Source organism: Halovenus aranensis (assembly GCF_900100385.1).
Taxonomy (GTDB): Archaea; Halobacteriota; Halobacteria; order Halobacteriales; family Haloarculaceae; genus Halovenus; species Halovenus aranensis.
Genome location: NZ_FNFC01000010.1, coordinates 56,072 through 113,742, shown reverse-complemented (window position 1 = coordinate 113,742; position 57,671 = coordinate 56,072). Strand labels below are relative to the sequence as shown.

General features: G+C 64.0%; 51 protein-coding genes (2 of these 51 running past the window's edge). 33 read left to right on the top strand and 18 right to left on the bottom strand.

The features are described 5' to 3' along the window. Positions 1–2,192: the 5' portion of a DNA topoisomerase I gene (locus BLR34_RS11335; RefSeq protein WP_092703181.1), read on the bottom strand. It extends 289 nt beyond the left edge of the window; 2,192 of the gene's 2,481 nt are visible here — the first part of the coding sequence; the start codon lies at positions 2,190–2,192; the stop codon falls past the left edge of the window. A 212-nt stretch (positions 2,193–2,404) separates the two neighbouring features. On the opposite strand from BLR34_RS11335, the gene BLR34_RS11330 reads away from it, so the two are divergent. Further along, the gene (locus BLR34_RS11330) at positions 2,405–4,069 is read left to right on the top strand and encodes a sensor histidine kinase (RefSeq protein ID WP_092703083.1); all 1,665 of its coding nucleotides are present in this window, start codon (positions 2,405–2,407) and stop codon (positions 4,067–4,069) included. Here the strand turns inward: BLR34_RS11330 and BLR34_RS11325 are convergent, their stop codons facing one another. Continuing rightward, positions 4,070–4,690: a DUF309 domain-containing protein gene (locus BLR34_RS11325; RefSeq protein WP_092703081.1), complete on the bottom strand. Its 621-nt coding sequence runs from the start codon at positions 4,688–4,690 to the stop codon at positions 4,070–4,072. 147 nt (positions 4,691–4,837) lie between these two features. On the opposite strand from BLR34_RS11325, the gene BLR34_RS11320 reads away from it, so the two are divergent. Next, positions 4,838–6,214: an FG-GAP repeat protein gene (locus BLR34_RS11320; protein WP_092703080.1), complete on the top strand. Its 1,377-nt coding sequence runs from the start codon at positions 4,838–4,840 to the stop codon at positions 6,212–6,214. Between the two features lie 18 nt (positions 6,215–6,232). Here BLR34_RS11320 and BLR34_RS11315 read toward each other — a convergent pair whose 3' ends face one another. From BLR34_RS11315 to BLR34_RS11300, 4 genes are read right to left on the bottom strand one after another with little or no spacing between them, the layout of a single operon-like run. Next, positions 6,233–6,520 carry a transcriptional regulator gene (locus BLR34_RS11315; RefSeq protein ID WP_092703078.1) on the bottom strand — a complete coding sequence of 96 codons (288 nt, stop codon included), beginning with the start codon at positions 6,518–6,520 and terminating at the stop codon, positions 6,233–6,235. A gap of 2 nt (positions 6,521–6,522) precedes the next feature. Then, positions 6,523–7,143 (bottom strand): hypothetical protein, encoded by a 621-nt coding sequence (locus BLR34_RS11310; RefSeq protein WP_092703076.1) that lies wholly within the window; start codon positions 7,141–7,143, stop codon positions 6,523–6,525. Beyond that, positions 7,140–8,009 carry an ABC transporter ATP-binding protein gene (locus BLR34_RS11305; RefSeq protein ID WP_218120881.1) on the bottom strand — a complete coding sequence of 290 codons (870 nt, stop codon included), beginning with the start codon at positions 8,007–8,009 and terminating at the stop codon, positions 7,140–7,142. The genes BLR34_RS11310 and BLR34_RS11305 overlap by 4 nt, the downstream gene beginning before the upstream one ends. A gap of 2 nt (positions 8,010–8,011) precedes the next feature. Then, on the bottom strand, positions 8,012–8,914 hold the full coding sequence (locus BLR34_RS11300) for an ABC transporter permease (protein ID WP_092703072.1): 903 nt from the start codon (positions 8,912–8,914) through the stop codon (positions 8,012–8,014). A gap of 228 nt (positions 8,915–9,142) precedes the next feature. Between BLR34_RS11300 and BLR34_RS11295 the strand changes: the two genes are divergently transcribed. The 4 genes from BLR34_RS11295 to BLR34_RS11280 are packed head-to-tail and all read left to right on the top strand — an operon-like array spanning position 9,143 to position 15,431. Next, positions 9,143–11,863, top strand: coding sequence for a transglutaminase TgpA family protein (locus tag BLR34_RS11295; RefSeq protein WP_092703070.1), 2,721 nt, complete (start codon positions 9,143–9,145; stop codon positions 11,861–11,863). Then, positions 11,864–12,475 carry a DUF7269 family protein gene (locus tag BLR34_RS11290; RefSeq protein ID WP_143414155.1) on the top strand — a complete coding sequence of 204 codons (612 nt, stop codon included), beginning with the start codon at positions 11,864–11,866 and terminating at the stop codon, positions 12,473–12,475. Next, positions 12,472–13,836, top strand: coding sequence for a DUF58 domain-containing protein (locus BLR34_RS11285; RefSeq protein WP_092703066.1), 1,365 nt, complete (start codon positions 12,472–12,474; stop codon positions 13,834–13,836). Before BLR34_RS11290 ends, BLR34_RS11285 begins: the two co-directional genes overlap by 4 nt. After that, positions 13,833–15,431, top strand: a complete 1,599-nt coding sequence (locus BLR34_RS11280; RefSeq protein WP_092703064.1) for a DUF7519 family protein — start codon at positions 13,833–13,835, stop codon at positions 15,429–15,431. Before BLR34_RS11285 ends, BLR34_RS11280 begins: the two co-directional genes overlap by 4 nt. A 10-nt stretch (positions 15,432–15,441) precedes the next feature. Here the strand turns inward: BLR34_RS11280 and BLR34_RS11275 are convergent, their stop codons facing one another. Then, on the bottom strand, positions 15,442–16,401 hold the full coding sequence (locus BLR34_RS11275; protein WP_092703062.1) for an AAA family ATPase: 960 nt from the start codon (positions 16,399–16,401) through the stop codon (positions 15,442–15,444). 96 nt (positions 16,402–16,497) lie between these two features. Between BLR34_RS11275 and BLR34_RS11270 the strand changes: the two genes are divergently transcribed. The 6 genes from BLR34_RS11270 (at position 16,498) to BLR34_RS11245 (ending at position 22,306) form a co-directional block, all read left to right on the top strand. Continuing rightward, positions 16,498–17,271: an SDR family NAD(P)-dependent oxidoreductase gene (locus tag BLR34_RS11270; RefSeq protein ID WP_092703060.1), complete on the top strand. Its 774-nt coding sequence runs from the start codon at positions 16,498–16,500 to the stop codon at positions 17,269–17,271. Positions 17,272–17,535: 264 nt separating this feature from the next. Further along, entirely contained in the window at positions 17,536–18,834 is a 1,299-nt protein-coding gene (locus tag BLR34_RS11265; protein ID WP_245683211.1) for an ABC transporter substrate-binding protein, read from the top strand. 15 nt (positions 18,835–18,849) lie between these two features. Beyond that, on the top strand, positions 18,850–19,734 hold the full coding sequence (locus BLR34_RS11260; protein WP_092703058.1) for a branched-chain amino acid ABC transporter permease: 885 nt from the start codon (positions 18,850–18,852) through the stop codon (positions 19,732–19,734). Next, positions 19,731–20,780 (top strand): branched-chain amino acid ABC transporter permease, encoded by a 1,050-nt coding sequence (locus BLR34_RS11255; RefSeq protein WP_092703056.1) that lies wholly within the window; start codon positions 19,731–19,733, stop codon positions 20,778–20,780. Before BLR34_RS11260 ends, BLR34_RS11255 begins: the two co-directional genes overlap by 4 nt. Further along, positions 20,777–21,532, top strand: a complete 756-nt coding sequence (locus tag BLR34_RS11250; protein ID WP_092703054.1) for an ABC transporter ATP-binding protein — start codon at positions 20,777–20,779, stop codon at positions 21,530–21,532. Before BLR34_RS11255 ends, BLR34_RS11250 begins: the two co-directional genes overlap by 4 nt. Positions 21,533–21,601: 69 nt before the next feature. After that, positions 21,602–22,306: an ABC transporter ATP-binding protein gene (locus BLR34_RS11245; protein WP_092703176.1), complete on the top strand. Its 705-nt coding sequence runs from the start codon at positions 21,602–21,604 to the stop codon at positions 22,304–22,306. Between the two features lie 10 nt (positions 22,307–22,316). On the opposite strand, the gene BLR34_RS11240 is transcribed toward BLR34_RS11245, so the two are convergent. Next, the gene (locus BLR34_RS11240; RefSeq protein WP_092703052.1) at positions 22,317–23,153 is read right to left on the bottom strand and encodes a VOC family protein; all 837 of its coding nucleotides are present in this window, start codon (positions 23,151–23,153) and stop codon (positions 22,317–22,319) included. A 182-nt stretch (positions 23,154–23,335) separates the two neighbouring features. Here BLR34_RS11240 and BLR34_RS11235 point away from each other — a divergent pair, with 182 nt between their 5' ends. The 5 genes from BLR34_RS11235 (at position 23,336) to BLR34_RS11215 (ending at position 30,570) form a co-directional block, all read left to right on the top strand. Beyond that, positions 23,336–26,803 (top strand): MMPL family transporter, encoded by a 3,468-nt coding sequence (locus tag BLR34_RS11235; RefSeq protein ID WP_092703050.1) that lies wholly within the window; start codon positions 23,336–23,338, stop codon positions 26,801–26,803. Between the two features lie 51 nt (positions 26,804–26,854). Then, the gene (locus tag BLR34_RS11230) at positions 26,855–27,505 is read left to right on the top strand and encodes an HVO_2922 family protein (protein WP_092703048.1); all 651 of its coding nucleotides are present in this window, start codon (positions 26,855–26,857) and stop codon (positions 27,503–27,505) included. A gap of 166 nt (positions 27,506–27,671) precedes the next feature. Then, entirely contained in the window at positions 27,672–29,117 is a 1,446-nt protein-coding gene (locus BLR34_RS11225; protein WP_092703046.1) for an APC family permease, read from the top strand. Between the two features lie 4 nt (positions 29,118–29,121). Continuing rightward, positions 29,122–29,775, top strand: a complete 654-nt coding sequence (locus BLR34_RS11220; RefSeq protein ID WP_092703044.1) for a potassium channel family protein — start codon at positions 29,122–29,124, stop codon at positions 29,773–29,775. Positions 29,776–30,033: 258 nt separating this feature from the next. Beyond that, positions 30,034–30,570, top strand: coding sequence for a hypothetical protein (locus BLR34_RS11215; protein ID WP_092703042.1), 537 nt, complete (start codon positions 30,034–30,036; stop codon positions 30,568–30,570). Between the two features lie 30 nt (positions 30,571–30,600). Here the strand turns inward: BLR34_RS11215 and BLR34_RS11210 are convergent, their stop codons facing one another. Continuing rightward, positions 30,601–32,199 carry an AMP-binding protein gene (locus BLR34_RS11210; RefSeq protein WP_092703040.1) on the bottom strand — a complete coding sequence of 533 codons (1,599 nt, stop codon included), beginning with the start codon at positions 32,197–32,199 and terminating at the stop codon, positions 30,601–30,603. Positions 32,200–32,273: 74 nt separating this feature from the next. On the opposite strand from BLR34_RS11210, the gene BLR34_RS11205 reads away from it, so the two are divergent. The 6 genes from BLR34_RS11205 to BLR34_RS11180 all read left to right on the top strand — a co-directional run bounded on the left by BLR34_RS11205 (position 32,274) and on the right by BLR34_RS11180 (position 38,661). Beyond that, the gene (locus BLR34_RS11205; RefSeq protein ID WP_092703038.1) at positions 32,274–33,014 is read left to right on the top strand and encodes a helix-turn-helix domain-containing protein; all 741 of its coding nucleotides are present in this window, start codon (positions 32,274–32,276) and stop codon (positions 33,012–33,014) included. A 319-nt stretch (positions 33,015–33,333) separates the two neighbouring features. Beyond that, positions 33,334–34,791: an ABC transporter substrate-binding protein gene (locus BLR34_RS11200; protein WP_092703036.1), complete on the top strand. Its 1,458-nt coding sequence runs from the start codon at positions 33,334–33,336 to the stop codon at positions 34,789–34,791. A gap of 3 nt (positions 34,792–34,794) precedes the next feature. Next, positions 34,795–35,574, top strand: a complete 780-nt coding sequence (locus tag BLR34_RS11195) for an ABC transporter ATP-binding protein (protein ID WP_092703034.1) — start codon at positions 34,795–34,797, stop codon at positions 35,572–35,574. Continuing rightward, on the top strand, positions 35,571–36,269 hold the full coding sequence (locus tag BLR34_RS11190) for an ABC transporter ATP-binding protein (protein WP_092703032.1): 699 nt from the start codon (positions 35,571–35,573) through the stop codon (positions 36,267–36,269). Before BLR34_RS11195 ends, BLR34_RS11190 begins: the two co-directional genes overlap by 4 nt. Then, a complete protein-coding gene (locus BLR34_RS11185) occupies positions 36,266–37,327 on the top strand; it encodes a branched-chain amino acid ABC transporter permease (protein ID WP_092703030.1) in 1,062 nt (353 codons plus the stop codon). Before BLR34_RS11190 ends, BLR34_RS11185 begins: the two co-directional genes overlap by 4 nt. Next, positions 37,324–38,661, top strand: coding sequence for a branched-chain amino acid ABC transporter permease (locus tag BLR34_RS11180; RefSeq protein ID WP_092703028.1), 1,338 nt, complete (start codon positions 37,324–37,326; stop codon positions 38,659–38,661). The genes BLR34_RS11185 and BLR34_RS11180 overlap by 4 nt, the downstream gene beginning before the upstream one ends. A gap of 1 nt (position 38,662) precedes the next feature. On the opposite strand, the gene BLR34_RS11175 is transcribed toward BLR34_RS11180, so the two are convergent. Then, positions 38,663–39,619, bottom strand: coding sequence for an alpha/beta fold hydrolase (locus BLR34_RS11175; RefSeq protein WP_092703026.1), 957 nt, complete (start codon positions 39,617–39,619; stop codon positions 38,663–38,665). Between the two features lie 83 nt (positions 39,620–39,702). Between BLR34_RS11175 and BLR34_RS11170 the strand changes: the two genes are divergently transcribed. Beyond that, the gene (locus tag BLR34_RS11170; protein WP_092703024.1) at positions 39,703–40,272 is read left to right on the top strand and encodes an NUDIX hydrolase; all 570 of its coding nucleotides are present in this window, start codon (positions 39,703–39,705) and stop codon (positions 40,270–40,272) included. On the opposite strand, the gene BLR34_RS11165 is transcribed toward BLR34_RS11170, so the two are convergent. Together BLR34_RS11165 and BLR34_RS11160 are read right to left on the bottom strand one after the other, a co-directional pair. Beyond that, complete coding sequence (locus BLR34_RS11165; RefSeq protein ID WP_092703022.1) at positions 40,269–41,057, bottom strand: DUF7260 family protein; 789 nt, start codon at positions 41,055–41,057, stop codon at positions 40,269–40,271. The genes BLR34_RS11170 and BLR34_RS11165 overlap by 4 nt on opposite strands. Then, the gene (locus BLR34_RS11160) at positions 41,054–41,341 is read right to left on the bottom strand and encodes a DUF7552 domain-containing protein (protein ID WP_092703020.1); all 288 of its coding nucleotides are present in this window, start codon (positions 41,339–41,341) and stop codon (positions 41,054–41,056) included. Before BLR34_RS11160 ends, BLR34_RS11165 begins: the two co-directional genes overlap by 4 nt. Positions 41,342–41,460: 119 nt before the next feature. Here BLR34_RS11160 and BLR34_RS11155 point away from each other — a divergent pair, with 119 nt between their 5' ends. Further along, complete coding sequence (locus BLR34_RS11155) at positions 41,461–42,687, top strand: tripartite tricarboxylate transporter permease (protein ID WP_092703018.1); 1,227 nt, start codon at positions 41,461–41,463, stop codon at positions 42,685–42,687. A 99-nt stretch (positions 42,688–42,786) separates the two neighbouring features. Here the strand turns inward: BLR34_RS11155 and BLR34_RS11150 are convergent, their stop codons facing one another. From BLR34_RS11150 to BLR34_RS11135, 4 genes are read right to left on the bottom strand one after another with little or no spacing between them, the layout of a single operon-like run. Then, complete coding sequence (locus BLR34_RS11150) at positions 42,787–43,593, bottom strand: ABC transporter ATP-binding protein (RefSeq protein WP_092703016.1); 807 nt, start codon at positions 43,591–43,593, stop codon at positions 42,787–42,789. After that, positions 43,590–44,408, bottom strand: a complete 819-nt coding sequence (locus BLR34_RS11145; protein ID WP_092703014.1) for an ABC transporter ATP-binding protein — start codon at positions 44,406–44,408, stop codon at positions 43,590–43,592. Before BLR34_RS11145 ends, BLR34_RS11150 begins: the two co-directional genes overlap by 4 nt. Further along, entirely contained in the window at positions 44,401–45,741 is a 1,341-nt protein-coding gene (locus tag BLR34_RS11140) for a branched-chain amino acid ABC transporter permease (protein ID WP_092703012.1), read from the bottom strand. The genes BLR34_RS11145 and BLR34_RS11140 overlap by 8 nt, the downstream gene beginning before the upstream one ends. After that, entirely contained in the window at positions 45,738–46,895 is a 1,158-nt protein-coding gene (locus tag BLR34_RS11135) for a branched-chain amino acid ABC transporter permease (protein ID WP_092703010.1), read from the bottom strand. Before BLR34_RS11135 ends, BLR34_RS11140 begins: the two co-directional genes overlap by 4 nt. A 135-nt stretch (positions 46,896–47,030) precedes the next feature. Here BLR34_RS11135 and BLR34_RS11130 point away from each other — a divergent pair, with 135 nt between their 5' ends. Genes BLR34_RS11130 through BLR34_RS11125 form a run of 3 tightly spaced genes read left to right on the top strand, consistent with a single transcriptional unit; the run spans position 47,031 to position 50,013 of the window. Beyond that, entirely contained in the window at positions 47,031–49,289 is a 2,259-nt protein-coding gene (locus tag BLR34_RS11130) for a methyl-accepting chemotaxis protein (RefSeq protein ID WP_092703008.1), read from the top strand. Between the two features lie 39 nt (positions 49,290–49,328). Further along, positions 49,329–49,463 (top strand): hypothetical protein, encoded by a 135-nt coding sequence (locus tag BLR34_RS17510; protein ID WP_281240904.1) that lies wholly within the window; start codon positions 49,329–49,331, stop codon positions 49,461–49,463. Between the two features lie 43 nt (positions 49,464–49,506). Further along, positions 49,507–50,013, top strand: a complete 507-nt coding sequence (locus tag BLR34_RS11125) for a hypothetical protein (protein ID WP_092703006.1) — start codon at positions 49,507–49,509, stop codon at positions 50,011–50,013. 1 nt (position 50,014) lies between these two features. On the opposite strand, the gene BLR34_RS11120 is transcribed toward BLR34_RS11125, so the two are convergent. Continuing rightward, entirely contained in the window at positions 50,015–51,475 is a 1,461-nt protein-coding gene (locus BLR34_RS11120) for an RtcB family protein (RefSeq protein ID WP_092703004.1), read from the bottom strand. A 50-nt stretch (positions 51,476–51,525) separates the two neighbouring features. Further along, a complete protein-coding gene (locus BLR34_RS11115) occupies positions 51,526–51,843 on the bottom strand; it encodes a hypothetical protein (RefSeq protein ID WP_092703001.1) in 318 nt (105 codons plus the stop codon). 130 nt (positions 51,844–51,973) lie between these two features. Between BLR34_RS11115 and BLR34_RS11110 the strand changes: the two genes are divergently transcribed. The 5 genes from BLR34_RS11110 to BLR34_RS11090 all read left to right on the top strand — a co-directional run. After that, positions 51,974–52,567, top strand: coding sequence for a chemotaxis protein CheC (locus BLR34_RS11110; protein ID WP_092703174.1), 594 nt, complete (start codon positions 51,974–51,976; stop codon positions 52,565–52,567). A 133-nt stretch (positions 52,568–52,700) separates the two neighbouring features. Next, entirely contained in the window at positions 52,701–54,596 is a 1,896-nt protein-coding gene (locus tag BLR34_RS11105; RefSeq protein WP_092702999.1) for a 2-oxoacid:acceptor oxidoreductase subunit alpha, read from the top strand. A 27-nt stretch (positions 54,597–54,623) separates the two neighbouring features. Continuing rightward, positions 54,624–55,556, top strand: a complete 933-nt coding sequence (locus BLR34_RS11100) for a thiamine pyrophosphate-dependent enzyme (RefSeq protein WP_092702997.1) — start codon at positions 54,624–54,626, stop codon at positions 55,554–55,556. A 104-nt stretch (positions 55,557–55,660) separates the two neighbouring features. Continuing rightward, a complete protein-coding gene (gene lrpA1 / locus BLR34_RS11095; protein ID WP_092702995.1) occupies positions 55,661–56,089 on the top strand; it encodes an HTH-type transcriptional regulator LrpA1 in 429 nt (142 codons plus the stop codon). A 179-nt stretch (positions 56,090–56,268) separates the two neighbouring features. Further along, positions 56,269–57,671, top strand: partial view of a DHH family phosphoesterase gene (locus tag BLR34_RS11090; protein ID WP_092702993.1) — the 5' portion only. It continues 103 nt past the right edge of the window; 1,403 of the gene's 1,506 nt are visible here — the first part of the coding sequence; its start codon is at positions 56,269–56,271; its stop codon lies off the right edge, out of view.

The following is a 57,671-nucleotide window of genomic DNA, read 5'->3' as shown; positions in this document are numbered from 1 at the left end:
TCGGTGATTTCGATGTCGCCCCGGCGGGGCAGGGGCAGCGAGTACTCACAATCCGGATAGCGGGTACAGCCCGCGAGCCGCGAGCCAGAGCGGAGCTGTTTGATGGCGAGTTCGCCGTCGTGTTCCCCTCCACACTCGGGACAGGCTCCAAGGATGCGGTCCTCGCTCTCGTCGGCCTCGGCGGCGGCACACCGGGGACAGCCGTGGACGAACGTGTCCCGGCCCGCGAGCATCTTCACGTGGTTGGTGTCGTGGTCCTCACAGTGCTCCTCGAGCACGAGCGGCTCGCCGGTGCTTGGCAGCGGCAGCGTGAACCGACAGTCAGGGAAGCCGTCACAGCCGACGAAATACGACCCCTGACGGCTGCGCCGGACCAGCAGTTCGTCGCCACACTCCGGACACGGTCCCAGCCGACGGTCGGCCTTGAGCGACTCCTGGAGGTGGTCGCCGATTTCCTCCTGTGACTCGCGCAGTTCCGCGAACACCCGCCGGAGCATCTCTCTCGACTCCTCGGTCACTTCCTCGTAGGTCGCCTCGCCCTCGGCGATAGCGGTCATGTCGCGTTCGAGCTGGGCGGTCATCTCCTCGCTGACGACGAGGTCGGCAAACGCCTCGGCGGCGTCGACGACTGCCTCGGCCAGTTTCGTCGGCTGGGGCGGGTCGTCCTCGATGTACCCCCGGTCGTAGAGTTTCTCGATGATGTGGTGACGGGTCGCCTTCGTCCCGATACCCATCTTCTCCATCTGCTTGATGAGCCGAGACTGGCCGTACCGCCGGGGCGGTTGGGTCTCTTTCTCGGCGAGGTCGACATCCGCGATAGCGAGCGTTTCCCCCTCTTCGAGGTCCGGAACGACGTTTTCGCTGGCGCTACTGTACGGATAGACCGCGTGATACCCCTCCTCGACGAGACGTTTGCCGTTTGCCTTGAGCGTGTGCCCGTCGGCCTCGGCGACGACGCGGAGATGCTCCCAGGTCGCGGCCTCTGCCACCGTGGCGAAAAACCGCCGGACGATGAGTTCGTAGACGTTCCACTCGTCCTCCTCAAGGTCGCCCCACGCCGGCAACTCGCCGGTCGGATGAATCGGCGGGTGGTCTGTGGTCTCCTCGTCGCCTTCGGTCGGTTCGATGTCCTCCAGAGCGAGCAGCGACTCCGCGTCGTCGCCGAACTCGTCGGTCCCGACAAACGAATCGAGCAACGCTTCGGGGTCGAGGTCGTCCGGGTAGACCGTGTTGTCGGTCCGCGGGTAGGTGACATAGCCGGCCGTATAGAGGTCCTCCGCGATGGACATCGCCCGCTGTGCGGAGTATCCCAGCGAACCCGCAGCGCTGATGAAAGCCGTCGTATTGAACGGGTCGGGTGGCGAGTCCGTCCGTGTTCGACGGGAAACACTGGTGACGGTCGCGGTATCGGCGCTCTCGACTGTCTCGTTGACGGTCGTCGCGACTTCCTCGTCCCAGACCCGTTCGGCCTCGCTGCCGTCGTCGTCGTAGAAATACTGTGCCTCGAAGGTATCGCCGTCTTTGGTCAGGTCGGCGAACAGCTCCCAGTACGTTTCGGGGTCGAAGGCCTCGATTTCGCGCTCGCGGTCGACGATGAGCTTCAGCGTCGGCGACTGGACCCGGCCGACAGAGATGAAGTCGTTGCCGAGCTGGCGAGCGGAAAGCGAGAGAAACCGGGTGAGTGCGGCCCCCCAGATGAGGTCGATGACCTGCCGGGCCTCGCCGGCGGCCGCGAGGTCGAAATCCAGGTCGTCGGGGTTGTCGAACGCCTCGTGGACCTCGCGGTCGGTAATCGAGGAGAACCGGACGCGCTCGATTGGGCCGTCGAACACCTCGCGAACGAGTTCGTATGCCTCTTTCCCGATGAGTTCGCCCTCGCGGTCGTAGTCAGTCGCGATGACGACCTCGTCGGCCTCGGCGGCCAGCTCCGACAGCGTGCGGACGATGTTCTCCTGTGTCGGCTCGGTGACCACCTCGGCGTCGATGAGTTCGACCGGCTCGACGTCCCGCCAGTTCTCGTACTCTGGCGGGAAATCCAGCCCGACGACGTGACCAGAGAGGCCGACGACACGGGTGCCGCCCCAGCGATACACGTTCACGCCGTTTCGCCTCTCGGCGTCGGCAGTTCCGTCGCTCAGAATGTCCGCGATTCGGCGCGCAGCGTTGTCTTTCTCGGTGATAATAACTCTCACGGGGGCCACCTCGTTATCGGTGTTAGGCCGGGTTGCCTCCTAAAGACTTTCGAGAAACCACCTGACAGTATCACAGGCATATCACGGCGCGACGACCGCCGGCTGTCGACAACTCAGCTAGAATGTCGATGGAATGGTACGTGATAATACCTTTATGGGCTTCCTGACTAGATAGCCTGTACGGCGCCGCAAACAGACTGGTGGTACGATAGATGGAGCGAAACGAGCAGGCCGAATCAGAGCGTGTCGACTCACAGCTCGACAGCGAGCGCCTCGAACAGCTTCACCGAGCAACCACGGCCCTGTATGCGTCCGACAGCATCGAGGAAAGTGCCTGCCAAACGGTATCGACGGCGACCGAGATTCTGGGGTTCGACGGCTGTCTCATCGCCAAGGCAGACCGCGAGAGCGAGATGTTCGAGGTGGTCGCCGTCGAGCGGGCCGACGACCTCGAACCCGGTGACAGGCCACTCGGTATCGACGAGGGAATCGTGGGAGCGGCGTTCTCCGCAGACGAATCTCGCATCGACAACGACATTACAGAGATGAGAGAGGCGGCACAGAACGATGGGCAAGTCAAGAGCGTGCTCACAGTTCCAGTCGGCGGCTGGGGGGCGTTCCAGGCAATCGGCGAACAGACGGGGGCTTTCGACCAGGAAGACCGCAGGCTGGTCGAGTTACTCGTTGCGCCGCTGGCGACGACAATCGAGCGCATTCAACGAGAGACCACACTCGAACAGCGGACCGCAGCGCTCGAACGGCAAAACGAGCAGATAGAGGCCGTCCACGCCGTTTCGACGGCAATGAAACTCACCACCGAGAAAGACGATATCTACGACCTGTTCGTCGAAACCGTCGAGCAAGTCCTCGACATCGCTATCTGTACGCTCGACGAGCGGGTGGGTGATGTACTGAAGACGCGGGCAGTCGGCTCGACGATGAACCTCGAAGATTTCTATACGGAGACGCCACTGGACCAGTCGGGGAGTCTCGCAGTCGAGTCCTACGACCGGGGCGAGACCGTCGTCGTCGACGACCTGAACCAGACCAAGTACCGGGCGGCGAGTTCCGACTATCAGTCGGTTATCAGTGTGCCACTCGGGAAGTGGGGGATATTCCAGGCGGCAACACGGGAGCGAGACGCCTTCGACGAGACCGACCGCCAGATTATCGAGTTACTCGCCGACTCGGCCGAAGCCGCAATCGAGCGAATAGAGCGCCAGAAAGAGCTACAGCGCCGGGCGCGCAAGCTCGAGGCACAAAACGAGCGGCTCGACCAGTTCGCCAGCCGACTGAGCCACGAGATGCGAAACCCGCTGAGTGTCCTCGAAGCGCGGCTCTCGCTCGCCAGAGACACCGGCGACGCAGAGCATTTCGAACACATGGAACGGTCGATTCAGCGGATGAGCCGTCTCATCGACGACACACTCGCGCTGGCGCGTGAGGGGAGCGCCGAGGTCATGGTCGAACCCGTCAGGCTGGACCGCCTCGTGACCGAGTGCTGGCAACACATCCGAACGCCGAACACGGAACTCGTCGTCGACACAGAGGCGACGGTGCGTGCCGACACCGACCGCCTCCACCAGCTACTCGCGAATCTCCTTCGCAACGCTGTCGAGCACACCGGCAACGGCGTCACCGTCACCGTTGGCTCCTTCGAGGAGGGGTTTTTCATCGAGGACGACGGCTCCGGCATCCCGCCCAGCGACCGCGAGGCCGTCCTCACGAGCGGGACAACCAACCTCGCACACGGGACCGGTCTCGGACTCGCAGTCGTCAGGCGGGTGGTCGAAGACCACGGCTGGTCGCTTCTTGTCACCGAGAGCGAGAGCGGCGGCGCACGGTTCGAAATCCGCGATGTCGCCGTCGACACCTGACTACGCGTCGAACAGTCCAGCGACGTCGTCTGCACGCTGTGCCCGCTTTTGTGTGTGTTCCGAGAGTCGCTGAGCGATGATGGGGCGCTGTGTGGGTGTTCTCGTGAAATCGAACAACAGCGTCACGAACGGGCTGGCCGTCTGTCCGTCGTCGAGGTCCGCCCGCGCGAACGTGGCCGCCTGCTCGATGACTCCCGTGTCGTAGTCGTGTTCCTCGGCAAGGACTTCGGCGGCGACTGTCGTCGGCTCGAAGGCCAGGTCTGCAAGCGCGATAGCGTCTCCGTCGATGGTCAGTGCCGGCGGCTGGCCGCGCTCTATGCGTTCGGGGTCCGTTGCGAGGGCGGCGAGAAAGCGTCTCGCGTCGGCCACGTCGAGCCCGCGGTAGGTTGCCGGAACAGCCCCGAGATAGTCGCGGGCACTGCTCGCCAGCCCGGTTGCTCCGCTCCAGTTGCGAGTACGGGCGTGGTGGACAGCAGCGGTGAACTGGATGAGCCCGTGGAGGAACTGCTCGTCGTCGGTCCCCTGTTCGAGGTCGAGCCAGTGGTCCTCCCAGGCGTCGTGGGCCGCGTGGTACTGGCCGGCGTTGTAGACCGCGACGCCGGCGCGCAGGTGCGACTCCATGCGCCACCCTTCGGGTTCAAGCCTCTAAATCCCTCCGTGAGTCAGTGCGTGGCGGTCTCGTCACCCGGTGTGACCGCACGACGACGAAGCCGTCGTTCCTGTGAACGAATGCGGTAAGGGTTTCAGCGGTCATCTCGAGTCGCCGGTATGCAGCGGACTCGACGACAGTTGCTCGCAACAGCCGGCACAATCTCGATTGCTTCGCTCGCTGGATGTCGCGACGACGACGAGACCGAGGCCAACGGTGAGACCGGCGTCGACGGCGAGGACACGGCGAAGACAGCGAACGGCACTGACGACGGTGACGGGCCGACGTTGGTCCAGCCGTTACAACAGCAGGCAAAGCTCAGCCCCGACGACGAGGAGGAAGATTTCTTCGGCCACGAGGTCGCCGTGTCTGCGGACGGGACGACTGCTGTCGTCGGAGCGGTCGGCGACGATACCGGAGACGGGAGCGACGCTGGCTCGCTGTCTGTGTTCTCGCGCGACGAGGGCGGCTGGCAACAGCAGGCCAGGCTCGTCGCCGGCGACGGTGAGGAGAATGACGAACTCGGCGACGCCGTTTCACTATCGGCAGACGGCACGAGTGTCGTCGCTGGAGCCACTGGAAGCGACCGCAACGGGCAGAACGCGGGAGCGGCCTACGTGTTCACACAGACAGAGGAGGGGTGGGAACGACAGACCGCACTCGTTCCCGACGACGGCGACGAAAACGACCGGTTCGGCGCGTCGGCTGCGGTTTCGAACGACGGGACGACAGCCGTCGTCGGTGCCAGCCTGGACGACGACCCGAACGGCACGGAAGGCGGCTCAGCGTATGTGTTCTCGCGTGTCGATGGTAGCTGGCAACAGCAGGCGAGACTCGCCCCAGCCGACGGCGACACAGCGGAGAACTTCGGCAGGTCAGTCGCACTCTCGGGCGATGGCAAAAACGCGGTAGTCGGCTGTCCCGGCGACGGCAGCCAGGAGTCCCCGCTACGCGGGTCAGCGTACGTGTTCGCGCGGGCTGACGGTGAGTGGCAACAGCAGACCGCGCTTCTCGCCGACGACGGCGACACGGGCGACGAACTAGGTTACAGCGTCGCGGTATCGGGTGACGGCACGACCGCCGTCGTCGGAGCCCGCCGCGAGGAAGAGCCAAACGGCCAGAACGCAGGCGCTGCCTACGTGTTCACACGAGGCGGAGACGACTGGCAACAGCAGACAAAACTCACCGCCAGCAACGGTGAGCCGGGCGATTTCTTCGGTGGGGCAGTGACCGTCTCCGACGGCGGAGAGACCGCTGTCGTCGGTGCCACGCTCGGCAGCGACGTGCGCGGCGTGACCGGCGCGGCGTTCCTGTTCTCGCGGGTCGGTGAGAGCTGGCAACAGCAGGCCGCACTCTCGCCCGCCGAGGGCAACGCCAGCGACGCATTCGGCGAGGCTGTTGCGGTCTCGGCCGACAGCGAAACGGCCGTCGTCGGGGCACCAGGGCGGAACGTGCCATCGGGCGAGCCAGCGGGCTCAGTGTACGTGTTCGCCTGAATCAGTCACAGAGAGGGTTCAGCCGTCGAGACCGTCGATGAGTGTCTCCAGAGTTTCGACGTGGTCCTCGAACAGTTCGTTCCCCTCGTCGGTGAGCTCGTATGTCGTCTGTGGTTTCCGGTCGACGAACTCCTTTTCGACCACGACGGCTCTCTCGGACTCCATCGTCTGGAGGTGACTGGACAGGTTCCCCTCGGTCACGTCGAGAGCGGTGACGAGTTCGGTAAACGGCGAGCGGCCGTGGCGGTAGAGATACGCGAATATTTGCAGTCGCGTCGGCTGGTGGACGAGCTTGTCGAACTCCATGCTTACTTGAGTACGAGATAGGACACGCCGGCGTGAACCGCATAGATGACGCCGAAGGTCGCGTACCCCCACGTCTCCAGAGCGTCGACGTTTGGCATCACCGCTGCGAGCGCCAACATCCACATGCCGCCGACGTAGAAGGCCCACCGGTCGCGTCGTCGGATGTAGTAGGCCCGCAGTGCCTCACCGACGACGAGATACGCGACGCCGATGAGTCCGACGATGAGGCTAAACAGCAGAATCTGGGCGGCCTCGGCCGATAGCGTGTCGAGCGCCGGGTCGAGCGTGAACAGAAAGACCACGTACAGCCCAAATACCGACAGCCAGAGCACACCGAGTCTGGGTTTCGCGTCGGGGTTCGTAGCCTCGACGTCGTCTGTTTTCCACCACTGATAGAGCCAGGCCCCGCCCAGCGGCACCCACCACGCGACGGCGTGTAGCGAGCCCGACAGCTCACGGAGCGCGATGAGCTGTGAGGCAGTCGAAGCGAGCAAGACCGCAACCCCGAAAACCAGCCAGAGCTGGAACTGGCCGGGATAGCGTTCTTGGAGGCCCATCGCGTCCTTTATCTGGGCCACCTCCTCCCGGAGCAGTTCGGGGTCGATTTCGGTGTCCCCGCTCATCGTGTGCCCCTGAGATGGACGTAGTAATTGAACATATCGGTGTAGGTCGGCTCTCGGACCTGGACGGCGGTTCCCTCGTCACCGGTCACCCGTTCGGGGTCGACGCCCTCGCGCAGGAAGCCACGGCGGTGAATCTCGCCCTCGAACAGCCGACCGTCTCGGACGGCGTCGGCGATGTCTGCCGGCCCCTCGGCGAGCACCACAGGCGGCACCGCCGCCAGTAACGCCTCGGGCGAGTCGACAGCAGTGACACCATCGTCGGTGACGACGGCGATAGTGTCCGCGAGTTCGGCGTCGGCGGGCAAGTGACTGGAGACCAGAATCGTCTCGCCGGCCTCGCGGCGGTCGGCGAGCAGCGAGTGGAGTTGCTCGACGGTGGTCATATCGAGGGCCGCGGTCGGCTCGTCGAGCAGATACAGCGACACGTCGACGCTCAGCGAGATGGCGAGTTCGAGCTTTCGTTTCATTCCGCCCGAGTAGTCGCCCACCTCCATCTCCAGGGCCTCGGTCTCGAAGTCGAGGGTCTCCAGAATCGCCTCGACCTCGTCGGTCGAGTGGGGATGGAGGTCCCGGAAAAAGGCGACGTTCTCGCGGCCGGTCAGTTCGTCGACGAGCATCGCGTCCTGGAGCATGAAACTCAGCGACTCGGCGGCCGCGCCCGGCGAGGCACCGAAGACGGTGACCTCGCCGTCGTCGGGATGTAACCCGCCCGCGATACACGACAGCAGGATGGTCTTCCCGACGCCGTTTGGTCCCATGAGAAGCGTAATCTCGCCGTCGGGCACGTCGAGGTCGACGCCGGCGAGCACGTCGCCGTTCCCGAAATCTTTCCGGAGTCCGCGGACGCTGACAGCTGGGGTCGTCACGGTCACTCACCCCCCTCGCCGCTGTAGACGGCTCTGTCCATCAGATACGCGGCGGCACCGCCGAACACGAGCGCCCACGTCGTAAGCAGCGCGACGAACCCGAGGCCCACCGGAAGCGCCGGCGGCGTGAGTCCGGCCTGTTCGACGCCCGCAGGTGTCGTCGCGGGAATCTCGGTCAGATGCCAGGTCTGGAGACGTGTCGCCAGCGAGTTCGGCGCGACGTTGACGAGCCAGTGACTCTCCTCGGGGAGCAGCGCCGGCGACGTGCCGTTGTAGCCGGTGAGGAAGAAACTGACCAGCAAAATAGCGTTCGTGATGCCGACGACCAGTTCGGAGTCCTCGACCAGTCGGGTCACCAGTACCGCGACGGAGACCCCGACGAGCGAGAACAGAAGAAAGGAGCCGACGACGACCGGAATCGACCCCGGTCCCCGGAGCGTGTAGGCGGCCCCGTCGACCAGGCCAACGAGTAACACCAGCACGTACGCGACGGCCGCGACCGCGACGCCAGCGAGATACCGCCCCGCGAAATCCGCGCTGGGGGCGACCGGCAGCGACCGGAGTTTCCGGTACCGTTTCGCCGTCAGGTCGGCGCTGAGTCCACCCGCAAAGGCGACCAGCGTCACCGTGAGGACACCAAAGAGGCCGAGCGAGACCGCCGTCGACCCCTTCACGTCCGCGAGCGTCGCCGCCCCGCCGACCTCCTCGGCGTCGGGGAGAAAGACGAGACTCGTCAGGAAATACCAGAAGGCGGGGAAGCCAAATCCCCAGATAATCGTCGCTTTCGTGCGCAGCATCGCGCGAAGGTTCCGGAGCGCGAACGCCTTCGTCTGTGTGACCCACTGACCTGCCGTCGGACCGTCTCCAAGTGCTTCTGTCTGCCCGTGTTCTGAATTCGATGCCATGTATTGGTGTTTGCTACGTCCATTTGCGCTAACAAATACTTTGCCACCGAGTTTACATAGTAATACAAAGTGCTGTATTTTACAAACCACAAGACAGAGCCGTATCGGCAGAGAACCACGCCGCCACCGGCAGCACGAACCGGTGAAATGGTCACCGAAGTGAACGTCACCGTTATAGACATCCGAGCCGAGAGATACAGGTAACACCTGTCCGCAGACCGGAGGAACATGCCCACCGACGACACACCGGAAACGACCCGAAGCCGGGCACGTATCGCCCTCGTCGCGGGATGCGTGCTGACGGCCGTCCTCGCCGCCTTGCTCGCCCCCGGGCTCGCCGCAGGCGACATCGCTGGCACACCCATCGACAGCATCCTGCCCGGCGAGCCGTTCAAAGGCAGCGGTGCCGGCGACGGCGGCTTCGGCGCGCTCAATCCCGGCGACGAAACCGGCGTCGGCGGCGATACCGGCCTCGACAGGGACACCTTCGCGTCGAACGATACGGCGGTCCACTTCGAGGTAGAGAGTTCCGAGCCGGCGTACTGGCGGACCGGGTCATACGACACCTACACCGGCGGCGGCTGGGAGCGCACCACAGAGTCGACAGCGTACGAACCGCCGCTCTCTCCCGCCGGGTTGACCAACGGCACCGTCGAGTTCGACCTCACACTCGAACAGCCCGCGACGGCGATTCCGACAGTCTGGCAGCCCCGGCGCATCGAGGGCGTCGACGGGCTGGAGGTCACCGACGGCGGTGCTATCCGCGCCACGGAGGCCGTCGACGCCGGAACGACAATCACCGGCGTGAGTCGCTCCCAGGTCAACGACGTGAACGTACTCCGGGCCGCTGGCGAGGACTACCCCGCGGAACTGGCCGAGCGATACACTCAACTGCCCGGAGACACGCCCGAGCGGGTCGAACGGTTCACCGAGGAGTTGACGACCGACGACGAAACGCCGTACGACACGGCGACGACGATACAGCAGTGGCTCCGGTCCCAGAAGGAGTACTCGCTCCAGGCAGACGAACAGAGCGGCAACATCGCCGATACCTTCATTTTCGAGATGGAGGCGGGCTACTGCGAGTACTTCGCCACGGCGATGACGACGATGCTGCGCTCACAGGACATCCCGGCCCGGTACGTAGTCGGCTACTCGACGGGACAGCCGGTGGGCGAGAACAGCTACGAGGTCCGCGGGATGAACGCCCACGCCTGGGTCGAGGCCTACTTCCCCGATGTCGGCTGGGTGAAATTCGACCCGACGCCGGGTGGTAGCCGCCTCGACAGTCAGTCCGACGTCCTCGAAGAGGAACTCGGCGAGGACGTCGACCTCGAAGAACCGGGCAGTCCCGGCGAGACCTTCGAGCCAGGCAGCGTGACCCAGGAGACAGAGCCAGACGACCCCGAGGACGACGAGAGCGACGGTCAGTTCGATATCTCGCTGAACCGGACGGCGGTCCCCGGCCTGCCTGTGAGCGTCGAAGTGACGAACAACGGCGAGTTCGTCTCAGACATCGTGGTAACGGTCAACGGCGAGCGAATCGGCACCACAGACGAGGACGGAGCGGTGACGTTCACCGTCCCCGACACCGAGGAGCTCCGAATCAGTGCCAGCATTCTGGATGTCAGTGACGATGGGAACCTGACCGCTCGAAGCGTCTCGACCGCACCGCTTGCCACCGGCCGGCTGTTCAGTAACGCCGCCGGTGACGCCCTCTCCCGGGTCCAGAACATCACCAACGGAACCTCATTGCCCGGCCCGGAATCGAATACGACAGTCGCCGTCGAGCGAGACGCGAGTCTCAGTCTGGCGGGCGATATCCGACCCGCCCAGAACGTCAGCGTAAGCGTCACTGTCGGCGGTGTTGCGATTCCAGACGCGACAGTTACCCTCGACGGCGCGCCGGTCGGGACGACAGACGCCAGCGGACGGGCGACGGTCACGCTTCCAGACTCACCGGGGAACGCGACACTGGCCGCCGAGCGTGGCTCTATCTCCGGGCAGAGGACGGTCACGATTCCGGGTCTCGACCTCACCGTGTCGACGGGTGCAGTGCCACTCCCGTTTGCGCCCGCGACGGCGACAGTCACCGCCGGCGACGACCCTGTCGCGGGTGCGCCGGTCATGGTCGACGGCGAACAGGTCGCCACGACGGGGCCTGACGGGACTGCCGATATTCGGCTCTCTATTGGCCCGTCCGCGACCGTGGAAGCCAGCAGGTACGGACTGACCGACAGCGCGACCGTCGACGGACTCCTCCGGAATGCCGCCCTCGTCGGCGGCGGCCTCGCGGTCGTTGTCTCGGTGCCGGCAGTGCTCGTCTATCGTCGAGACCTTTCGGCCCGGAGAACCGCCGCGGCCATTACACAGGCCGCCGAGCGGGCGCTGGTCGCAACACCGCTTGCGCTCCTGTGGGGCGTGCGACGCGGCACGGCGCTGGTCGCTGCCGTCCCGCCCCGACTCAAGCAGACGGCGGCATACCTGCGCGACGCGGTCCGTGGGCGAGTCAGCCTCGGCGAACTCAAAGCGGCATTTGTCGCCTGGCTGGCGACAAAGCGGGGCCGCGCTGGGGCCGTCGGTACCGCGGCCGAGAGCGAGCGGGTCGACATCTCAGGCGGCATTCAACGGGCATGGGCAGAGTTTCTCACGCGCCTCAGCGTCGAAGACCCCGGCGCGTACACGCCGCGTGAGTTGGCCGTCCACGCGGTCGAGGAGGACGGCCACCCCGCCGAGGCAGTCCAGGCACTGTTGACGGCCTTCCGGGCGGTCGAGTACGGGTCACAGCCGCCAAAAGCCCACCTCGACAGGGCCGAACGCGCACTCGACCGACTCGGCGAGCCGACGACCCAAGCACCCGAGAGCGTCTCGACCGACGGCGGACAGGACGGTCACTCGCCTGAGACGGTACACCCTGGCCAGCCGGACGGCGACGGGGGGACCGAATAGATGCGCCCGCGGACCGCGCTTTTTGGAGCCGTGGGGACGGTAGCGACGGTTGTCGGGACGGGGCTGTTAGTCGCGCCGGGACTCTTGCTCGGATTCGGCCCGCTATCGGCGGCCGTAGACGCGGTCGCAGGTATCGAGAGGACGCGGATTGGGCTGGCCGCCGGCGCGCTCGTCTTCGCGGCACTGGCAGTTACCGCGCGGTCGTCGTCCGAGGGGACGACACCGTCGAGTGTCGACGCGCGGTTCGACCGAGTCACGACAGCGCCGCCAGAGCAGGCAACGGTCAGTCCGGGCGCGCTCACCGGCGGCACACTCGACAGCGACACAGAGCAGGCAATCGAGGAAGGAGGGGCGGCGTTTCGTGACGTGCGGGCGTACCTGTACGAGGTCGCCGTGAGCGCGTACGCAGAGCGGATGGCCGTCTCGGAAGCAAAGGCAACGGCCGCGGTCGACCGTGGCCAGTGGACGGACGACCCCGTGGCGGCCTACGTCCTCGGCGAGAGTCAGGCCCCGCCGATAGCGCGAGTGCGCCGCTGGCTCGTCCCGACGCGGGAGCGTGAACGCCGCATCCGCCGGACCGTCGCCGCCATCGAGGAGGTGACCTACCGATGAGCTACAGCCGAGTTCCGCGGTGGACAGTCGGCCTGCTCGCGACGCTCGCGCTCGTGGCAGTCGGGCTATTGTACGCAAACGGAGCCCTGCTCGCCGCGGCGCTGGTTCCGCTTGCGTACGTGATTTACGGAACCGTCTCGACGTTGCCCGACGACCGGACGCTGCGCGTCGAGCGACGCGTCGAGTCGGCGATGCCAGCCCCCGGCAGCCCGGTCGACGTGACCCTCACCGTCGAAAACGAGGGCGGGCAGGTACTCCCAGACGTGCGCGTCGTCGACGGTGTCCCGGACGAACTCGTCGTGACCGAAGGGACGGCACGGCTGTGTGCCTCCCTCTCGCCGGGTGAGTGCCAGACGTGTCGCTACACCGTCGTCGCCAGACAGGGGACCTACACCTTCGACCGGCCGGTCGCCCGACTGCGCTCGCTGGCTGGGAGCGTCCGTCAGACGACGGAACTCGACGCCGACGGCGACGACGAACTGGTCGCTGTCTCGCCGCTCGAAGCAGGGCCAAAACAGACACAGACGACGCCACACACGGGACCGGTCACGGCCGACAGCGGCGGCAGCGGACTGGAGTTTCACTCGACCCGACAGTACAGGCAGGGTGACCCGGTGAACCGCATCGACTGGCACCACGTCGCCAAAACCGGCGATTTCATCACGGTGCAGTACCGCGAGCAAAAGACCAGCCGAACGGTACTCGTCGTCGACGCACGGCCGGTCAACCGCGTCACACCTGCCGCGGGATATCCGACTGCCGTCGCTCGGTCACGGTACGCCGCGGAGCGGCTCTACGAGACACTCACCGACGCCGGTATCGAGGTACGCGTCGCCGTCGTCGGGCTCACGGGAGATATCGAGGGCGTCACCCCCAACCCGTCGGGCATCGTCTGGGCCGGTCCGGGAACACAGACTGCACCGGAAACGGCGTTTGCGGCCGTGACACGCGCCGACACACAGCCCGACCGAGGCGTCCGCGAGCCGCCGCGTGCCGGGCCGGAGACGCCGCTATCGTGGGCCGACAGGGCTCCCGAGACGGCTATCAGGGCCGACGGGGGCGAGACGCCGGGCCTGCTTGCAGAGATTCCGTCCGACGCCCGTGTCGTGGTCTGCTCGCCGCTGGTCGACAACTGGCCGGTCGGTCTCTGTCACAGTCTGGGTGGCGAGCGCGAACTGGTCGTCGTCAGTCCCGACCCGGTCGGCACGCGCGCAGTCGGCCAGCGGCTCACGAACGTCGCCCGTCACCTCCGACTACGGGCGCTCGGGCGCACAGAGGCGTCGACGGTCGACTGGTCGCCAGAACAGCCCTTCGAAATCGCACTTCGCGACGCGCTTCCGGACCTCGTGACACACCGATGACTGGACAAGCGAACGACCGCGACCGCCAGCCGACCCGCCTCAGCGCCGCGCTCGCAGTCGGACTCACGGCGTTGACCGTGCTGGTGTTACTGTGGGAGCTAGACGATATCGCCTGGCCGGTGGCGCTGGGTGTCGTCGGCGCGGTCCTGTTCGGCCTGAGCTGTTGGCTGCTCGCCCGGGACCGCCTCGAACCCGTCGCGCGTCCGCTCGTGAGCCTCCTCGCACTCCCGGTCGCAATCGGCCTGTTCGGGAGCGGTGCCCTCGCGGCGCTGTTGCTGGCGTCGCGGCTGTTCCCCGTCCCCGAGGTGGCGCTGTTCTCGACGACGGCACTGCGCATCGCCGGTCACGTCGGTGTCGTTCTCGGGGTCGTCCTGGCGGTTCTGGGTATCTCACTCGGCGCTCGGACGCGCGTCACGCCGGCCGTTCTCAGGCAGTACGGGCAGACGACCTTTCTGACCGCGCTCGTACCCGGGCTGTTCTGTGTCGCTGTCGTCGGCCAGACGCTTGTAGTCAGCCAGGACGGACCGAACGCGCTTGGTGGCGACATCGCCGGCCTCCTCTGGGAGTGGGTGACCGCTGCCGGCTCGCCGGTGTTCGCCTTCGCCGGTTTCCTGTTCACCGTCGCGCTCGCCGTGACAGGCGTCTTGGGAGCGGTCGTGGTCCTTCCCGTCGCCGAACTCGACGGGAGTTCGGCCGCCAAACGCCGCGAGAGTGCCCTGATTTCACGGCTGAGCCAGCTCGCGGCCGTCGTCATCGTCTTTCATCTGGCGGCCCTGGGGCTCGAACTCACACTGTCGACCGAGGAACTCGCGTCGCTGGTCGGACCGGCGGCCTACGACCTGCTCACTGGCGTTGCGAGAAGTCGGGTCCTTCGCCTGTTCTTGCTCGCCGTCGCAGCGCTCGCTCTCGGGTCGGCCGCGATAGCGCTCGTCACGCGCTGGCTCGCAAACCGTGCCGACCAACCCCTTGGTCGGGGTGTTGGCCCTGCTGCTGGCGGCGTCGTCATCACAGTAGTCGCCGTGACCGTCGCCGAGACGGTCTACGAGACGGTACTGGAGCTGGTCTTCGAGTCCCTGCCACAGGCGACCCAGAGCGACGTCGAACGGATGGCGACAGAGGCCGCCGCCACCTACGGCGAGGAGCTGTTCGTGGTCCTGCTTGCGTTCGTCCTCGTGACGGCCACGCTGTGTTTCATCGTCCTCCTCCGGCTGGCGCTCACGTTCGGCTATCTCCCCGAGACGGCCCCGGGGTTCGCACTCGCCAGCACCGGCCTGTTTCTGGCTGTCATCGCAGCCGGAACCGTCGGGGCACGCACCCCTGTCGTTTTCGGCGGTGTCGTCGCCAGCCTCATCGTCTGGGACGCGGGACAGTTCGGGGCGACACTCGGCAGGGAGGTCGGAACGACGACGGCGACCCGCGAGACAGAGTTACTCCATACCGGCGCGACCCTCGGCGTCGGACTCTGTGGCGTGGCTGCCGCGTGGGCGCTGTACGCCCAGGCCGAAACCGTTCTCTCGGTGGCCTCGGCGACCGAGTCGGTCGCACTCGTCGCGCTCGCCGTCGGTCTCGGGTCGTTCGTGATTGCACTGCGGTGACCTGTCTCGGTCACCGGCCGGGCTGGACAGCAGGCACCTCGACCTGTCGGAGGATGTCTTCGAGTACCGCCTCCCGGGTCGTCTCCCGCACGTCCGCCTCGGCGGTCAACACGAGACGGTGGGTGAACACCGGCGCGACCATCCGTTTCACGTCCTCTGGGACGACAAAATCACGACCGGCGAGTGTCGCCCGCGCTCGTGAGGCCTCGAACAGGCGCTGTGTGCCACGCGGCGAGACCCCGACGTCGACGCGCTCGTCCCTGCGGGTCCGGCGTGCGAGTTCGACCATGTAATCTCGCAGACGCGGGTCGACCGACACCTTTTCCGGGACGCTCTGGAGTGCCGGAATCTGCTCGCCGTCGACGACCTGCGTGACCGACGGCGTCTGTGAGGTTCGTTCGGCCCGCCGGTCGAGGATGCGACGCTCGCCTTCGGCGGCGGGGTAGCCGACAGAGGTCTTAATCATGAAGCGGTCGCGCTGGGCCTCCGGCAGGCCGAATGTGCCCTCCTGCTCGACCGGGTTCTGAGTGGCGATAACGAAAAAGGGGTCGGGCAGGTCGTGGGTCTGGCCGTCGACAGTCACCTGGTGTTCGCCCATCGCTTCGAGCAGGGCGGCCTGGGTCTTTGGCGGCGCACGGTTGATTTCGTCCGCGAGGACGACGTTGGCGAAAATCGGCCCCGGCGAGAACTCGAACTCGCCGGTCCCCTCACGGTAGATGTTCGACCCCGTGATATCCGCCGGCAGCAGGTCCGGCGTGAACTGAATCCGCTGGAAGGAGAGCCCGAGCGCCCGCGCGAAGCTCCGGGCGGTCAGCGTCTTTCCGGTGCCGGGCACGTCTTCGAGCAGGACGTGTCCCTTCGCCAGGATGCCAGCCATCGTCGTTTCGAGAAACGTCCGGTCTGCGATGACTGCCTCGCCGATTGCGTCGAGAATTCGACTCGACAGCGTGCCTGCCGTCTCGTGGTCCATGTCCCAACGTGGAGGGAGACCGTCAAAAATCTTCCACCTGGTTCGACCCGGATTTGAGCGGTGACGCTTATCACGACCGGGGCACACAATCGTCGTATGTCAGCACCAGACACACGGTTCAGCGTCGGCGACCAGACAGCCATCGTCACCGGCGCATCGAGCGGTATCGGGGAGGCGATTGCCGAGCAGTTTGCCCGCGACGGCGCGAACGTCGTCGTCTGTTCGCGCGAGCAGGGAAACGTCGACCCTGTCGCCGAAGGTCTTGCCGACACCGCGGGCGGGGCACTCGCCGTCGAATGTGACGTGACCGACCCGGCGGCCGTCGAGGCGCTGGTCGAGGCGACCGTCGCGGAGTTCGGCGGCGTCGACTGTCTCGTCAACAACGCCGGTGCGAGCTTCATGGCCGGCTTCGAGGACATCAGCGAGAACGGCTGGAAGACCATCGTCGACATCAACCTCCATGGCACCTACCACTGCACGCAGGCGGCCGGCGAGGCGCTCGCCGACGGCGGCGGCACGGTCGTCAATCTCGCGAGCGTCGCCGGCCAGCAGGGCGCACCCTACATGAGCCACTACGGCGCGGCGAAGGCGGGTGTCATCAACCTCACGAGCACGCTCGCCTACGAGTGGGCGGACGAGGGTGTCCGAGTGAACTGCATCGCCCCGGGGTTCGTGGCGACGCCGGGCGTCGAGGCGCAGATGGGTGTCACGGCCGAGGACGTCGACCGGGAGGAAGTCGACCGACAGATGGGTACCAGCGAGGAAATTGCCGATATCACGCGCTTTCTGGCAAGTCCTGCCTCGTCGTACATCGTCGGCGAGACGGTCACTGCCCGCGGCGTGCCCGACATCGCGGAGACGCCGGACTGAGAGGAAAGACCGCGAGTCGGTTCCGCCGTCGTATACTATCCGTGGCGGCGGCAGACGGTCGTCAGCAAAAATACCCGCACGACGAGACCCACCACGCGAGCGCTGTGGTACGCCAGGAGAGTCACAATCAGAGTACCGGAATTCACGGGGTATCGACCAATCTGGCCGGTAGCTTTATTGAGTTCCTTGGTATACGAAGGCATGAGATATATGAACGAGAATCGTACGTCTAGTAGGGACAGTTGGGCTGACAGACGCACGTTCTTGAAAGCGACGGGGACAGGCGTACTGGCGACCGGCCTCGCCGGCTGTATCGGTACGGAAGACGGCGATGACGGTGACGGCGGCGACGATAGCGACGGCGGGACGACCGACGGCGGGTCGAGTCCCGACAGCGTCACCTTCGGGCAGCCAGCGTCGTTGACCGGCACGTGGGACTTCCTGCAGCCGGCGGCATCGGCGGCGACCGACCTGGCAGTACAGGAGATTAACGACGCGGGCGGTCCGCTCGACGCCGAACTCACCGTAGACCGCCAGGACACGGCAGTCGAGACACAGCAGGCCCGGGAGACAGTCAGACAGTTCGTCAACAGCGGCGACGTTGCGGCCATCAACGGTCTGTTTTCGAGCGAAATCGAGCCGCTATGGGATTTCCTGCAAGACCAGGAGGTCCCGATTGTGACGCCGTGGCCGGGGTCGACGTTTCTCGACACGCGGGGCGGCGACAAGGGAACCGACGACATGGGTGACGACGAGTGGCTCTGGCGGACGGTCATCGGCGACACCGTTCACACTTCCGGCGCGGCCCGCGGGATGCTCGACGAGGCAGGCATCGAGAAAATGGCAATTCTCAGCGCGACGAGTGCCGGCGAGCAGGGGTGGACCGAGCAGTTTACCGACTGGTACGAACAACTCGGCGGCGAAATCGTCAAGACTGTCACCGCACAGGAAGGGCAGGCGTCGTATCAGAGCCAACTCAACGAACTGTTCGAGAGCGACTTCGACGCGTGGGCGCTCTCGTTTGCACTCGAAGACGCCATCACCATCATCCAAAACTGGAGCGACGGCGGCTACGGCGGGCAGCTTCTGATGGAAGATGGCCTCCGAGATACTGCCCTCATCGACGAGGTCGGCGAGACGGCCGAGGGAGCCTGGATAGCCGCGGGCAGTACCCAGGGGCCGAACTACGACCAGTTCCAGTCCAGCTATCAAGAGACCAGCGACGAGGACCTCCACACGTGGGCAGTCGCCGCCTACGATGCGACGAACGTCCTCGCACTTGCGGTCCATCACGCCGGAGACACCTCTCCCGAGGCAGTCCAACAGAGCATCGGCGACATCTCCCGGCCCGAGGGGACGACCGTCACGACCTTCGCCGAGGGGAAAGACGCCCTCGACAACGGCGAAGAAATCAACTACGAGGGTGCCGTCACCGACACCGACTTCACCGAACACGGAAACGTCTGGGGTGACGTCGTTGTCGAACGAATCACACCCGGTGGCTTCGAGACCGAGTTTACCATTCCAGCAGACGAGCTCAAAGAGGAGATAGACGAGTACTGACGAGTCGGCCAATATATGGAGATACCACTTGCACAGGAGGTTATCTTTGGTCTCGTTATCGGCTCGTATATCGCGCTCGGCGCCGTCGGGTTCACGCTGGTATACGGGCTCGTGAACATGATAAATTTCGCTCACGGCGAATTCATCACAATCGGCGCGTTCGCGGGGTATCTCGCGGTCGTCGTCGCCGGTCTCCCGCTTCCCGTGGGGATTCTCGTCGCGCTGGTCGCCACCGCGGTCGTCGGTTGGGGTATCGCTCGCATCACCTTCGAGCCGATGAACGAGACGGGGGCGGTCCCGTTGCTCATGATGTCTATCGGACTCGGGTTCGTGTTGCGAAACGGGATGCGTGTCATCGCCGGCCCGAGCAGCCGGCGGGTCCGGCTCGACGTTGCGACCTATCGCTTCGACGACCTGGGCTTTTTCGTCACGAGCCAGCAGCTGCTCATCATCGGGCTCGCGCTCGCGGCGGTCGTCGTCATGCACCTGTTTCTCAGCCGGACGATGCTCGGCATCGCGATGCGGGCGACCTCGGACAACGAGGACCTCGCACTCGTCTCGGGCATCGACACCAGACGGATACGAAATGCCGTCTGGCTCGCGGCGTCTGGCCTGGCCGGCGTCGCCGGCGTCATGCTCGCGCTCTCACAGGGGGCGAACCCGACGACGGGATTCGGGCAGCTGTTGCTCATCATCACCGCCGCCATCCTCGGTGGCGCGGGCAGCCCGTACGGCGCTGTCGTGGGGGCGTATCTGCTCGGCATCGGTATCACCGTCTCCGTCGAGTTCCTCCCCTCCGGACTGACTGAGCTGAACGCGACGATGGCCTTCGTCGTGCTCATCGTCGTCTTGCTGATTCGTCCCGGCGGCATCGTCAACACGGAGGTGAGAACGTCGTGACCGACCTGACGAGTCGCATCGAGGACCTGCCCGGCGACGCGGTCCACGCGGGGCTAATCGCGGTCGGGGCCGCGTTGCTCTTTCTCGCGAGTCCGCTGTTCGTGCAGGCTCCGAGCGGGTCGCTCGTCTTCTTCGAGGTCGGCGTGCTCTTCGTGCTGTACGCGATGGTCCTGGTCGGGCTGAATCTCCAGTTCGGACACGCCGGGTTGGTCAACTTCGGCCCAGTCGCCTTCTTCGCGGTGGGCGGATACACAGCCGCAGTGCTGACCGCCGAAGACCCGTTCCAGGGCGTGGGCCTCGGCCTCCCGTGGCCGGTCGGGCTGGCCGCCGGGGTGCTTGCCGCGATGGCGCTCGGTGTTTTGCTCGGGGTCTCGACGCTCAGGCTCCGGGACGATTTCCTCGCAATCGTCACGCTGGCAGTCGCCGAAATCGTCCACGGCTCGATTATCACGTTCCGGGACATCACCGGCGGCACCAACGGACTCCAGAACGTTCCACAGCCGGTCGCCGGCACGACCGACGCAGGAGGCAACGCCGAGCTCGTCTCGACAGTGCTCGTCTTCGGGGCGTTCGCGCTGTTGTTTTACGGCCTCTTCCGTCGGCTGTCGGCATCGCCGTACGGCCGGGTTCTCCGCGCGATTCGGGCCGACGAACAGGTGACTGAGACGCTTGGCAAGCGCGTGTTCCGGTACAAGCTCGTGGTATTCGTCTACGGCGCGGCAGTCGCCGGGTTGGCCGGCGCGTTGCTGGTCTTCTACAACGGCGCCGCCTCGGACACGTTTTTCACCATCGATATGACGGTCATCGTCTGGGTCGGGATGCTCATCGGCGGCGCGGGGAGTGACCGTGGCGTTCTCGGTGGCCTCGCGGTTATCATGAGCTTCCAGCTCCTGACGCGGTTTTTCAACGACTCCATCCCGTTTGTCACCCAAGACCAGTTCGCCTCTATCCGGCTGATGCTCATCGGCCTCCTGCTGATGATAATCATCAAGTACCGGCCCGAAGGCATCTGGGGGAACGCCGATAGACTGGGGGTGGACTCGTGACGCTACTCGATGTCGACGGCCTCGAGCGCTCGTTCGGGAACTTGGTCGCCGTCGACGGGACCACATTCGACGTGGAGGCAGGCGAAATCGTCGGGCTCATCGGCCCGAACGGCGCGGGCAAGACGACGACGTTCAACTGCATCTCCGGTGTCATCGACAGCGACGCGGGGACGGTCACCTTCGACGGCGAAGACGTGACGACGGTGCCGCCACACGGGCTGGCACGGCGCGGTCTCGTCCGGACGTTCCAGCAGACCCGCGAGCTCCCGACGATGACCGTCGAGGAGAACATGCTCTTGCCAGCCCCCGACCACCCCGGAGAGCGCGCCTGGCACGCGGTCGGACAGACAGGAGCGAGCCGAGAGCGCGAACAGGCGGCTCGCGAGCGCGCGATGGAGCTACTGGAGACGTTCGACCTCGAAACGATGGTCGAGGAGTTCGCCGGCAACCTCTCGGGAGGGCAACGGAAGCTGCTCGAACTCGCGCGGGCGCTGATGCTCGACCCGAAGATGCTGTTGCTCGACGAGCCTTTCGCCGGCGTCAACCCGTCGCTGACGAACGAAATCGTCGACCACATCGAGGCGCTCAACGACGACGGCCTCACGCTGCTCATCATCGAGCACGAACTGGAGACGCTGACTGAACTGGTCGACCGGCTGGTGGTACTCGCCGACGGGCAGGTGCTCGCGACCGGGACGCCAGCCGAGATTATGGACAACGAGGAGGTAATCGATGCATATCTTGGCGGATGACACAGACCCGGCGTGGCCGGGACAGACAGCCGAATCGGACGGCCGACGGCGCCAACGGAGGCGAGCGTCATGAGCCTGCTTGAGGTGACAGCCCTCGACGCGGGATATGGCGACATGCAGGTGTTACACGGCGTCGATATCGACGTCGATGACGGCGAGTACGTCGCGCTCGTCGGCCCCAACGGCGCGGGGAAATCGACCGCGATGAAAAGCATCGTCGGGATTGCGACCCGAATGGGCGGGACCATCACGTTCGACGGCACAGAACTGACAGACCTCGACCCGACGGGAATCGTCGAGCGTGGTATCGGCTACGTCCCACAGACTGCAAACGTCTTCCCGTCACTGACCGTCGAGGAGAACCTCGCGGTCGGCGGGTACCAGCTTGGCGGGCTCCCCGACGACCGCAAAGCCGCGGTCGTCGAACAGTTCCCCGTGCTCGAGGAGCGACTCGACCAGCGGGCCGGCAACCTCTCGGGAGGCCAACAGCAGATGCTCGCGATGGCCCGGGCGCTGATTCCCGAGCCGCGGTTGCTGTTACTCGACGAACCCTCGGCCGGACTCGCGCCGGATTTGGTCGAGCGGATGTTCGACCACATCGACGCCATCAACGACCTCGGTGTCACGGTTCTCATGGTCGAGCAAAACGCCAAGACGGCACTCCGGCGCTGTGACCGCGGCTACGTGCTCGCACAGGGCGAGAACCGGTACGCCGACGACGGCGACACGCTGCTGAACGACCCCGAGGTTCGCAGGCAGTTCCTGGGCGGCTAGCAGCCGAGACTCACGGGTTGCCGGTTCGTTCGACGACCCCCAATCGCTGTCCGAAGCGCTCGCTCTCGAAGAAGGCAACGTGTCCCCCGGGCCACTCGCGTGTCTCTCCCAGCGGATGGGTCGCCCGCGCGGCATCGAGGTCTGCGGTCGCCAGCAGGCAGGCACACGGGCCGGGTGGGAACTGCGCGAGTCTGTCTGCGAGCCAGTCTGTTTCGGGGCCGACCGCGGCGACGGGCACGCCCGGCACCGACGCGACCGTTCCGAACCCGTCGACGACAGCGGTGACCGGTTCGGGCCAGCGATAGCGCGCCCCGAGCGCCTCGATAACTGCGTTGGGGTCCTCGCCGAGGAGAACAACCTCGCCGATGCCGGTCAGCGGGCCGTTGGCAACGCTGGGTGACGGCGACACCCGATAGGGCAGCGGCGTACGGTCTTCGATGCCGAAGGGAAACAGGAGTCGCCTCTTCGGTGTGCCGAACTCCGCGCGGTCCCACTCGACGAGCGTCCCGTCCTCGCGTTCGCGGGAGCCATACAGCGGTCCCGAAACCGGGACGCCGCTGTCGAGATATCGGTGACACTCGTCGACGATGTCCGGGACACGAACACACCAGGCCGCCGGCCCGGCGTCGGCCCGGATGTGTTCGGGCCAGAAGTCGTGGTCGCCCCGGTCGCGCTCGCCGATGAGTTCGATATACGAGCGGTCCTCAAACCCGAGCACGGACATGTGCGTACAGCCGTTGTCGTGCACTCCGCCGTACTCAGGAGCCAGCCCCAGTCGCTCGAACTCCGCGGCTGTCGCCTCCAGTTCCCCACACGCAAACGGCAGGTGGTCAACTGTAATTCCCATACCCGAGAAACGGCCCGCGGCCCGTTAATAGCTCCCGTGACTCGCGATGTGACTGGCCGGGGAATGTTGTATCGACAGGCGTTGTTAGTACTGTAGTACAAAACGTTTAACACCGTGCGGACGAACCACTCAACTAAGATGACGCTGCCGTATCGACCGCCGGTTACGGAGGGACCGTACCGATGACGCTGGCGGACCGGGTCGTGTCGCTGATAACCGAACGGAGCGGGCTCGTCGTCGCCGTGATGCTGTTGTTGAGCGTCGGGATGGGCGCTGGGATGGCGTTTCTCGACGACAGCTCGGGCCTCGACCAGTTCCAGTTCGAGTCCGAAGAGAGCGAAGCGCTCGATTACATCGAGGCGAACTTCGAGGACGGCGGCCAGCAGACGACGACAGTGCAGGTCGTGGTGCGCGGTAACGACGTGTTGACGCGGGACTCCTTTCTCGAAACGCTCGAACTGCAGCAGGATATCCGGAACACTCCGGAGATAAACGACACACTCGCGACCGAGGAGACCTTCGGCGACCTCTCGAATGTCGTCGCGACCACGGCAATCAAGCAACGCCGTGCCAGTGCGCTAGAGCAGCGCCGGGCTGAACTCGAACAGCGCCGGGCCGAGCTAACTGAGACCGCAGGTGCCCTCAGCGACGGACTCAACGAGACGCGCGCACTCGAAGGCGAGTTCCTCTCGCTCAACGCATCCCTCGACCGGGGCGACATCGACAGAGAGACCTACGAGACAGAGGCCGAGCGGCTGACAAGTGAACTCGCCGCCGTTGGCGAGCGCACGACGGCACCGCTGGATGCAGACTCTACCGCTGCCTACGAACAGTTGCGAAGCCAGGTCAGAGACCTACAGGGCGAACTCGCCGCTGTCGAGCAACGGTTCACGGCCGGACAGATAAGCGAAGACGAGCGCGACAAGCAGGTCAGACAGCTCGAAGGCGAACTCAAATCGGTCTACAGCGCTATCCAGACCGAGGTTCTCGGCGAGGAGTTCGCCACGCTCGAAGAGCGCGGTGCGAGTCTCGAAGCAGAGGCCACCGCCCTCGAATCGCTCGACCCGACACTCGACGAGCAGATTGCGGCCATCGAAGGGATGAATGACGACGAAATCGACGAGGTTCTCGGGGCGGTACTCGGCGAGGACGCACCGCGGGACGCGCTCGTCTTCGTGCCAAAAGACTTCGAGCGCGGGGCAACCGAGGCCGACGCCCGCCAGCTGTTTGTCACGCAGGCGCCCGAGGAGGAGATTGTCCAGGGGTCGGCGCCGGAGCCAATCGTCGACGGCCAACTCGCCATCGCCGACGCCGTCGAGGAACGGTTCGGTGACAGCGGCCTGACCTTCGGCGCAGGCATCATCAGCGACGAAATCAACCGCTCGATGGCCGACTCGATGGCTATCGTGCTTCCGCTCGCGCTGTTGTTCGTCGTCGTGGTGCTCTCGATTGCCTACCGCGACCCGCTGGATATCGTGCTCGGCCTGTTCGGCATCGCGCTCGTGCTCGTCTGGACGTTTGGATTCATGGGCTGGACCGGTATCTCGTTCAACCAGATTATGATTGCGGTGCCGGTGTTACTGGTCGGATTATCAATCGACTACGCGATTCACGTCTTCATGCGACACCGCGAAGAGCGCACCGACAGCGACCAGCACACCCGCACAGCCATGCACACGGTGTTGCTCGGGCTCGGTGCGGCGCTGGTCTGGGTGACGGTGACGGCGGTGCTCGGGTTCCTCTCGAATCTCGTCAGCCCGGTCAGCCCAATCCAGGAGTTCGGCGTCGTCTCGGCCTTTGGTATCGCGTCGACGCTGTTGATTTTCGCCACGTTCGTCCCGGCGGCGAAAGTCGGCATCGACTCGTTCCTCGAAGCGCGGGGCTGGGACCGCCGCAGGCGGGCGTTCGGGACCGGCGGTGGGCTCTTCACCCGCGTCCTCTCTGGGGGACGGACCATGGCGAAACGGATGCCGGTCGTCGTCGTGCTGCTGGCCCTGCTCATCACCGCAGGGGGCGCCTACGGCGCGGCACAGGTCGACACCACCTTCCAGCAGGAGGACTTCATCGCCGAGGACCCGCCGGGGTGGACCGAAGACCTTCCGGAGCCGTTTGCCCCCGGTGAGTACACTGTCAAGTCGAACCTGCAGTTCGTCAACGACCGCTTCATCAGGCAGGACACGACGACACAGATACTGCTCGACGGAGAGATTACGTCCGCGACGACGCTAACCGACATCCAGACGGCGACCGAGCGCGCGAGCGAACAGGAAATCGTCGCGACGCTGTCGGGGGAGCCGAACATCCAGAGTCCGCTTCGAACCATGCGGGCTGTCGCAGCCGAAAACGAGAGTTTCGCGGCCACGTTCGCCGCCGCAGATACCGACGGTGACAGCGTCCCCGACCAGAACCTCACGGCGGTCTACGACGCTCTCTTCGAGACGGCACCAGACCGCGCCAGCGACGTTATCTACCGGGAAGACGGCGAGTACGAGTCCACGCGGATGGTCATCTCGATGGACGGTGACGCGACGGCCGGCCAGGCGGCCGATGCGACCCGCGAGATTGCCGAAACCCTCGACCGGTCGGATAGACCCTCGCTCGCGACCGGCCAGCTGGTCGTGTTCAACATCGTCGAAGAAGAGCTGTTCAACACCGTCATCGAGAGCCTCCTGATTACGATGGTGACCGTCTTCGCGTTCCTGATGGTCGCCTATCGGTTCGTCCACGGGAGCGCGACCCTCGGTGCAGTCACGCTCACGCCAATCTTGCTCTCTGTGGCGTGGATTCTCGGGTCGATGTATCTGCTCGGCATTCCGTTCAACGTGATGACAGGGACGATTACCAGCCTCACAATCGGGCTGGGTGTCGCCTACAGCATCCACATGAGCGAGCGGTACCGGCTCGAACTCAGCCGGGGCAACGGCGTGTGGGAGTCACTCGACCGCGCTGTCACCGGAACCGGCGGGGCGTTGCTCGGCAGTGCCGCGACGACGGCCGGCGGCTTCGGCGTGCTCGCGCTCGCTATCCTGCCGCCCCTGCAGGACTTCGGTATCATCACCGGGCTGACTATCGTCTACGCCTTCCTCGCCAGCGTGTTCGTCCTGCCGAGCTTGCTCGTGCTCTGGACGCGGTATTTCGGTCCAGACGAGAGCGTCGAATCGGACGATACCGACTCACAGAGCCGTGACACGACCACAGACGACGGGCCGGCGACAACAGTCACAGAGTACGACCCAGCGAACGAGGATGCACCGGACGGCGAGTGGCGTCCGAGCATGGGTACGCGGCCAGCAGCGCCGACACGGACGGTCGACCCACCCGCGCTCGAACCGGGGTCGTCGTACACGGCAACGGTGACGGTCCCGCTGGAGTCCGGCCTCACCTCGCTGAGAGAGGAGCCACCGGGCGAGGTCACCGCCGTCGAGACGTTCGGACCGGAACCGCTGAAGGTGACCGCGACCGACGGCACGGTAAAGGCACAGTGGGACAGCAAGACACAGACTGTCGCGCGAGTCCGGTTCACCGGTCGGATTCCGGACGCAGTGACCGGCGACGCGACCTTCGAGGGGACGGTTTCGATGACAGACGACGAGACGACAGTCGGCGGCGACACCGCGCTCGACGTGACAGCACGGGCATCCGAGGAGTGACCCGCACGGTCGGCGGTAGGCTAATGTGGATGCCGAGTGATTTGTGAACGCATGCCAGAAGAAACCGTACACGAATCCAGGCGGACCAGAGGACGGAAAGCGATTGCCACCTACTTCCGACGGCTTGCAAACAGACTGGGCCGCGGCGAACCCGTCCCAGCCGACGCCGAGCAGACGGTTACCGTCGACCCGCCCGAGACATCGGAAATGGAAGTCGAAATCGAGCGCGAGGATGGAGACCTCAGCCTCGAAATCGAACTCGAATGGGAGGAAGGCGACGACGACCTCGACACCGACGCGAGCGCGAGCAAGGCGACCTTCGAGCGCTACGAGGACAACGCCGAACAGTGGCGCTGGCGGCTCCGACACGACAACGGCAACGTCATCGCCGACAGCGGTGAAGGGTACGCCTCGAAACAGAAGGCCACGCAGGGACTTGAAAGCGTCGTCGAGAACGCACCGGGCGGCCGGGTCGTCGACCTCTCGAAAGACGAAGACGACGAGGACGGCGGCGGAAGCGACGCGACCTTCGAGTTATACGAAGACGAAGGCGGTGCCTGGCGCTGGCGACTCGTCCATACCAACGGTAACATCATCGCCGACGGCGGCCAGGGCTATTCCTCGAAACAGAAGGCAAAACAGGGCCTCCAGAGCGTGAAGACGAACGCATCGGGCGCACCAATCGAAGATGTGTCGTCGTAGCTCGCCGCAGTCGTGTCGCCCCAGTCACGGAACGACCGACCGTCAGATACCCCTCCCACCGAGGGGTATGTCATTCCCAAGCGTAAGGAATGTCCCCGGGAACTGAAGTGGCGTCGGCTCAGTCCGGTGAATGTGCGAGAGAGATGAGAGACGCAGGTGAGAATCGATGAGCAACAAGAACAGGTCTCCACAGGCCGAGCTGGGGTTGCTCGACGCGACGATGATTGGCATGGGGGCGATGATTGGGGCGGGTATCTTCGTGTTGACCGGGCTGGCCGCAGAGCTCGCCGGCCCGGCCGCAATTTTGGTCTTCGCGTTGAACGGTGTCGTCACGGCGTTTACCGGCCTCTCGTACGCCGAGCTCGCGGCGTCGATTCCGAAAAGCGGCGGCGGATACGCCTTCGTCCGCGAGATATTCGACGACCTCTCCTCGTTTATCATGGGATGGATGCTGTGGTTCGCCTACATGATTGCAGGAGCGCTGTACGCGCTGGGGTTCGCGCCGAACTTCCTCGAACTCCTGCACGTCTACGGCGTGGTTCCCGCGCCCGACGAAGTGGGTGCGATCGTGTTGCCGTTGGTCGACGTGGCGGTCCCACCGGCCTTCCTGCTCGCGTTCGTGGCGGTACTCGGGCTGGTCGGACTCAACGCCGTCTCGACGGCCGCCAGTGGGAGCGTCGAGACCATATTCACCATCATCAAGGTCAGTATCCTGCTGGTGTTCGTCGCCTTCGGGCTCACATCCGCGAAGTTCTCAGGGGCGGAGTTTCAGCCGCTGTTTCCCGAAGGCAGCGGTGCGACCGCGATACTGCCGGCGATGGGGCTGACCTTCATCGCCTTCGAGGGGTACGACCTCATCACGACCGTCACCGAAGAAGTCGAGAATCCGCGCGAGAACATTCCGAAGGCGATTTTCCTCAGCCTCGGGGCGACCATCGTGGTCTATCTGGCCGTCGTTGTCGTCGCCGTCGGCACCCTCGGCGCGGAGGGGCTTGCCGACGCCGGCGAGGCGGGCATCGCAACGGCCGCGACCGAGTTCATGCCGGAACCGCTGCCGATTATCCAGAACGGTGGTGCGCTCATCGTCTTCGGCGCGGTGTTCTCGACGCTGACCGCGCTGAACGCCGTGGTCATCGCCTCCTCGCGGGTGGCGTTCTCGATGGGCCGAGAGGGGCAGTTGCTGCCCTCGTTCGGCCAGATTCACCACCGCTACGGGACGCCCTTCGTCGCCATTCTGGCGAGTGCCGTGGTGATGCTCGGTTCGGTGGCGCTACCGACCAAAAGCGCCGGCAACATGTCGAGCCTGTTTTTCCTGCTGTCGTTTATCATCGTCAACGTCGCCGTCATCCGACTCCGCCGGGAGCGGCCGGCGATGAACCGCCCCTACAAGATGCCGTTTTACCCGGCACCACCGCTCATCGGCATCGCCCTCAACCTCGTGCTGGCCGGCGTGCTCGTCGAGTACCTGCTCCGCACGGACCCGCTCGCGCTGGCACTCAGCGTGGGGTGGATACTGCTTGGCGGTGTCGCCTACGTCGCACTGAACCGGTTCCAGACGCCAACAGAGACGGCACCGACCGATACCGAAATGAGCCCACAAACTGAAGACTGAACACATGACCAACGATTACGACGTTATCATCGCGGGCGGCGGGCGCGTCGGCTTCCAGACAGCCGAGATACTCGTCGACCGCGGCCACGACGTGACAGTTATCGAGCGTGACGAGAACACAGTGGACGACCTCGCCGACGAGTGGATGGTGACGGTCATCCACGGCGACGCGACCGACCCCGGCATACTCGAACAGGCAGGCATCGACCGCGCGGACGTTATCGCGGGCCTCACCGGTGAAACCGGCGTCAACCTCGCGGTCTGTCTGGCCGGCTCGGAACTCGCATCACAGGTCCGGACGGTCGCACGAATCGAGCGCGACGTCGGCGATGCCTACACTCGATTTGTCGACGCGGTGTTGTTCCCAGAACGCGCCGGCGCACGGCTAGCAGCGAACGAAATCGTCGGCAGCGACGTACAGACGCTCTCAGACGTGACGGGCACGCTCGACATCCTGCTCGTCCGTGTCGCCGAGGGTGCGCCGGCGGCCGGCAAAAACCTCTCTGAGGTGCGGTTCCCCGACGGGACGCTCGTCGTCTCGGACGACGACGGAAGTCGCATCGCCCGCCCGGAGACGACCCTGACCCCCGGTCGTCAGTACGTCGTCGCCGTCGAGCCCGATGTCGTCGAAGAAGTGATGAACTTGATGCGGGGCTGAGACCCGACCCAGCCCCGCCATCGCAGAGACCCGTGACACCCCGCCCGCACTTTAGATAAATATGACAGGAACACCGTCCCAGAACATATTCTTGCGTATACATGATGTGGTCAACGCCAGTAAAATAGAGCGAGTATTAGCAGAAATATTGCTTAAGTAGGCGCAGCGATTGGTATAAAAACAATATAAAGCCATGGCATACAATGCTGCAATATTTTCAAAAATTTTATTGTTGTACCAGTCGATGAATACCCAGCCATGGAGAAAGAAACACAGATAATCGGGCGTTACATCCTGGCGTTCGTCGAAAGTACCGGGAAAGTGTCATCAGTTTTCGAGAGAAAGACGCGTGACATTTTCGCGAACAACGGCCTCGAAATATCGGCCATCGAGGAAGAGGGGTGGTACGATGCACACAGCTACGCAGAGGCGATGCACCAGGTCGAGGCCGAGGTCGGAGAACAGACGCTCACGGAGGCAGGTGCCGAACAGGCCAAAAACGTCCCGTGGCCCGAGCAGGTGCGGTCGGTTTCGGACGGTTTGAACTTCCTCGTCGAGGCCGACAAGCAGGCACACCGTCAGCCCTCAGGGTCGTACGCGGGGAGCTACCGCTACGAGAAAATCAGTGACTCGGCCGGTCGTGTCGGGATTGTCGAACACACGCCGTATCCGGTCGCGAACTTCGAGGGCGTCTTCAAAGGTGGCGTCCGCTCGCTCGCGGACTCCAGTACCACCGAGATATCGTCGGCCGAACCGAGAGACGACGAGCAGGCGGCCTTCGAGATTAGCTGGTAACGGCGGCCGCACTCGAACACTGGGGGACGGTCACTGGGAGTCGCCGAACTCCGATTCGATTGCCTGCCGGTCGATTTTCGAGGGGCCGCTCGTCGGCATCGAGTCGACGAATGCCAGATGCCGAGGGCGTTTGAACCGCGCCAGTTTCCCGTCGAGATAGCCGTCGAGTTCCTCGAGTGTGAGCGAGTCGTCACCCTCGACGACCGCCTTGCCGACCTCCCCCCACCGGTCGTCGGCGACCGGCACGACGACGACCTCCTCGACGCTCGGGTGGCCGGCGATGACGTCCTCGACTTCGGGTGGATAGACGTTCTCGCCGCCGGAGACGAACATGTTCTTCTTGCGGCCCTCGATGTAGTAGTAGCCGTCGTCGTCGACGCGGGCCAAGTCGCCCGTCGAGACCCACGCCCGCTCGTCTGGGGGACCGAACGTTTCGCGCGTCGCTTTTTCGTTGTTCCAGTAGCGGTCGGCCGCGTGTGGACTCGCCAGTTCGAGTTCGCCCACCTCGCCGGCAGGGAGCGGGTCGCCGTCGTCGTCGACCACGCGAGCGTCGACGTACGTGCAGGGTTTGCCGATGCTCGCGGTCTTCTCGGCCGGGGCGTCTTCGGGCATGGCGAAGTTGTTTGGCCCACACTCGGTCAGTCCGTACCCCTGGGACAGCGAGAGACCCCGCTCGTTCCAGGCTTCGATGATTGCGTCACGACAGGGGCCGCCGCCGCTTTTGACCAGTCGGAGCGAAGAGAGGTCGGTCGCCTCCCAGTCCTCGTCGTCGACCATGAACCGCAACACTGCCGGCACCGAAACCAACACGGTCGCCTCGTGGTCGTCGACTAGTGAGAGCACCTGTCCGGGTTCGACATCGCGAGAAATGATGACGGTCCCGCCCAGGTGAAACAGGGGGATTGTGAGGACGTTCCAGCCGCCGGTGTGAAAGAAGGGAAACAACATCGGCGTCACGTCGTCTGGGCGCAGTCCCCACGACATAATCGTATTAAAGGCGTTCCAGGCAATCGAGCCGTGTGTCTGGACGACCTGTTTCGGGAGGCCGGTCGAGCCGCCGGTGTGTAAGAACAGATGCGGGTCCGACAGCCCTACCTCGACGGTTTCGACCGGCGAATCGTCGGTCGGAAGTGTGTCTTCGTAGTTGTGCCACTGGGCACCGTCGGGCGCAGACCCGAACTCGTGGTCTGGGTCGGTGAGACCGACCAGCGACGGGAGGTCCCGGGTGAATTCTTCGTGAGTGAGCGCGTCGAGAAGGTCATCAGCGAAGGGCGCCTCGACGAGTAGCACCGTCGGGTCGATGTCGTCGAGCATGAGCGCGAGTTCTCTGGGGGAGAGACGGTGAGACAGCGGTGCAAGCGCCGCGCCGCGTTTGGCCGTCGCGAAGTAACAGTCGACCAGTGCTGGCCGATTACGCGAGACGACAGCGACCCGGTCACCGGCTTCGACACCGAACTCGTCGAGGAGGCGGGCGGTCCGGTTCGCCTGGGCGTCGAGGTCGGCGTATGTGAACGACGCGCCGGTGTCGGCGTCGACCAGTGCGGTTTGGTCGGGTGTAAGGGCCGCGCGCTTCTCGCTCAGCGACCCGACCCACTGGTAGGGACGGGGGCTGTGTTGGTGAACGGTCATAGGCGCTTGTGGGCTTGTCGGAGCAAGCATTTAATATTACAGGTGGCTGAACAGTACGGGAGGAGGCCCAGCACGTGATAGATATCTCGATGGAGATGGAGCAACACGACTGCCCGTTTATCGACACGACACTCGATTACGACGTGTCGTTCTCGGCGGTGCAGTGGGAGTTCGACGCGTCTCAGCGAGAGCTCGAGACGCGGATGTTGGTCCAGGGAGCGAGTCGGTCGGCCCTCGATAACGGCGTCGAGGCGCTCCGCGCACACCCGAACATGCACGAGTATCAGCTTCGCAAGCGCTGGGACGACACCGCACAGATTCAGACGGTGATACACGAGACCGACGCGATGGCCCGGATTCGGGGCCACGACGGGTTCATTACCGGCCCGTTCTACATCGAGGACGGCTCCGAGCTGTGGCACGTCGGCTTCGACTCGGGTACCGTCGCCGACACCGCGCTCTCTGAGCTCGGACGCAACAACGAGTTCAACGTGATGTCTCGCGACCAACTGGGCGGCCCGCTGGTCCAAGAGACCGTCCAGAACGTCAACGCCGGCCTCGAACTCGTCGAGGCCTGTCGCGACCTCACGGATGTCGAGCGCGAGGCACTGACCGCCGCCGTCGAGGAGGGATACTTCGAGTCACCGCGGGAGACGACGCTGAACGAACTCGCCGAGCAGTTCGGCATCTCTGCGCCCGCGTTCTCGAAGAACCTCCGGCGCGGCCAGCAGAAAGTCGCCCGGCACGTCGTCCAGACTTTCGAGCTGTTCGCCGAGTCAGAGACCGACGGACTCGACGAGACAGTCGGGAGGTAGCTTACGCGCACTCTGCTGGCGGTGCCTGTACTCGTGTGACCGGTTCACCGTCGAGTGCCAGCCGCATTTCGAGATTGTCGTGTCGACAAACCGGAGACAACGCGGCGGGCACTCCGGCGCTCTAGTACACGCAGGGGGACGCCAGACCCGACAGCCGGCTTCTGGTCGCCTATAGCAGAGCTGTCGTGCGCTACATCCTCAACTCTCTCCCACTCGTGTTGGTCTCATTATCGACGTCCAACCGACGGGACCGGGTTTCGGCGGCGAGGTTAACATATGAACTCTATACTTTATGTATGCAGACGTGTGACTAACTTGCATGGATTTTGACAAACTCTCGCGCCGCCGCGTACTCGGCGCACTCGGCGCATCGGGCACAATTGCACTTGCAGGGTGTTCAGGGGGCGACGGCGACGACGGCAGTGATGGTGAAGACGGCAGCGACGGCAGCGACGGCAGTGATGGTGAAGACGGCAGTGACGGCAGCGACGGCAGCGACGGCGGAGACAGCACGAACCAGGACCTGTCTGGAACGCTCCGTATCGGCGTCCTGCAGGACTTTTCCGGACAGCTAGCGGTTTATGGCGCACAGGGGTCTGCCGGCTTCTACAGCGGGCTGGCACACAAAGCTGGCAACGACCCGCTGCCGGCCGACGCCATCGACGAGGGCGATTACAGCTACGCAGTCAACGACATCGACATCGAAATCCGCGCCCGTGACACGCAGTTTGCGCCGACACAGGCACAGACACTGGCGTCGGAGCTGGTGACACAGGACGATGTCGACATGCTGTACGGCGTCGGGAACTCCGGCGGCGCAATCTCGGTCATCAACGGCGTCGTCGACCAGGCAGAGGTGCCGTTTATCGCCGGACCAGCGGCTTCGGCGGAGATTACCGCGGGCGAAGGGACCTGCCGAGACCTGGTGTTTCGGGCAAACGAGAACACCGCGATGGACGCCCGGAGCGGCGGCGTCTACATCGCCGACCAGACCGACGTCGACCAGATTGCGCTGTTCGGTGCCGACGACGCCTTCGGTCAGTCCGTGGTGAACAACTACCGGACGGTACTCGAAAACCGCGGCGTCACCATCGCCGACGAGCGTGCCGTCCCAGAGGACCTCGACCAGCCCGAGTGGGTCGGGCTGCTCGACGAGGCCGAAAGCGCAGGAGCAGAGGGTATCGTCGGCGGCTTCACCGCCGCAGGACTCTCCGGCTTCTTCTCGGCGTTTCTCGACGGCGACTACGACTTCCAGCTGTTCGGCGGGTTCGCCTCGCGGCTCACCCTCGGCGTCGTCGGCAATGCGCTCCAGAGTACGCTCGACGACTTCAGCAACGAGGCACTTCAGGCGGCGGACTTCGGGCCGTTCACGACCAGATACCACTGGAACCAGTACGACAACCCGATCAACGACCAGTTCGTGGAGTCACACGCGGGTACCTACGGCGTCGTGCCGGACCTGTTCACCAGCGGTGCGTTCACCGCCGCCTCAGCGGTCGTACAGGCGATGAACGAACAAGGCGAGGTCAGTGCCGACGCAATCGTCGAGGGGATGAGCGGCATGACGGTCACGGACACGCCGAAAGGCGAGAACGGCTACACCTTCCAGGAGTACAACAATCAGGCACGCTCGGAGATGACCGTCGCGCCGGTGACGGTCACGCCCGACAGCCAGGAGAACTGGCCGGCCGCGATTATGCCCGGAGACCCCATCGAGCGAGTGTCGGCTGACGAAGTGACGATTCCAGCAAGCGAGATGAGCTGCGACCTCTCCTAAGCGATGCTCCGCACGACGGCGCTCACGAAACGCTTTGGTGGCCTCACGGCCGTCGACAGTGTCGACTTCGAACTCGACGATAGACTCACGTCGCTCATCGGTCCCAACGGGGCCGGCAAGACGACGTTTTTCAACCTCCTGACTGGCGCGCTCGAACCCAGCGAGGGCAGCATCGAACTCGGCGGCGCAGATGGGTGGGCCGACGTGACCGACGACACAACCTACGAAACCGCACAGCTCGGCGTCCACCGCTCGTACCAGATAACGAATGTTTTTCCGACGAGTTCCGTCCTGGAGAACGTCCGCATCGCCCAGCAGGCACACAGCGACGACTCCTGGCGGTTCTGGCGCAACGTCAACGCCTTCGACGACCACTACGAACGCGCCCACGAGATTCTCGAACGGGTCGGACTCGACGAGAAAGCGAGCCAGCCCGCCGAAAACCTCAGCCACGGCGAGAAACGACAGCTCGAGGTCGGTATCGCACTCGCGGGCGACCCCGACGTGCTGTTGCTCGACGAACCAAACGCCGGCGTCTCCACCGAAGACGTGGACTCGATTCGCCAAATTATCGAAGACGTGGCCACCGACCACGCCGTGTTACTCGTCGAACACAACATGGACCTCGTGATGGACGTCTCCGACCGGATTGTCGTCCTCAATCAGGGCGAAATTATCGCCGACGGCGAGCCGGACGCGATTCGCGGGAATCCCGAGGTTCAGGACGCCTATCTCGGCGGCTACGAACCAGGCGACCTGCAGCGCTCGGAGGGGGTCGCATGACGCTGCTCGAACTCGACGACGTACACACCTACTACGGCCAGAGCCACATCCTCCAAGGCGTCGACCTCTCTGTCGAGGAAGGCGAGGTCGTCGCGTTGCTCGGCCGGAACGGCGTCGGCAAGACGACGACGTTCCGTTCGATTCTCCAGTTGACGCCGCCGCGTCAGGGCTCGATACAGTTCAAAGGCGAGGAACTCGTCGGTAAAGACACCTACGAGGTTGCCGACGCCGGCATCGGCTGGATTCCAGAGGACCGCCGGATGTTCAGCCGACTCAGCGTCGAGGAGAACGTCAGGGCGTCGGTGCCCGGCGACGCGAGCGAGGCCGAGGCCCTGGAGTTGGCCTACGAGACGTTCCCGATTCTAGGCGAGCGAGCCGACCAGCGGGCCGGCGACCTCTCGGGCGGGCAACAACAGATGCTCGCCATCGCGCGTGGCCTCGTCGGCGGCAACGACCTGTTGCTCGTCGACGAGCCAAGCGAGGGGCTCGCTCCGAAAATCGTCACCGACGTCGGCGAAGCACTGCTCGCAGCCTCGGAGTCACTCCCAATCTTGCTCGTCGAGCAGAAACTCGGGCTCGCGCTCGACCTCGCGGATAGATTCTACGTGATGGACCACGGCACAATCGTCGACTCGGGCAAGACGAGTGAGGTCAGTGTCGACGACGAACGACTCAGGAGGTATCTCTCGGCATGACTGGACTCACAGCAGCACTCGACCCGGCGCTCGCGGCCGGCGTGCCGCTCTCTGTCGGTGAGGTCGTCGACCTGTTCACCTCCCCGACGGAGTTTGCGAGTGTCTTCGTTGAGGGGCTGGCGAAAGCGAGTCTCTATCTGATGATTGCGAGCGGGCTGACACTCATCTTCGGCCTGATGGATGTTATCAACTTCGCACACGGCGCGTTCACGATGTACGGTGCCTACATCGCCGGCACAGCAGTGCTGGCTCTCGGTGTCGGCTCGATGGGGCTGGTCGGCTCTGTCGCGACGTTCCTGCTGATACTGGTGGGTGTGTTCGTCCTGCTCGCCGTGCTCGGTGTGGTCTTCGAGGTCGCACTCATCAGGCGACTCTACGAGTATCCGCCGATATACATGATATTGCTCACGTTCGGCGTCTCGATTACGATGGAGGAACTCATGCGCATGCTCGTCGACTACTACAACGTAAACAGCGGCCGGGAGGCAATCGACTGGTCGATTCCGCGCGACGAGACCATCCCGGAGAGTCTCGACGGCACGTTCAACCTCCTCGGTGTCAGTATCGGTGGCCTCCACCCATTCCAGATTCTGTTGGGTATACTCACGGTAGCTGGCATCTGGTATTTCCTCAACGAGACCCGCTACGGCCTGTTTGTGCGTGCCGGCGTCGAAGACGACGAGATGGCACGGGCACTCGGCATCAACATCAATCGCACCTTCACAGTCGTCTTCGCTATCGGGTCCGGCCTCGCCGGGGCCGCCGGCGTGATGTTGATGTGGTCGCCGCTCTGGCGGGTGAACGTCCCGCTCGCACTCGGCGTCCTCCTGCCGGCGTTTGTCATCGTCATCGTCGGCGGCCTGGGCTCGTTCAAGGGGACTGTCGTGGCCTCGCTGCTCGTCGGGATGCTCGACGCGCTGGCGACCTGGGCGTTCCGAGTCGAGGTGGTCACCTTCACCGATATCGACCAGTTGCTCATCTTCGCCATCCTGGTTGTGATGCTCATTCTCCAACCACGTGGCCTGTTCGGCGTCGAAGGACAGGGTGATCACGGATGAGTACCGAGACAGCGAGCACCGAGGATACGTCTGGTTCGGGTCTGTTGCCCGCCTGGGTCGGCCAGTATCTGCGCGACCACACGGTGCATATCGCCGTGGTGGCGCTGTTCGTTCTCTACCCGTTCGCCTACGACTTCCTCGTCGGGCAGTTCGGGCTGTTCGCAGAGACACTGCTCTTGCGCCCCCGGACGATGCTGACGGTGTTGTGGCTCGGGCTGTTCGCGATGTCGTTCGATTTCGTCAGCGGCTACACCGGCTATCTCTCGTTCGGTCACGCCGCCTTCTTCGGCATCGGCGCGTACTTCGTCGTCCTCGGCTACAACGGACAACTCCCGCTGTTGCCCGCCGAACTACCCTTTATGACGCTGCTGGTGCTGGGTGCGCTGGTCGCCGTCGTCGCGGCCGTGCTGGTCGGACTCATCTCGTTCAGGCTCTCAGGAGTTTACTTCGCGATGATTACCCTCGGGGTGTCCGAAATCCTGTTCGTCGCCTCTAAGAACCTCGATTTCATCACGCCTGGCGGGAGCGACCCGGCAGACGGCGTGACGCCCGGCACCCCTTCCTCCGTCGAGACGTTCAATCCGGAGCTTGGGGTCCCCTTCGTCGACGCACTGCAGGTCGAACTCGGAGCGTTCGGGGATACGTCGCTGCTGGGGCTCGACCTGGCACCGATGTTCAGCGAGACGAGTCCGGCTATCGTCGTCTCGTATTTCGCTATCGGCGCAGTCGTCCTGCTCTGCTATCTGGCGATGCAGCGCATCATCCACTCGCCGTTTGGCCGCGTGATGATTGCCATCAGCGAAAACGAGGAGCGTGCCCGCGCAATCGGGTACAACACCTTCTGGTTCAAGATGGGTGCGTTCGCGGTGAGTGCCTTCTTCGGCGCGATTGCCGGGGGCCTACTCGTCGGCTACCAGGGGTTCATCAACCCGCAGAACAGTTTCTTCTTCCTCGTGACCGGCTTCGCGCTGGTGGCGGCTATCATCGGCGGGCTGAAGACACTCGCCGGTCCGCTGTTTGGCTATCTCTTCCTCGAATGGGTCGAGGAGTTCCTCGCCCGCGAGGGGAGTGGCGGCGGCCTCCAGCCGTTCCTCGAACAGAACATCCCGGACAGTATCCTCGACGCGACTATCAGCGGCGGGCTAACAGTCAGCAAAGCGATGGACTCGTTCATGACCGGCCACGGCGAGTTCTACGCGGGCATTATCTTCGTGTTGTTCGTCCTCTTTGTCCCCATCGGCCTGCTCGGGACGCTACGGCTTCGGCTGGGGACGGAGTCGGTCTCGAAACACGTCTCCCGGAAGATTGCGGCCCGGTTTGGCGGCGACAAGTAGCTCAGCCGTCGAGGAACGAGCGCACTGCTGTCTCTGTCTGTTCGCCCGGCTCCAGCCAGGGCATGTGGCCGTGGTCTGTCAGTTCGTGGAACTCGGCACCCATCTGTTCGGCGACAGGGCGACCGACCGCCGGCTCCCAAAACGAGTCTTCACTGCCCCAGACGAAACCCGTCGGACGGTCGATATCGACGACTTCCTCGCGTAAATCGAACAGCTCGTGCATCCGGCCGAACGAGCCCTGTGCGCTCTGAAGCGAGCGCAGGCTCCGCTGGCGGTCAGGCATCTCGCTGCTCGCCGCGAGCAGTTCGTAAAACTCCGTCGAAACTGCCGAATTGTCGGCAACCAGAGTCTGTTCGGTCTGTTGCTGGGCGGTCTCAAACGGGTCGCCTAATCCGTTGAGCCAAAACAGCAGTCGGTTCAGCCCTCGCACCGTCAGCAGGCGAAAGGCGAGTGCGAACTCCCGAGAGAGTCCGCCGGGTGCGCCGACCAGACAGAGCCGGTCAACACAGTCAGTGTCGAGCGCGAGCAGAAATGCCTGCTGGCCACCCAGTGAGTTCCCGACGACGTGTGCCTGGTCCAGCCCGAGTTCGTCGAACAACTCGACCAGATAGCCGACCATGAACCAGCGGAGATTGCGACCGCGGTAGCTCGGTGCAGCCGAGAGCCCGCGGCCAGGCCGGTCGGGAATGTAGACGCGGTAGTCGTCGGTCAGCGCGGGAACCATCGGCAGCCAGGTAGCCGCTGTCGTGGAGACGCCGTGTAAGAGGACGACAGGCTGGCCGTCGGGGTCACCAGCGACCAGGTAGTGTATCTGGCCGGCGGCGTCGGTCTCGACGGTCCGTGATTCGACAGCAACGTCGTAGCGGTCGGCGAGCGCGCTCTGTCGTCGAGCGTAACGTTGCTCTGGCTCTGTTGCCCACGACGCCGGAGACGACGGTTGACTGTCAACTGTTGTCATAGTCGTATCTGTTGCCGCCAGACTCAAATTCGTGCTGGTCCGTTCCGAAGACACTTTTAAGCGGCTGGACTAGGGGTGAACTGATGAGCGACACGCGAGGGGACGAGAACGCCCACGAGAACGCACGGCAGGACGTTATCGCGGTCGACGCCGACGACAACGAACAAGGCCAAGTCAACCGACTCGACGCACACACGGGCGAAGGGATTCGCCATCGTGCGTTCACGACGCTGTTGTTCGACGAGGGCGGGCACATTCTGCTCGCCCAGCGGAGCCCGGGCAAGCGCCTCTGGGACACCTACTGGGACGGCACCGTCGCCTCGCACCCGGTTGCCGGACAGAGCCAGACAGAGGCGGCGACCGAGCGCCTCGAAGAGGAACTCGGCGTGACAGCCGACCAGTACGACGACCTGCAGGTGACCGACCGCTTCGAGTACAAGCGCTACTACCACGACAAAGGCGTCGAACACGAGGTCTGTGCCGTCTTGCAGGCTACGCTGACCGACACTCGGCTCGAACCCGACCCCGAGGAGGTCGGCGGCGTCATGTGGGTTCCCTACGAGCGCCTCTATCACCACCCCCGGTGGTATCGCCAGCTCCGCCTCTGTCCCTGGTTCGAGATTGCGATGCGACGGGACTTCGAGAACCGCTAGACTCGGCGGGTGAGGTGGTCCCGGACCGCCCGTTTCTGTTCTCGGCAGTACGCAGTGAGTTCTGTGAGCGTCGATAGCACAGGATGTGGCGTTGCAAGCGAGTCATAGAGGTACTCGGCCAGCGAGTGGTGGGTCAGGCCGACTGCCGCGTCGGCTCCTGTCGCGGCGTGGAGATGCTGTTGTCTCGACTGCACAAGCCCTTCCAAGCGGCGCTCACAGGACAGAAGCGCGTTGTGACGCGCCTGAAGCTCGGTAAAGCCAAGCGTCAGCAGCGGCCCGTGGGTCGGTTCGAGAGAGTGTTCGACCTCTGGAATCGCCTCGATAGCCTGTTGGAGCGACGCAGCCTCGGTATCGAGGGCGCGCTCCATCGCGTCGAGTTTGGTCTGTCGCTGTTCGGTCACAGACAGTAGTTCGGATTTGACTGTCTCGGTGAAGCCGGTGTCAGTGGTCGGGGCGAGCGCCAGCGCGACCCGGTCGCCCAGTTCGCCCCGGACAGTCTCCAGTAGCGGTTCGTTCCCGACGCGAACGCGTGCCTGCACGTGGTCAGCAAACAGGTCACGGACTTTTGCACAGCGGTCGCGCTTGCCCGCGTTCCCGCCAAGGGGCTGTGTCGCAGCGACGGTTCCGCCGGCAGCGGCCTGGCTAGCTTGCCGTTGGCTCCGCGGCGAAACCGCCGAGAGCTGGCGGACCTCGCGCTCGAATACGTCGAAGCCGCTTCGTAGCTCACGAATATGGTCCTGTTCGTCCTCGACCCGGGCAAGCGCCTGTTCGACTGGCGTCGTCACGCTGGTTCACCCCGTCGGACGACCGTCGCTCGCTCAGGAGGGGCGTGAGCCTGGCAGACGATAATGTCGTGGCAGGCGACCCGAGGGTCGTACTGTCGGAGCTGCGCCCTGTACTGTTCGGTCGCCCGTGCGCCGGCCCGAGCCTGTTCACGCGAATCGAACCGGCAGCCAGCAGCAGGCACGGGCTGTTCGCCCGTCCGCGCACAGACGAGATAGTACTCTCCCGAGTCGCTCGACAGCGATTCGATGTACGAACGGATGTCGGTGAGCGGCGTTTCAATCATTTAGGCAAGCCTAAAACGCGGACCGGCTTATATTTTAGGTATGCCTAAATCGAGAGTGGTCTGACAGGTACTGGTAGCTCACCGATAATTTAAATCAGACCACGAGCCAGTTCGGCGGGATGGACCCCGGAACAGTCGGCGTGGCGCCAGCGACGACGGTTACCGCGCTAGCGTTCGTCCTTGGCGGCATCTCGCTTGGCACGGTGAGCGGTCTGGTGCCCGGTTTACACGCGAACAACTTCGCGCTCGTTCTCGCCAGCATCGCCCCTGCTGTCCCGGCAGAGCCACTGTACGTCGGCGCGGCGATGCTCGCGGCAGGGGTAACCCACACCTTTCTCGATATCGTCCCCGCGCTGGCGCTTGGCGTCCCGGACCCGGCGATGGCACCGACCGCACTGCCGGGTCACCAGCTCGTTCTCGAAGGGAGGGGCCACGAGGCACTCCGGCTCTCAGCGCTCGGGAGCGCGCTCGCCGTTGGTTTCGCGGTCCCGCTTGCGGTCCCCATTACCCTCGGGATGGAACAGCTCTATCCGACGATTGCCGCGAACCTCTCGGTCGTCCTCGGTATCGTGGCACTGCTGCTCGTCGTCACCGAGCAGACACTCCTCGCGCGCCTCGGCGGCGCGCTGTCGCTTTGTCTCAGCGGGGCCCTCGGGGTCTTCACTCTCGATATTCCGGTCGATGGCGTGTTGCCAGCCGGCGACATGCTCGTGCCCCTGTTCGCCGGATTGTTCGGCGCACCGATTCTCATCGAGGCACTGGGTGGCGAGGGGGTCCCGCCACAGGCCGACACACGGGTGACGGCTTCCCGGCGGTTCGTCTTCGGTATCGGTCTCGCTGGAACGCTCTGTGGCGCGCTCGTCGGCTATCTGCCGGGCATCTCGGCGGCTATCGCGGCTGGTGCAGCGATGGTCGTGGTCCCACATCGCGGGCCACGAGCGTTCGTCGTCGCCACAAGCGGCGTCAGCACGGCGAACAGCGTCTTCGCGCTGTTTGCACTCGTCGCACTGGGCAGTCCCCGGACTGGGGTGTTAGTCGCCGTCGAGAACACCGGCGTCCCTCACAACCTCCCGATACTGCTCGGGAGCGTCGCTATCGCCGCCGCCGTGGCGTTCGTACTCGTCCTCGTCGTCGGCGATCGGTACCTCGAACTCGTCGGGTCGGTCGACAACGTCCGGCTGTCGGTCGGCGTGCTCGGCTTTCTCTGTGTACTCGTCGCCGCCCTTACCGGTGTCGTCGGACTCGCCGTGTTCGGCGTCGCCACGGCTGTCGGACTGATTCCCGCGCGCTTTGGCTCGCGCCGGATGACGCTCATGGGGGTGTTGCTGATACCGCTGGTCGTGTAGCTGTGAGGGCCGTGGACTGGAGTGTTGCTGTCGGCGGGCGGCCCGCGGAGAGTCACATGTTGCGGTCCACCGGCTATGTGTCGGCAGAGAATCGGCCGGTCAGCCGCCAAGGAACTGCTGACGAACCTCCTCGTCTGCAAGCAGGCGGTCGCCGGTGTCGACGTAGCCGTTCTGGCCCTGTGCGAGTACGTATCCCCGGTCGCACCGCCGCAGAGCCTCTTTCGCGTTCTGCTCGACCATCAGTATCGCCGTCCCGTCGTCGTTGATGCGGTCGATGCGGTCGAACATCTCCTCGACGAGGTCCGGCGCGAGGCCAGCAGAGGGCTCGTCGAGCAACAGCAGGTCCGGGTCGAGCATCAGCGCCCGCCCCATAGCGACCATCTGGCGCTGGCCGCCAGACATCGAGCCGGCTTTCTGTGATTTCCGGTCTTCGAGAATCGGGAACCGGTCGTACACGTCCTGAAGGCGGTCCTGTGGGACCTCGTCCAGAATGTATGCACCCATCTCCAGGTTCTCCTGGACCGAGAGCGTCGGAAAGATGTTGTCGTTTTGCGGGACGTAACTGATTCCCTTGTAGATAATCTCCTCGGGCCGCAGGCCGTGAATTTCCTCCTCGTCGAAGACGACCGTCCCCCCCATGTACGTCGTCAGCCCGAAGACAGATTTCATCACGGTCGATTTGCCCGCACCGTTGGGACCGACGACCGTGACGTACTCGCCGTCACCGACGTCGAGGTCGACGTCTTCGAGAATCTGGAGGTCGCCGTACCCGGCGTCGAGGTCACGCACCTCCAGCAGTGACTCTTCGGGCGCTGCCGCGAGCGGGTCGGTCTTCGCCGAAACGTCTCCGTGCTCTTCGTCGGTCGACTCCCCTGTCGGCTCCGTCGGTGTCTCCTGTTCGCTCATATATCCTCACCTAGATACGCCTCGATGACCTGTTCGTTGTCACGAATCTCGTCGGGGTTGCCGTCGGCGAGAATCGACCCCTGATGCATGACGATGACTCGTTCACATTCCTCCATGATGACGTCCATATCGTGTTCGACGAGCAGGAACGTGTAGCCGTCCTCGCGCAGCGAGTGAATGCGGTCGAGGAGTTTGTCTTCGAGTGTCGGGTTGACACCAGCCATCGGCTCGTCGAGCAACAGCATCTCGGGTTCAGTCATCATCGCCCGCGACATCTCGAGTAGCTTCTGTTGCCCACCAGAGAGATTCTCCGCCTTCTCGTAGGCGAGATGGTCGATTTCGAAAAATTCCAGTGTCTCCCAGACACGCTCGCGTAGCTCAGTTTCCTGGTCAACGACGCCCTGGCGGGCACCTGGCACAACCGAGCGCCACAGCTTCTCGCCTTGCTGTGCTTTCGGCGCGAGCATCAGGTTCTCTAGGACAGTCATCTCCGAGAGCGCCCGCGCAATCTGGAAGGTGCGGACGAGTCCGCGGTTGGCGATTTGCTCGGGGCGCATCCCGGTTATCTTCTCACCCTGAAAGTACACCTCACCGTCGGTCGGCGTGAGTGCGCCGGTGATACAGTTGAACGTCGTCGACTTCCCGGCGCCGTTGGGACCGATAAGGCCAGTTACTGTTCCGGCTTTCACGTCGAAGCTCGCGTCGTCGACGGCAACGATGCCACCGAACCGTTTCTCTAGCCCTTCGACCCGGAGCGGCGTCGCGGCCGTCTCCGTGGTGGTCTCCGCCGGCGGGGTCGTGGTTGCGTCACTCATTAGTCTCCTCCTTGTGCAGGTCGATTGCGGCGGCAGTCTCGGTCCGGTCACCGAGGACGCCGTCGGGGCGTTTCTGGATGATGATAATCAACACGACGCCGAGCAACACGAACTGCAGCGGCGCGATGTTGTCCACCGCGTAGGCGAGAAACGGCGTCACGTCGAGTTGTGCCAGTGGCGCGACTGCGCCGTCGAAAGTTCCGGGCGCGTCCGCGAGGTTGAGACGGGCACTGATAATCGCACCGACCTGTCGGGGCCCCTCGAAGAGCAGTCCCACGAACAGAATCGAGCCGACGACGCTGCCGGTGTTCGAGCCGGACCCGCCGATAATCAGCGCGATGAAGGCGTAGAACGTGACGACTGGCCGGTAAGAGTTGGGATTGGCAAAGCCCTGACTCCCCTGCCAGAGTATCCCAGCCAGCCCCATCAGCGCACAGCCGAGCATGAACACCTTGATTTTGAAACGACGGGTGTCTTTCCCGAGTGACTGTGCAACGAGTTCGTCTTCGCGGATAGCTTTCAGCACCCGCCCGAACGGCGAGTAGCCGATGCGCCGGACCATCCAGTAGACGCCGGCCAGCACCAGCAACATCACGAACGTCCAGACGAAGTCACTGAGAATCGACGAACTGATCAGCGTCACCTCTCTGTTGCCGAATTCGAACAACAGCATGTCGATTCTGGGGACATCGACAGTGAACACGTCGGCGATGGACTCACCGATCGAGCTGTTGAAGATGAAATCCGTCGGCCGGTCGGGTAGGTCCATCCCGCTCCCACCGCCGGTACCGGCGCCGAAGGTGTTCGTCGTCCAGTTCGACAGCGTCCGAGAGCCGGCCGAGAGGCGAATAATCTCAGAGAGCCCGAGCGTAACAATCGCCAAGTAGTCCGCGCTCACCCGGAGGGCGGGAATCGCGGCGACGAGCCCGACGAGTGCAGCGGCAATCATCCCGCCGAGGATACCAATCGGCAGCGGCAGGCCAAGCCCCTGTCCCGAAAGGGCGTCCGGCGATGTACTGAGCAGTCCCATCGTGTAGACGCCGACGGCCATAAAGCCCGCAACGCCGATGTTGAACATCCCGGTGTACCCCCAGTGGAGGTTCAGCGCCAGCGTGAGCAACGCGTACGCGGCAAACAGGAACGTGATGGTCCGCCAGGCACCGAAAATCGAGTTGACGGTCCCGAGTCCCAGGCCCTGTTCGAGGATGACGAGTATCGCGAACACGCCGTAGACGAACGCGACCGTCGCGAGCACGATGCGCCGGTCGCTTTGCTCAATCCAGCCGATGAACCGGTCGCGCAGCCCCGGTTGTGTCGCCTCGCTGGCTGTCATGCAGTTGTCACCCCTCCGAAGATGCCCTCGGGCCGGTACAGCAAGACGAGAATCATAATCAGGAACGCGGCAGCGGCGTTGAAATCAGAGGAGATCCAGATGAGCGAGACCTCGTGGACGAAGCCGATGACGAGGCCGCCGGCAATCGCCCCGTAGATGGAGCCGATGCCACCGAGGATAACCCCCGCGAAGATGAACAACAGGAGGAACCAGCCGACGTTGTAGTTCATCGTCCCGCGTTCGAGCACGTACAGGAAGCCGGCGATACCGGCGAGGCTGGCCCCGAGTATCCAAGTCGCGCGGACGATACGCTCTGTCGGGATACCGGTGACGAGCGCGAGGTCCTTGTTGTCGGCCATCGCGCGCATCGCCTTCCCCAGTTTTGTCCGCTGCAACAGGAGATGCATCGCAATCATCAGTCCCAGCGCGACGACGAGTAGCGTCACCTGATGGAGGTCGACCGAGAGACCCGTGCCGAGGAAGTCTGTCCGCTCGATGCCCTCGGTTCCGGTGACGCCCCGTGTTTGGGGACCGTAGACGAACTGGACTGTCGACCGAAGCGCGAGTGCAACGCCAATCGAGGCGATGAGAAGCGGGATTCCGCCCCGGTCGCGCATCGGTCTGTACACGAATCGGTCGGCAAGCAGCGCAACGCCTGTCGTCGCAACCGCCGCGACGACGACACCGATGAGTATCGCAAGTGGCGAGGCAATAATTGATGCCCCGATATCGGTCGAACTGGGACCGGTCCCAGACCGTGCGAGCAACAGATACCCTGCGTCGCCGACACCCCAACCGGCAACCAGCAGCGCGACCCCCCACCCGGTAAACGCTCCCGTGGTGAACAGGTCGCCGTGTGAAAAGTTCGCGAAGTTGAGGATACTGTATGTCATCGAAAGTCCGATTCCAGCGAGCCCGAATATCAGTCCAACTATCGTTCCCGTCCAGATGCGCTTTCCGACGGTACTGAGCTCTATTTCTCCCCCGAGTGTTCTGCCGCCAAATTCGGCGATCTCGATACCCGCCAGGCCGGCGAGCAAGTCGAGCAACAACATCACGGCCACTCCGAGTGCGAGCGTCAGCAGCACCCGGCCCCGGATTGCATCGACCACTGGCGTCTCAGAGTCCTCGGAGAACAACTGAAAGCGTGCCATGCTGTTTGCTAAATCATGTTCATCCTGTAAATAGTTCACGCTGTTGTGTGGGATTATCACTCAACAACTCCAACCACCTCGCTTCCTGAAGGACATGCAGGTTAAATTAAAGTCATATGCTACTCATTACCGTCCATGGGAGAACTGACGGAAGTGAATACGAACCAACAGGATACGGGGATACGACGTTTCGTTCCGTCTCTCGTCTCAGATAATCTGCTGGCAAAGTTCATCGTTGGAATCCTCCTTATCGTCTTTCTCATCGGAGTTATTGCACTGTTTTTCCAGACAAGCATCGCAGACGAACTGGATTCACAGGTCACGACCCAGGTCGAGGAGACGGCAGGGCTCCACGCCGACATCTACACTGCCTGGCAGGGCAATCGGTTCGACAATCTGGAACAGATTGCCGGGGAGGAAGGGCTGGATGTCGACAACGAGCGGGTGCGAAGCGACTTGCTCACGCGAGGGCGTGACGACTCCGACTACTTCACACAGATTCACCTCGTCGACAGGGAAAGTGGCGAAGTGCTTGCGAGTTCGGCCGACCAGGCGGTCGGCGAGAACATCTTCGAGCGTGTCAACGAGACGGTCGTCACGAGGTCAAGCGAGTTCACCACGCCGTCTACGTACACGTCAGCGACCGGCGAGACAGTCGTCGGTTTCGGTCGCCAGCGCCTGCTCGACCCCTCTCACGTACTCATCGGTGAGGTGCCTGCCGCCGGTGGCCCCGAGTTCGGGCAGACGATAGCCGACTCGCGGACAATCCTCGCCAATCAGGACGGCGATGCACTCTTCGGAGAGGAGGGCGTCGACTCGGCAGTCGTTCAGCGCGACCAGTCGGGTGACGGAAACGCGACTGTTACCCAGACTGGCGGCGAGATTCACGGCAGCGAACCCATCGGCGACACGGGGCTGACAATCGTCACCAGCAGCCCCCAAGGGGAGGCGTTCGCCATCAGAGACAGCGTCATCGAGAGCTTCGTGGTCATGCTCGCGCTGGTGTTCGGCGTGTTAATCGTCGTCGGCGTCGTCGGCGGACGCTCTATCACCAACTCGATTACGGCGCTCAACGAGCGCGCGACCGAGATGGAGAAAGGGAACCTCTCCGTGGAGTTCGAGACCTCGCGGACCGACGAAATCGGTGAACTGTACGCCGGCTTCGCCAGCATGCGTGACTCGCTCCGGGAACGGATTACCCAGGCCGAGGACGCCCTGTCTGAGGCAAACGAGGCACGGGAACGAGCCGAGACAGCCCGCGAGAAAGCGGCCAGCGCCCGCGAGGAAGCCGAGGCGATAAACGAGCAAATCGAGGCCTCTGCCGACCGGTACAGCGACGTGATGCGCCAGGCAGCCGACGGCGACCTCACCGTTCGGATGGACGCGAACAACGACAACGAGGCGATGGCGGCGATTGCACGCGATTTCAACGCGATGCTCGAGGAGTTCGCGGCGACGATTCAGGAGATTACGACCTTCGCCGACGAGGTGGCGACCGAGAGCGAGGACGTCACCGCCTCCAGCGAGGAGATTCGCGTCGCGAGCGAGGACGTGAGCCAGGCGGTTCAAGAGATTTCGAGCGGCGCAATGGAGCAAAGCGACGAGCTCCAGGCGGTGACCGCAGAGATGAACGACCTCTCGGCGACCATCGAAGAGATTGCGGCCTCCTCGGACGAAGTTGCCTCGGTCGCACAGGAGACCGCCGAGACGGGCCAAGAGGGACGCGAGGACGCACAGGCCGCAATCGAGGGAATGGAGACAATTCAGTCAGAGTCCCAGCGCGCCGTCGAGGAGATTGCACAACTGGAAGACCAGGTCAAACAGGTCGACGGCCTGATTGCCCGGATGGCCGACATCGCCGAGCAGACGAGCATCCTGGCGCTGAACGCGAATATCGAGGCCGCCAGGGCGAGCGCAGACGGCGGCGGCGGAGACGGGTTCGCGGTCGTCGCAAACGAAGTCAAAACCCTCTCCGAAGACGCGAAGGAAGCCGCCGACGAGGTCGAGCGCCGCCTCGAAGCGATTCGGGGCCAGACACGGGAGTCGGCCGAGGCCGTCCAGACAGCGAGCCAGCACGTCGACGACCACACCGAATCAGTCGAAAACGCCGCGGCCGCCTTCTCAGAGGTCGCCGAATACGCCGCCGAGACGAGCGACGGTATCGCCGAGATATCGGCGGCGGCCGACGAGCAGGCAACCTCGACCGAACGGGTCGTCGCCATGGTCGACGAGGTGGCCTCAATCGCAGAGCGCACGACCACACAGGCCGAGAACACCGCGGCAACCGCCGAACAGCAGGCCGCCTCGATGAGTTCGGTCTCGGAGAACGTCACCGACCTCGCCGAGCAGGCGGCACAGTTGTCCGAGACGCTCGACCGATTCCAGACGAACTGACTGCGATACTATTTTCCAACTCCGCCACGAATGCGCGGTATGAACGTCCCAGAACCGTTCGACCACCCATCGTTCGCGACTGCGCTGGGAACCATCTCGGGCTACCTGGTTATCCTCGCCGTGATGACGGCGCTTCTCTTCTTGGTCCCTTACGGGCTTTTTTTCCTACTCTGACCAGTCGAACGACATTTACCCGCTCGTCAAGTAGCGTAAACTGATGCGTCCGATTGGACCACGTGGCATCTCCGAGGGGACCGGGGTCGCCGTTCTGGTCGTGATGACTGTCGTCGCGACTGCGTCCGTCGGAATGACGGTGACAATTATCAACGACGACAGCAACGAGTACGGTGCAGACTTCAGCTTCGAGTACGCCGAGGAACTCAAGCACCTCCTCGTCTTCTACGACGACGGCGACGGCTTGCGCGCCGGGAATCTCGTCGTCGCCGGGCCACAGGGCGAGGTGACGTGGGCACAGATTGAAGGCCTCGCGCCCAACGAGACAGTCGAACCGAACAACCTCCCGACGCGTCTGGCCCCGGGAAACGCCTACGGCGCTGAGGTCAACGAAGAAGACTACATCGAGATTCGCTACTATCCGGAAGGGCAGCGAAACGAGGAGAACGACGACCCGTTCGAGGAAGCAGAGAGCGTCCTCCTTGCAAGCTGGAACGAGCCAAGCGAAGGCGACGGCGAGGACGGCCCAGTCGAGGCGCCCGAATCCTGAGTCAGCCTTTGATGTTACAGACGGGGTACGTTCGGGCGACCGTATCACCGATGCCGAGGGCGTCCGACACCGAGACGACGTCGTCGACATCTTTGTAGACGCCGGGGGCCTCTTCGGCGACAGTCGCACCACTTTCGGCCTTGACGTATATCTGATTGTCCTCACGCAGGTCGTCCATCACGTCTTCGCCCCAGTACTCGTTTTTCGCCTGAGTGCGTGACATCAGCCTGCCCGCACCGTGAGCGGTCGAGCCGAAGGTCTCCTCCAGCGAGTGTTCACCGCCCCGGAGGACGTAGCTGCCTGCGCCCATGCTGCCGGGGATGATGACCGGCTGGCCGACCTCTCGGTATGCCGGCGGAAGCTCCGGTCGCCCGGCGGGGAACGCACGCGTTGCCCCCTTCCGGTGAACGAACAGCTCGTTGTCCTCGCCGTCGACAGTGTGGACTTCCTTCTTGGCGATGTTGTGTGAAACGTCGTACAGCAGTTCCATTCCCATCTCCTCCCAGGAGCGGTCAAAGACGCGCTCGAACACCTGTCTGGTCTGGTGGGTGATGAGCTGGCGGTTCGTCCACGCGAAGTTGATGGCCGCACACATCGCGCCGTAGTAGTCCTCGGCGAGCTGTGAGCCGGCCGGTGCCGCCGCGAGTTCCTTGCTGGGAAGCTGGTTGAGCAGGCCTTCGTGGGTCTGCTCGATATCACGGAGGTAGTCGGTACACACCTGGTGGCCGAGCCCGCGGGAACCGCAGTGGATGAGAACGACTATCTGGTCCTCGCGGAGGCCAAACTCCGCTGCCACGTCGTCGCGGTAGATGTCAGTCACGCGCTGAACTTCGAGGAAGTGGTTGCCGCTGCCGAGACTGCCTGCCTGGTTGCGTCCGCGGTCTTTGGCCTTCTGTGAGACCGTCTGTGGGTCGGCCTCGGGGCGAACCCCTTCGTCTTCGCAGTGTGCGAGGTCGGCCTCAACACCGTAGCCTGCCTCGACGGCCCACTCGACGCCCCGGTCGAGAATCTCCTCGACGGGTGCGTTGTCGACGACCGCCCCGCCGCCGAGCCCGGTCGGCACGTTCGCAAACAGGCTGTTGAGGAGTTCTTCCTCGTTTCCCTGAATGTCGTCGTACGTCAGGTTCGTTTTCACCATCCTGACGCCGCAGTTGATGTCGTACCCGACCGCTCCGGGACTGATACAGCCGTCTTCGGCATCGAGGGCAGCGACGCCGCCGACAGGAAACCCGTACCCCTGGTGGCCGTCCGGCATGCAGATGGCGTACTCCTGGATGCCCGGCAGGTGGGTCGTGTTACGGAGTTGCTCGAGTGTCTTGTCGTCAGATATCTGTTCGAGAAGCGCTTCGTTTGCGAGTACGCGCGCGGGGACGCGCATGTCTCCCTCCTGTGGTAGCTCCCAGACGTGTTCTCGGACATGTTCGAGGGTGAAATCTCCGGCGTCGAACGTTTTCTCGGTCATACAGGAGCGTCCGCGTCGAACGCTCAAGAATGCTTCCGTGCGAGCCGGACTCAGTTCGTCCGCTGCCAGGAGGCATCCTCGCCGAGGGCGTCGAGTGCAGACTCCGCCTCTCCGTTGGTCGCGCCGTAGAACCGCTCGCGGTCGACGGGTGTCCGGAGACAGAACACCACCGTGTTGCTGGTCACGTCGTGAATTGTGAGTGTCCAGGCAGTAGTTCCGTGCTCCCAACTGCTGTGGACGGTCGCTTCCTCGTCGTCGACGACCCGCGTCCCCAACTCCCAGCTCAGCTGCGTGGCGTGTGTGAGTTCGAAGGGGACGACATCGGGCAGACGCGCGGCCCCGGCGTTTTCGGTGCTATGCGTACTCATGACAACTCACTCGGAGCCCACAATCAAAAAACTCACTCATTCCGTCCCAAGGCGTCGCTGGGGTGTGAGGGACACGTATTATATAGGCGCGGCCTCAACACACCTGCAACGCGTACTCATGAGTTCGTTGATGATAGACATCCGAAAGCTCGGGTTGTTTAACAAGATGGCCAAGGAAGGGGGAAACACCGTCGCAGACCATCTGAGCCAGATGACGGGGATGGAGACCGAGATGGAAATCACGAAAATCAACTTCATCGATATCCCTGATATCCGCGCCCACGTGGGCGATGACAAGCAGATTGGCATCAGTATCGAGATGGTCGAGCGCCCCTACGGACATATTCTCTTTTTGTTCAACGCGCCTGATGCGAAGAAACTCGCCCACGGGATGATGGGCGACATGGCGGGGGCCGAGGAATCCGACGATGGATTCTCGGACATGGAGCGGTCGGCAATCCAGGAAATCGGCAACATCATGACCAGCGGCTTCATCGACGGCTGGGCGAACGTACTGGAGACGACAATCGACATGTCGACGCCGACCTTTACCTACGGCCCCGGCTCCAGCATGGTCAACGACCTCGTTGGCGAGCGCGACGACGAGATGGCGCTTATGTTCGACTCCCGCGTCCAGGCTCTCGAAGAGGATATCAACGTCACCGTCTACACGTTCCCCGAACTCCAGGAACTCGTCAGCCTCATGCAGGAAATCGAGCCCTGAATCGGTTCCAGTCGGTCGGTTGTGTGCCTATTCCTAGTGATAAAACATGTGGATTGTTATAGTGTGACAAGTATTTAGTGGTGAAGGTCGTTTGCCTAGCTATGGGAGACACACCCGAGCCGAGGTGGTACCGATGACTGTCCACGAACTCAAGTGGCGTATCGCCGGCGGGTCCGGCGACGGTATCGACTCGACGAGTCAGAATTTTGCGAAGGCACTGATGCGTGCCGGGCTGGACGTGTTTACACACCGGCACTATCCCTCGCGGATTCGCGGCGGTCACACGTACGTCGAAGTTCGGGCCCGGCCCGACGACGTTCGCTCGCGCGGCGACGGATTCGACTTCCTGCTCTCGCTCGGTGACAGCTTCGCCCGCAATCCCGACGACGAAGCCTACTACGGCGAAGAGGAGCTGAAGCCACTCTACGAGCATTTCGACGACCTCAACGAGGGCGGCGTCATCGTCTACGACAGCGGACTCATCGACGAGGAGGCTGTCGAGGCAATCGACCTCCACGAGCGCGCAGAAGAGAACAACTGGCACGTCTACCCGGTCGACCTCCGCGGGCTCGCCCGCGAACACGGCCGGGAAGTGATGCGCAACACCGCCGGTGTCGGCGTCAGCGCAGCGCTGCTGGGTATCGACACGACCTACTTCGAAGAACTGATGCAGGAAGTGATGGGCGGCGACATCGCCGAGGCCAACATCGAGACGCTGAACGCAGCCTACGACCACGCCCAGGAACTCGACCACACCCACGACCTCGAGGTTCCCGAAGGCGACCACGACGGCGAGCAGGCGATGGTCACAGGGAGCGACGCCATCGCTTACGGCGCACTGGACGCTGGCTGTCGGTTCATTTCGGGGTATCCGATGACGCCCTGGACCGACGTGTTCACTATCATGTCCCAGAATCTGCCTCGCTTTGGCGGTATCGCCGAGCAGGTCGAGGACGAAATCGCCGCCGCGTCGCTGGCAATCGGTGCCTCACACACCGGCGTCAAGGCAATGTCCGGCTCCTCTGGCGGCGGATTCGCGCTCATGTCAGAGCCCCTGGGTCTGGCGGAGATGACCGAGACGCCTGTCGTCTTGGTCGAGGCGATGCGGGCCGGCCCATCGACCGGAATGCCGACCAAGTCGGAACAGGCCGACCTCGAACACGTTCTCTACACCAGTCAGGGCGACTCCTGTCGGGTCGTGTTCGCGCCGGGCAACGTTCAGGAAGCATACGAGCAGACGCGGCAGGCCTTCAAGTACGCGTACGACTACCACCTGCCCGCTATCGTCCTGTACGACCAGAAACTCGGCGGGGAGATGCGCAACGTTCCGGCAGAGTTCTTCGACCGCGAACCCGACCCCGACCCGGGTGCGGTGCTCACCGAGGACGAACTGGCCGAAGCGGCCCACGACGCCGCCGGCAAGTTCAAACGCTTCGACTACGAGGGCGACGACGTCGTCAATCCGCGGTCGGTCCCCGGTCAGGAGGGCGGACGCTTCCTCGCGACAGGCAACGAGTCCCAAGAGGTCGGCCACATCAACGAGGACCCCGACATCCGGACCAAACAGATGGACCGTCGGCTGGGGAAACTGTCGGCCATCCGCGAGGACCTCGACGAAGGCGAGGAGTCGAACCAGACCTACCACGGCCCCGCCGACGCCGACTACGGCGTTCTCGTCTGGGGAAGCCAGCAGGACACCGTCTTCGAGGCGGTCGACCGGCTCAACGACCGCGGCAGCTCGGTCAAGGCCCTGGGCGTCAGCGACCTGATGCCGTATCCCGAAGAGGAGGTGACTGCGTTCCTCGAAAGCGTCGAGGAGTGCCTCGTCGTCGAGATGAACGCGACCGCACAGTTCCGCGGTCTCACCCAGAAGGAGCTTGGCCGGTTCGGGCCGAAGCTGACGAGCCTGCTCAAGTACGACGGCGAACCGTTCGAGCCCAGCGAAGTCGTCGAGGGCTTCGAAGCGAGCATCGAGGAGACCGACCTCCCCGGTGGCAACATGCGGCTCGTCCCCACGGCAGGTGACTGACGTGGCTGACACACGAGGTGACACACGATGACAGCATTCTCCGCAATCCACGAGGAGCACGAATCGGACAAGGAAGATTTCACCCCCGGCGTCGAACCCCAGCCCACGTGGTGTCCGGGCTGTGGCGACTTCGCGGTCCTGAAGGCGCTCAAGGGCGCGATGCCCGAACTCGGCCGCTCGCCCGAAGAAGTGATGCTCGTGACGGGCATCGGCTGCTCGGGCAAGCTCTCCAGTTACTTCGAGAGTTACGGCTATCACTCCATTCACGGCCGCGCGCTGCCGGTCGCCCGCGCCAGCAAGCTCGCCAACCCCGGTCTCGAAGTCATCGCGGCCGGCGGTGACGGCGACGGCTACGGCATCGGCGGCAACCACTTCATGCACACAGCCCGCGAGAACCACGACATGACCTACATCGTGTTCAACAACGAAATCTTCGGGTTGACGAAGGGCCAGACCTCGCCGACGAGCCCGAAGGGGCACAAATCGAAGACACAGCCCTCGGGCAGTGCGAAGGACCCGGTTCGGCCACTGACGCTCTCGCTGGCCTCCGGCGCGTCGTACATCGCTCGGACGGCGGCGACGAACCCGCGCCAGGCCCAGGAGATTATCGCCGAGGCAGTCGAACACGATGGCTTCGCCCACGTCGATTTCCTCACCCAGTGTCCCACCTGGAACAAGGACGCAAAGGAGTACGTCCCGTACACGGACGTACAGGACGAGTACGACTTCGACCGCACCGACCGACGCGAGGCCGCCGACATGATGTACGAAGCCGAGACGAAGCTACACGAGGGCGAGGTGCTGACGGGTCGGTTCTACCGCGACGAACAGCGCCCCTCCTACGGCCAGGAGAAGCGCTCGACCGGCGAGATGCCAGAGGACCACCTCGCCGAGCGGTACTTCGAGGACGACCCCGAGTTCGAACGCGTCGCTGACCACCTCATCGACCGCCACAAGTAGCCGAAATTGCCGGTCTGACGGTCGCTCGTGGCGCTCTCGCCCGCGTTCAACGTACTTTTCCACTTCGGAAGATATTTTTTTGTATAGTGTAAAGATGGAGCCATATGAGCGTCGAGGCGACCGAACAGCGAATCTTGTCCGTGCTCGAAGAGGACGCGCAGGCGTCGTACGCCGAGATAGCCGAACGGGCCGACGTCTCGAAGCCCACCGTCCGCAAGTACATCCAGAAGCTCGAAGAGGAGGGAGTCATCGTGGGCTACTCCGCCGATGTCGACCCGAAGAAACTCTCCAGTCAGTCCATCGCACTCGTCGGTGTCGACGTCGAGAGTGAACGCTACGTCGACGTGACCCGCGAACTCAAGGGGTTCGACTCCATCGAGGCGCTGTATACCTCCAGTGGCGACCACACGCTGATGGCCGAAATCCGTGCTCCCGACGGCGACGCGCTCGGCGAGATAATCAACGAAGACATCATGAAACTCGAGGGTGTCAGTGCGGCCCATCCATCGTTCCTCCAGGAACGGCTGAAGTAACCGCCCGAGTCGGTCGCCATCGACGCCCTCCGTTTCTCGACCCGATGCCACACCACGCCGGCACGTCCGGAGAAGTGTGACCGCTCGCTACGCTCGGTCTCGGCGGGCTGGTCACGATTACGATGGACGGGTGTGACGGAAACACGAGCTTTTAGAGGGAGTGTCACAGAGTAGCAGATATGATAGACCGACTGGTCCTGGGCAGCGGGACCCTCGTGCAGCGAGTGGTCGGAGCGCTCCGGGACCAGTCCGGCTCGGTTCGTGTCGTCACCGATGAAGAGAGTCTGGCGACGACCCTTCGCAACGAAGGAACCGTCGTCGAGGCGTGTGACCCAGCCGACGCCGAGGCACTCGCCGACCTGACGGCCGAGATGGTCGTCGTGGTCGAAGAGAGACAGACTCAGGCCGTCGAGACGGCGCGTGCGGCCCGGACAGCGTTTCCCGACACGTATCTGCTGGCCTACGTCGCCCGAGACGCCCCCACGGCCGAGGACGAGCTCCGTACGGTCGCCGACCGGGTAGCAAACCCCTACCGACAGGCGGCGTCTCACGTCCTCGACCGTGTCGGCGGGACGGGACAGCAACTCCAACAGCTCAAGCGCGTCTTGCGTAGCATCGACCGTCTCGCGGTGGTGGCACACGACAACCCCGACCCGGATGCCATCGCCAGTGGCACCGCGCTCGCCAGGCTCGCCGCCTCGGCGGGCTGTGACCCGCAGGTGTGTTATCACGGCGAGATAACCCATCAGGAAAACCGTGCCTTCGTCAACGTCCTCGATTTGGACCTGCGACAGCTCGACCCGGGAGAGGGCGTCGCGGCCTTCGACGGCATCGCGCTGGTCGACCACGCTCGACCCAGTGTCAACAACCAGCTTCCAGACGACAGCGATATCGACATCGTCATCGACCACCACCCGCCGCGAGCGCCCGTCGACGCCCGCTTTGTCGACCTGCGCAGCGGCGTCGGCGCGACGAGCACACTGCTCGTTGACTATTTCGACCTGTTCGGCACCGAGTTGGATACGACCGTCGCCACCGCGTTGCTGTTTGGCATCCACGTCGACACGAAGGGGTTCAACCGTGAGGTATCGCCAGCTGATTTCGAGGCGGCGGCGACGGTTCTGCCGGCAGCGGACCTTGGTGTCCTCGAACGTGTCGAGTCGCCGTCGATGACCTCGAAGACACTCGACATTATCGCAAGCGCCATCCAAAGCCGCCGTGTCGAGGGGAAGGTGTTGATGAGCTGTGTCGGCGACCTCGCCGAGCGAGACGCGCTCGCGCAGGCGGCCGACCGCCTGCTCCAGCTCGAATCTATCACCGCGACGCTCGTCTACGGCGTCAAGGATGGGACGATTTACGCATCCGCCCGCTCACACGGCGTCGAAGTCGACATCGGCGAGACGATGCGCGAGGCGTTCGACCCGATAGGGAGCGCGGGCGGCCACGTCGACATGGCGGGCGCACAGATTTCGCTTGGCATCCTCGACGCTGTCGAGGAACAGGAGTCCTCGCTCGTCGAGATTGTCGAAGACATCGTCGAAGAACGGTTCCTCGATGCCATCGCGGCGACGACAACGCTTCG

Excerpts from the sequence above, each read along its gene's own strand:
- BLR34_RS11330 (WP_092703083.1), top strand. The coding sequence starts at position 2,405 with ATGGAGCGAAACGAGCAGGCCGAATCAGAGCGTGTCGACTCACAGCTC.
- BLR34_RS11325 (WP_092703081.1), bottom strand. The coding sequence starts at position 4,690 with ATGGAGTCGCACCTGCGCGCCGGCGTCGCGGTCTACAACGCCGGCCAG.
- BLR34_RS11320 (WP_092703080.1), top strand. The coding sequence starts at position 4,838 with ATGCAGCGGACTCGACGACAGTTGCTCGCAACAGCCGGCACAATCTCG.
- BLR34_RS11315 (WP_092703078.1), bottom strand. The coding sequence starts at position 6,520 with ATGGAGTTCGACAAGCTCGTCCACCAGCCGACGCGACTGCAAATATTC.
- BLR34_RS11310 (WP_092703076.1), bottom strand. The coding sequence starts at position 7,143 with ATGAGCGGGGACACCGAAATCGACCCCGAACTGCTCCGGGAGGAGGTG.
- BLR34_RS11300 (WP_092703072.1), bottom strand. The coding sequence starts at position 8,914 with ATGGCATCGAATTCAGAACACGGGCAGACAGAAGCACTTGGAGACGGT.
- BLR34_RS11295 (WP_092703070.1), top strand. The coding sequence starts at position 9,143 with ATGCCCACCGACGACACACCGGAAACGACCCGAAGCCGGGCACGTATC.
- BLR34_RS11290 (WP_143414155.1), top strand. The coding sequence starts at position 11,864 with ATGCGCCCGCGGACCGCGCTTTTTGGAGCCGTGGGGACGGTAGCGACG.
- BLR34_RS11285 (WP_092703066.1), top strand. The coding sequence starts at position 12,472 with ATGAGCTACAGCCGAGTTCCGCGGTGGACAGTCGGCCTGCTCGCGACG.
- BLR34_RS11280 (WP_092703064.1), top strand. The coding sequence starts at position 13,833 with ATGACTGGACAAGCGAACGACCGCGACCGCCAGCCGACCCGCCTCAGC.
- BLR34_RS11275 (WP_092703062.1), bottom strand. The coding sequence starts at position 16,401 with ATGGACCACGAGACGGCAGGCACGCTGTCGAGTCGAATTCTCGACGCA.
- BLR34_RS11270 (WP_092703060.1), top strand. The coding sequence starts at position 16,498 with ATGTCAGCACCAGACACACGGTTCAGCGTCGGCGACCAGACAGCCATC.
- BLR34_RS11260 (WP_092703058.1), top strand. The coding sequence starts at position 18,850 with ATGGAGATACCACTTGCACAGGAGGTTATCTTTGGTCTCGTTATCGGC.
- BLR34_RS11245 (WP_092703176.1), top strand. The coding sequence starts at position 21,602 with ATGAGCCTGCTTGAGGTGACAGCCCTCGACGCGGGATATGGCGACATG.
- BLR34_RS11240 (WP_092703052.1), bottom strand. The coding sequence starts at position 23,153 with ATGGGAATTACAGTTGACCACCTGCCGTTTGCGTGTGGGGAACTGGAG.
- BLR34_RS11235 (WP_092703050.1), top strand. The coding sequence starts at position 23,336 with ATGACGCTGGCGGACCGGGTCGTGTCGCTGATAACCGAACGGAGCGGG.
- BLR34_RS11230 (WP_092703048.1), top strand. The coding sequence starts at position 26,855 with ATGCCAGAAGAAACCGTACACGAATCCAGGCGGACCAGAGGACGGAAA.
- BLR34_RS11225 (WP_092703046.1), top strand. The coding sequence starts at position 27,672 with ATGAGCAACAAGAACAGGTCTCCACAGGCCGAGCTGGGGTTGCTCGAC.
- BLR34_RS11220 (WP_092703044.1), top strand. The coding sequence starts at position 29,122 with ATGACCAACGATTACGACGTTATCATCGCGGGCGGCGGGCGCGTCGGC.
- BLR34_RS11215 (WP_092703042.1), top strand. The coding sequence starts at position 30,034 with ATGGAGAAAGAAACACAGATAATCGGGCGTTACATCCTGGCGTTCGTC.
- BLR34_RS11210 (WP_092703040.1), bottom strand. The coding sequence starts at position 32,199 with ATGACCGTTCACCAACACAGCCCCCGTCCCTACCAGTGGGTCGGGTCG.
- BLR34_RS11200 (WP_092703036.1), top strand. The coding sequence starts at position 33,334 with ATGGATTTTGACAAACTCTCGCGCCGCCGCGTACTCGGCGCACTCGGC.
- BLR34_RS11195 (WP_092703034.1), top strand. The coding sequence starts at position 34,795 with ATGCTCCGCACGACGGCGCTCACGAAACGCTTTGGTGGCCTCACGGCC.
- BLR34_RS11190 (WP_092703032.1), top strand. The coding sequence starts at position 35,571 with ATGACGCTGCTCGAACTCGACGACGTACACACCTACTACGGCCAGAGC.
- BLR34_RS11185 (WP_092703030.1), top strand. The coding sequence starts at position 36,266 with ATGACTGGACTCACAGCAGCACTCGACCCGGCGCTCGCGGCCGGCGTG.
- BLR34_RS11180 (WP_092703028.1), top strand. The coding sequence starts at position 37,324 with ATGAGTACCGAGACAGCGAGCACCGAGGATACGTCTGGTTCGGGTCTG.
- BLR34_RS11175 (WP_092703026.1), bottom strand. The coding sequence starts at position 39,619 with ATGACAACAGTTGACAGTCAACCGTCGTCTCCGGCGTCGTGGGCAACA.
- BLR34_RS11170 (WP_092703024.1), top strand. The coding sequence starts at position 39,703 with ATGAGCGACACGCGAGGGGACGAGAACGCCCACGAGAACGCACGGCAG.
- BLR34_RS11160 (WP_092703020.1), bottom strand. The coding sequence starts at position 41,341 with ATGATTGAAACGCCGCTCACCGACATCCGTTCGTACATCGAATCGCTG.
- BLR34_RS11155 (WP_092703018.1), top strand. The coding sequence starts at position 41,461 with ATGGACCCCGGAACAGTCGGCGTGGCGCCAGCGACGACGGTTACCGCG.
- BLR34_RS11150 (WP_092703016.1), bottom strand. The coding sequence starts at position 43,593 with ATGAGCGAACAGGAGACACCGACGGAGCCGACAGGGGAGTCGACCGAC.
- BLR34_RS11145 (WP_092703014.1), bottom strand. The coding sequence starts at position 44,408 with ATGAGTGACGCAACCACGACCCCGCCGGCGGAGACCACCACGGAGACG.
- BLR34_RS11140 (WP_092703012.1), bottom strand. The coding sequence starts at position 45,741 with ATGACAGCCAGCGAGGCGACACAACCGGGGCTGCGCGACCGGTTCATC.
- BLR34_RS11135 (WP_092703010.1), bottom strand. The coding sequence starts at position 46,895 with ATGGCACGCTTTCAGTTGTTCTCCGAGGACTCTGAGACGCCAGTGGTC.
- BLR34_RS11130 (WP_092703008.1), top strand. The coding sequence starts at position 47,031 with ATGGGAGAACTGACGGAAGTGAATACGAACCAACAGGATACGGGGATA.
- BLR34_RS17510 (WP_281240904.1), top strand. The coding sequence starts at position 49,329 with ATGAACGTCCCAGAACCGTTCGACCACCCATCGTTCGCGACTGCGCTG.
- BLR34_RS11125 (WP_092703006.1), top strand. The coding sequence starts at position 49,507 with ATGCGTCCGATTGGACCACGTGGCATCTCCGAGGGGACCGGGGTCGCC.
- BLR34_RS11120 (WP_092703004.1), bottom strand. The coding sequence starts at position 51,475 with ATGACCGAGAAAACGTTCGACGCCGGAGATTTCACCCTCGAACATGTC.
- BLR34_RS11115 (WP_092703001.1), bottom strand. The coding sequence starts at position 51,843 with ATGAGTACGCATAGCACCGAAAACGCCGGGGCCGCGCGTCTGCCCGAT.
- BLR34_RS11110 (WP_092703174.1), top strand. The coding sequence starts at position 51,974 with ATGATAGACATCCGAAAGCTCGGGTTGTTTAACAAGATGGCCAAGGAA.
- BLR34_RS11105 (WP_092702999.1), top strand. The coding sequence starts at position 52,701 with ATGACTGTCCACGAACTCAAGTGGCGTATCGCCGGCGGGTCCGGCGAC.
- BLR34_RS11100 (WP_092702997.1), top strand. The coding sequence starts at position 54,624 with ATGACAGCATTCTCCGCAATCCACGAGGAGCACGAATCGGACAAGGAA.
- lrpA1 (WP_092702995.1), top strand. The coding sequence starts at position 55,661 with ATGAGCGTCGAGGCGACCGAACAGCGAATCTTGTCCGTGCTCGAAGAG.